Annotated in this window: 59 protein-coding genes and 3 pseudogenes (1 of these 62 running past the window's edge); 23 read left to right on the forward strand and 39 right to left on the reverse strand. The window is 33.9% G+C overall.

What is annotated here, in order from left to right:
* Positions 1-235: 235 nt before the first annotated feature.
* From Q9306_RS04035 to Q9306_RS04050, 4 genes are all read right to left on the reverse strand, one after another.
* Positions 236-1,102: an MBL fold metallo-hydrolase gene (locus Q9306_RS04035; RefSeq protein ID WP_306195540.1), complete on the reverse strand. Its 867-nt coding sequence runs from the start codon at positions 1,100-1,102 to the stop codon at positions 236-238.
* 638 nt (positions 1,103-1,740) lie between these two features.
* Entirely contained in the window at positions 1,741-2,571 is an 831-nt protein-coding gene (locus Q9306_RS04040) for a DUF3974 domain-containing protein (protein ID WP_306195542.1), read from the reverse strand.
* Positions 2,572-2,594: 23 nt separating this feature from the next.
* Positions 2,595-3,698, reverse strand: a complete 1,104-nt coding sequence (locus Q9306_RS04045; RefSeq protein WP_306195544.1) for a toxic anion resistance protein — start codon at positions 3,696-3,698, stop codon at positions 2,595-2,597.
* Positions 3,699-3,904: 206 nt separating this feature from the next.
* Entirely contained in the window at positions 3,905-4,492 is a 588-nt protein-coding gene (locus Q9306_RS04050; RefSeq protein ID WP_306195546.1) for an O-methyltransferase, read from the reverse strand.
* Positions 4,493-4,657: 165 nt separating this feature from the next.
* Between Q9306_RS04050 and Q9306_RS04055 the strand changes: the two genes are divergently transcribed.
* On the forward strand, positions 4,658-6,061 hold the full coding sequence (locus Q9306_RS04055) for an HD domain-containing protein (RefSeq protein WP_306195548.1): 1,404 nt from the start codon (positions 4,658-4,660) through the stop codon (positions 6,059-6,061).
* A 173-nt stretch (positions 6,062-6,234) separates the two neighbouring features.
* On the opposite strand, the gene Q9306_RS04060 is transcribed toward Q9306_RS04055, so the two are convergent.
* Both Q9306_RS04060 and Q9306_RS04065 read right to left on the reverse strand, forming a co-directional pair.
* Positions 6,235-6,594 (reverse strand): hypothetical protein, encoded by a 360-nt coding sequence (locus tag Q9306_RS04060; protein ID WP_306195550.1) that lies wholly within the window; start codon positions 6,592-6,594, stop codon positions 6,235-6,237.
* A 73-nt stretch (positions 6,595-6,667) separates the two neighbouring features.
* Positions 6,668-7,468 carry a DUF6414 family protein gene (locus Q9306_RS04065; protein WP_306195552.1) on the reverse strand — a complete coding sequence of 267 codons (801 nt, stop codon included), beginning with the start codon at positions 7,466-7,468 and terminating at the stop codon, positions 6,668-6,670.
* Positions 7,469-7,632: 164 nt separating this feature from the next.
* Here Q9306_RS04065 and Q9306_RS24555 point away from each other — a divergent pair.
* Positions 7,633-7,734: pseudogene (locus Q9306_RS24555) on the forward strand (metallophosphoesterase family protein); the annotation flags it as partial.
* Between the two features lie 65 nt (positions 7,735-7,799).
* Here the strand turns inward: Q9306_RS24555 and Q9306_RS04070 are convergent.
* Complete coding sequence (locus Q9306_RS04070; RefSeq protein WP_306195554.1) at positions 7,800-8,273, reverse strand: GNAT family N-acetyltransferase; 474 nt, start codon at positions 8,271-8,273, stop codon at positions 7,800-7,802.
* A 475-nt stretch (positions 8,274-8,748) separates the two neighbouring features.
* Here Q9306_RS04070 and zwf point away from each other — a divergent pair, with 475 nt between their 5' ends.
* Both zwf and Q9306_RS04080 read left to right on the forward strand, forming a co-directional pair.
* Positions 8,749-10,263, forward strand: coding sequence for a glucose-6-phosphate dehydrogenase (zwf, locus tag Q9306_RS04075; RefSeq protein WP_306195556.1), 1,515 nt, complete (start codon positions 8,749-8,751; stop codon positions 10,261-10,263).
* The gene (locus Q9306_RS04080; RefSeq protein ID WP_306195558.1) at positions 10,250-10,870 is read left to right on the forward strand and encodes a cyclase family protein; all 621 of its coding nucleotides are present in this window, start codon (positions 10,250-10,252) and stop codon (positions 10,868-10,870) included. Before zwf ends, Q9306_RS04080 begins: the two co-directional genes overlap by 14 nt.
* 88 nt (positions 10,871-10,958) lie before the next feature.
* Here the strand turns inward: Q9306_RS04080 and gnd are convergent, their stop codons facing one another.
* A complete protein-coding gene (gene gnd / locus Q9306_RS04085) occupies positions 10,959-11,864 on the reverse strand; it encodes a phosphogluconate dehydrogenase (NAD(+)-dependent, decarboxylating) (RefSeq protein WP_306195560.1) in 906 nt (301 codons plus the stop codon).
* A gap of 222 nt (positions 11,865-12,086) precedes the next feature.
* Here gnd and Q9306_RS04090 point away from each other — a divergent pair, with 222 nt between their 5' ends.
* Positions 12,087-12,374: a hypothetical protein gene (locus tag Q9306_RS04090; RefSeq protein WP_306195562.1), complete on the forward strand. Its 288-nt coding sequence runs from the start codon at positions 12,087-12,089 to the stop codon at positions 12,372-12,374.
* 178 nt (positions 12,375-12,552) lie between these two features.
* Here Q9306_RS04090 and Q9306_RS04095 read toward each other — a convergent pair whose 3' ends face one another.
* Entirely contained in the window at positions 12,553-13,437 is an 885-nt protein-coding gene (locus Q9306_RS04095) for a GNAT family N-acetyltransferase (protein WP_306195564.1), read from the reverse strand.
* A gap of 617 nt (positions 13,438-14,054) precedes the next feature.
* Between Q9306_RS04095 and Q9306_RS04100 the strand changes: the two genes are divergently transcribed.
* From Q9306_RS04100 to Q9306_RS04115, 4 genes are all read left to right on the forward strand, one after another.
* Positions 14,055-14,807, forward strand: a complete 753-nt coding sequence (locus tag Q9306_RS04100; RefSeq protein WP_306195566.1) for a class I SAM-dependent methyltransferase — start codon at positions 14,055-14,057, stop codon at positions 14,805-14,807.
* A 274-nt stretch (positions 14,808-15,081) separates the two neighbouring features.
* Complete coding sequence (gene cspD, locus Q9306_RS04105) at positions 15,082-15,285, forward strand: cold-shock protein CspD (protein ID WP_000176366.1); 204 nt, start codon at positions 15,082-15,084, stop codon at positions 15,283-15,285.
* Positions 15,286-15,372: 87 nt separating this feature from the next.
* A complete protein-coding gene (locus tag Q9306_RS04110; protein WP_020061359.1) occupies positions 15,373-15,558 on the forward strand; it encodes a cold-shock protein in 186 nt (61 codons plus the stop codon).
* A gap of 301 nt (positions 15,559-15,859) precedes the next feature.
* Entirely contained in the window at positions 15,860-16,597 is a 738-nt protein-coding gene (locus Q9306_RS04115; RefSeq protein ID WP_306195577.1) for a ZIP family metal transporter, read from the forward strand.
* A gap of 172 nt (positions 16,598-16,769) precedes the next feature.
* Here the strand turns inward: Q9306_RS04115 and Q9306_RS04120 are convergent, their stop codons facing one another.
* The 6 genes from Q9306_RS04120 to Q9306_RS04145 form a co-directional block, all read right to left on the reverse strand.
* A complete protein-coding gene (locus Q9306_RS04120) occupies positions 16,770-17,177 on the reverse strand; it encodes an NUDIX hydrolase (protein WP_306195579.1) in 408 nt (135 codons plus the stop codon).
* Positions 17,178-17,208: 31 nt separating this feature from the next.
* A complete protein-coding gene (locus Q9306_RS04125; protein WP_306195581.1) occupies positions 17,209-17,841 on the reverse strand; it encodes a YdbC family protein in 633 nt (210 codons plus the stop codon).
* 134 nt (positions 17,842-17,975) lie between these two features.
* Positions 17,976-18,272, reverse strand: a complete 297-nt coding sequence (locus tag Q9306_RS04130) for a hypothetical protein (protein ID WP_306195583.1) — start codon at positions 18,270-18,272, stop codon at positions 17,976-17,978.
* Positions 18,269-18,844: a MarR family winged helix-turn-helix transcriptional regulator gene (locus Q9306_RS04135; protein ID WP_306195585.1), complete on the reverse strand. Its 576-nt coding sequence runs from the start codon at positions 18,842-18,844 to the stop codon at positions 18,269-18,271. Before Q9306_RS04135 ends, Q9306_RS04130 begins: the two co-directional genes overlap by 4 nt.
* Before the next feature lie 139 nt (positions 18,845-18,983).
* A complete protein-coding gene (locus Q9306_RS04140) occupies positions 18,984-20,036 on the reverse strand; it encodes a metallophosphoesterase (protein WP_306195942.1) in 1,053 nt (350 codons plus the stop codon).
* 265 nt (positions 20,037-20,301) lie between these two features.
* Complete coding sequence (locus Q9306_RS04145) at positions 20,302-20,838, reverse strand: DinB family protein (protein ID WP_306195587.1); 537 nt, start codon at positions 20,836-20,838, stop codon at positions 20,302-20,304.
* 428 nt (positions 20,839-21,266) lie between these two features.
* Between Q9306_RS04145 and Q9306_RS04150 the strand changes: the two genes are divergently transcribed.
* The 3 genes from Q9306_RS04150 to Q9306_RS04160 all read left to right on the forward strand — a co-directional run bounded on the left by Q9306_RS04150 (position 21,267) and on the right by Q9306_RS04160 (position 22,878).
* Positions 21,267-21,821 carry a GNAT family N-acetyltransferase gene (locus Q9306_RS04150; RefSeq protein ID WP_306195589.1) on the forward strand — a complete coding sequence of 185 codons (555 nt, stop codon included), beginning with the start codon at positions 21,267-21,269 and terminating at the stop codon, positions 21,819-21,821.
* Positions 21,822-21,861: 40 nt separating this feature from the next.
* A complete protein-coding gene (locus tag Q9306_RS04155; protein WP_306195591.1) occupies positions 21,862-22,383 on the forward strand; it encodes a transposase in 522 nt (173 codons plus the stop codon).
* Between the two features lie 198 nt (positions 22,384-22,581).
* Positions 22,582-22,878 (forward strand): hypothetical protein, encoded by a 297-nt coding sequence (locus tag Q9306_RS04160; RefSeq protein WP_306195943.1) that lies wholly within the window; start codon positions 22,582-22,584, stop codon positions 22,876-22,878.
* A gap of 51 nt (positions 22,879-22,929) precedes the next feature.
* Here the strand turns inward: Q9306_RS04160 and Q9306_RS04165 are convergent, their stop codons facing one another.
* Positions 22,930-23,064, reverse strand: a complete 135-nt coding sequence (locus Q9306_RS04165) for a hypothetical protein (protein WP_306195593.1) — start codon at positions 23,062-23,064, stop codon at positions 22,930-22,932.
* 444 nt (positions 23,065-23,508) lie between these two features.
* Between Q9306_RS04165 and Q9306_RS04170 the strand changes: the two genes are divergently transcribed.
* From Q9306_RS04170 to Q9306_RS04180, 3 genes and pseudogenes are all read left to right on the forward strand, one after another.
* Positions 23,509-24,123 (forward strand): excalibur calcium-binding domain-containing protein, encoded by a 615-nt coding sequence (locus tag Q9306_RS04170; protein ID WP_306195595.1) that lies wholly within the window; start codon positions 23,509-23,511, stop codon positions 24,121-24,123.
* Positions 24,124-24,382: 259 nt separating this feature from the next.
* Positions 24,383-24,703, forward strand: coding sequence for a hypothetical protein (locus Q9306_RS04175; RefSeq protein WP_306195597.1), 321 nt, complete (start codon positions 24,383-24,385; stop codon positions 24,701-24,703).
* A gap of 114 nt (positions 24,704-24,817) precedes the next feature.
* Positions 24,818-25,492, forward strand: a pseudogene (locus tag Q9306_RS04180) (site-specific integrase); the annotation flags it as partial.
* 43 nt (positions 25,493-25,535) lie between these two features.
* On the opposite strand, the gene Q9306_RS04185 reads toward Q9306_RS04180, so the two are convergent.
* Genes Q9306_RS04185 through Q9306_RS04195 form a run of 3 tightly spaced genes read right to left on the reverse strand, consistent with a single transcriptional unit; the run spans position 25,536 to position 30,041 of the window.
* Positions 25,536-28,625 (reverse strand): AAA family ATPase, encoded by a 3,090-nt coding sequence (locus tag Q9306_RS04185; RefSeq protein ID WP_306195601.1) that lies wholly within the window; start codon positions 28,623-28,625, stop codon positions 25,536-25,538.
* Positions 28,622-29,779: an exonuclease SbcCD subunit D gene (locus tag Q9306_RS04190; RefSeq protein ID WP_306195603.1), complete on the reverse strand. Its 1,158-nt coding sequence runs from the start codon at positions 29,777-29,779 to the stop codon at positions 28,622-28,624. The genes Q9306_RS04185 and Q9306_RS04190 overlap by 4 nt, the downstream gene beginning before the upstream one ends.
* Positions 29,780-29,801: 22 nt before the next feature.
* Positions 29,802-30,041: a DUF2584 family protein gene (locus tag Q9306_RS04195; protein WP_306195606.1), complete on the reverse strand. Its 240-nt coding sequence runs from the start codon at positions 30,039-30,041 to the stop codon at positions 29,802-29,804.
* Positions 30,042-30,334: 293 nt separating this feature from the next.
* Here Q9306_RS04195 and Q9306_RS04200 point away from each other — a divergent pair, with 293 nt between their 5' ends.
* Positions 30,335-31,453, forward strand: coding sequence for an RNA-guided endonuclease InsQ/TnpB family protein (locus Q9306_RS04200; protein WP_306195608.1), 1,119 nt, complete (start codon positions 30,335-30,337; stop codon positions 31,451-31,453).
* Positions 31,454-31,843: 390 nt separating this feature from the next.
* Here Q9306_RS04200 and Q9306_RS04205 read toward each other — a convergent pair whose 3' ends face one another.
* Positions 31,844-32,104 carry a hypothetical protein gene (locus Q9306_RS04205; RefSeq protein ID WP_020060637.1) on the reverse strand — a complete coding sequence of 87 codons (261 nt, stop codon included), beginning with the start codon at positions 32,102-32,104 and terminating at the stop codon, positions 31,844-31,846.
* A gap of 713 nt (positions 32,105-32,817) precedes the next feature.
* Here Q9306_RS04205 and Q9306_RS04210 point away from each other — a divergent pair.
* Entirely contained in the window at positions 32,818-33,870 is a 1,053-nt protein-coding gene (locus Q9306_RS04210; protein WP_306195612.1) for an enoyl-CoA hydratase/isomerase family protein, read from the forward strand.
* 82 nt (positions 33,871-33,952) lie between these two features.
* Here the strand turns inward: Q9306_RS04210 and Q9306_RS04215 are convergent, their stop codons facing one another.
* From Q9306_RS04215 to Q9306_RS04250, 8 genes are all read right to left on the reverse strand, one after another.
* Positions 33,953-35,413, reverse strand: coding sequence for a CoA-acylating methylmalonate-semialdehyde dehydrogenase (locus Q9306_RS04215; RefSeq protein WP_306195614.1), 1,461 nt, complete (start codon positions 35,411-35,413; stop codon positions 33,953-33,955).
* Positions 35,414-35,457: 44 nt separating this feature from the next.
* Entirely contained in the window at positions 35,458-36,348 is an 891-nt protein-coding gene (locus tag Q9306_RS04220) for an NAD(P)-dependent oxidoreductase (RefSeq protein ID WP_306195616.1), read from the reverse strand.
* A gap of 16 nt (positions 36,349-36,364) precedes the next feature.
* Positions 36,365-38,074 (reverse strand): acyl-CoA dehydrogenase FadE, encoded by a 1,710-nt coding sequence (locus tag Q9306_RS04225; protein WP_306195618.1) that lies wholly within the window; start codon positions 38,072-38,074, stop codon positions 36,365-36,367.
* A gap of 139 nt (positions 38,075-38,213) precedes the next feature.
* Entirely contained in the window at positions 38,214-39,974 is a 1,761-nt protein-coding gene (locus tag Q9306_RS04230; protein ID WP_306195620.1) for a sigma 54-interacting transcriptional regulator, read from the reverse strand.
* A gap of 404 nt (positions 39,975-40,378) precedes the next feature.
* Positions 40,379-41,287, reverse strand: coding sequence for a methylisocitrate lyase (gene prpB / locus Q9306_RS04235; RefSeq protein WP_306195622.1), 909 nt, complete (start codon positions 41,285-41,287; stop codon positions 40,379-40,381).
* Positions 41,288-41,304: 17 nt separating this feature from the next.
* On the reverse strand, positions 41,305-42,741 hold the full coding sequence (gene prpD / locus Q9306_RS04240; protein ID WP_306195624.1) for a 2-methylcitrate dehydratase: 1,437 nt from the start codon (positions 42,739-42,741) through the stop codon (positions 41,305-41,307).
* 98 nt (positions 42,742-42,839) lie between these two features.
* Positions 42,840-43,958 (reverse strand): citrate synthase, encoded by a 1,119-nt coding sequence (gene mmgD / locus Q9306_RS04245; protein WP_306195626.1) that lies wholly within the window; start codon positions 43,956-43,958, stop codon positions 42,840-42,842.
* Between the two features lie 519 nt (positions 43,959-44,477).
* A complete protein-coding gene (locus Q9306_RS04250; protein ID WP_306195628.1) occupies positions 44,478-44,786 on the reverse strand; it encodes a DUF4870 domain-containing protein in 309 nt (102 codons plus the stop codon).
* A 676-nt stretch (positions 44,787-45,462) separates the two neighbouring features.
* On the opposite strand from Q9306_RS04250, the gene Q9306_RS04255 reads away from it, so the two are divergent.
* Positions 45,463-46,110 (forward strand): cupin domain-containing protein, encoded by a 648-nt coding sequence (locus Q9306_RS04255; RefSeq protein ID WP_306195630.1) that lies wholly within the window; start codon positions 45,463-45,465, stop codon positions 46,108-46,110.
* 65 nt (positions 46,111-46,175) lie between these two features.
* Here Q9306_RS04255 and Q9306_RS04260 read toward each other — a convergent pair whose 3' ends face one another.
* Entirely contained in the window at positions 46,176-46,991 is an 816-nt protein-coding gene (locus tag Q9306_RS04260) for an MBL fold metallo-hydrolase (protein WP_306195632.1), read from the reverse strand.
* Positions 46,992-48,426: 1,435 nt separating this feature from the next.
* Positions 48,427-48,852, reverse strand: a complete 426-nt coding sequence (locus Q9306_RS04270; protein WP_306195634.1) for a hypothetical protein — start codon at positions 48,850-48,852, stop codon at positions 48,427-48,429.
* 1,365 nt (positions 48,853-50,217) lie between these two features.
* On the opposite strand from Q9306_RS04270, the gene Q9306_RS04275 reads away from it, so the two are divergent.
* From Q9306_RS04275 to Q9306_RS04290, 4 genes and pseudogenes are all read left to right on the forward strand, one after another.
* On the forward strand, positions 50,218-50,610 hold the full coding sequence (locus Q9306_RS04275; RefSeq protein WP_306195637.1) for a hypothetical protein: 393 nt from the start codon (positions 50,218-50,220) through the stop codon (positions 50,608-50,610).
* A 445-nt stretch (positions 50,611-51,055) separates the two neighbouring features.
* Positions 51,056-51,433, forward strand: a pseudogene (locus Q9306_RS04280) (tyrosine-type recombinase/integrase).
* Between the two features lie 27 nt (positions 51,434-51,460).
* Positions 51,461-51,820: a thioredoxin family protein gene (locus tag Q9306_RS04285; RefSeq protein ID WP_306195945.1), complete on the forward strand. Its 360-nt coding sequence runs from the start codon at positions 51,461-51,463 to the stop codon at positions 51,818-51,820.
* Between the two features lie 190 nt (positions 51,821-52,010).
* Positions 52,011-52,892, forward strand: a complete 882-nt coding sequence (locus tag Q9306_RS04290; protein WP_306195639.1) for a cation diffusion facilitator family transporter — start codon at positions 52,011-52,013, stop codon at positions 52,890-52,892.
* Positions 52,893-52,940: 48 nt separating this feature from the next.
* On the opposite strand, the gene Q9306_RS04295 is transcribed toward Q9306_RS04290, so the two are convergent.
* The 5 genes from Q9306_RS04295 to Q9306_RS04315 all read right to left on the reverse strand — a co-directional run bounded on the left by Q9306_RS04295 (position 52,941) and on the right by Q9306_RS04315 (position 55,713).
* Entirely contained in the window at positions 52,941-53,594 is a 654-nt protein-coding gene (locus Q9306_RS04295; protein ID WP_306195641.1) for a phosphatase PAP2 family protein, read from the reverse strand.
* Positions 53,595-53,666: 72 nt separating this feature from the next.
* Complete coding sequence (locus tag Q9306_RS04300; protein ID WP_306195643.1) at positions 53,667-54,425, reverse strand: sporulation protein; 759 nt, start codon at positions 54,423-54,425, stop codon at positions 53,667-53,669.
* Positions 54,407-55,225, reverse strand: a complete 819-nt coding sequence (locus Q9306_RS04305) for a serine/threonine protein kinase (protein ID WP_306195645.1) — start codon at positions 55,223-55,225, stop codon at positions 54,407-54,409. Before Q9306_RS04305 ends, Q9306_RS04300 begins: the two co-directional genes overlap by 19 nt.
* Complete coding sequence (locus Q9306_RS04310; RefSeq protein ID WP_306195647.1) at positions 55,225-55,416, reverse strand: hypothetical protein; 192 nt, start codon at positions 55,414-55,416, stop codon at positions 55,225-55,227. The genes Q9306_RS04305 and Q9306_RS04310 overlap by 1 nt, the downstream gene beginning before the upstream one ends.
* Positions 55,417-55,527: 111 nt before the next feature.
* A complete protein-coding gene (locus Q9306_RS04315; RefSeq protein ID WP_020060656.1) occupies positions 55,528-55,713 on the reverse strand; it encodes a YozD family protein in 186 nt (61 codons plus the stop codon).
* 154 nt (positions 55,714-55,867) lie between these two features.
* Here Q9306_RS04315 and Q9306_RS04320 point away from each other — a divergent pair, with 154 nt between their 5' ends.
* Entirely contained in the window at positions 55,868-56,023 is a 156-nt protein-coding gene (locus tag Q9306_RS04320) for a DUF3930 family protein (RefSeq protein WP_306195650.1), read from the forward strand.
* A 1-nt stretch (position 56,024) separates the two neighbouring features.
* Here Q9306_RS04320 and Q9306_RS04325 read toward each other — a convergent pair whose 3' ends face one another.
* From Q9306_RS04325 to kamA, 4 genes are all read right to left on the reverse strand, one after another.
* On the reverse strand, positions 56,025-56,687 hold the full coding sequence (locus Q9306_RS04325) for a hypothetical protein (protein ID WP_306195652.1): 663 nt from the start codon (positions 56,685-56,687) through the stop codon (positions 56,025-56,027).
* A 185-nt stretch (positions 56,688-56,872) separates the two neighbouring features.
* A complete protein-coding gene (locus Q9306_RS04330; protein WP_306195654.1) occupies positions 56,873-57,088 on the reverse strand; it encodes a YozE family protein in 216 nt (71 codons plus the stop codon).
* A 75-nt stretch (positions 57,089-57,163) separates the two neighbouring features.
* The gene (locus tag Q9306_RS04335) at positions 57,164-57,436 is read right to left on the reverse strand and encodes a YokU family protein (protein WP_306195656.1); all 273 of its coding nucleotides are present in this window, start codon (positions 57,434-57,436) and stop codon (positions 57,164-57,166) included.
* A protein-coding gene (gene kamA, locus Q9306_RS04340) for a lysine 2,3-aminomutase (protein WP_020060661.1) crosses the window boundary here: on the reverse strand, positions 57,433-57,671 show its 3' end. Its footprint extends 1,180 nt past the window's final position; the window shows 239 of its 1,419 coding nt (coding positions 1,181-1,419); its start codon lies off the right edge, out of view — the gene reads right to left on this strand; it ends in the stop codon at positions 57,433-57,435. Before kamA ends, Q9306_RS04335 begins: the two co-directional genes overlap by 4 nt.

The raw sequence follows: 57,671 nt of genomic DNA on the forward strand, positions 1-57,671 counted from the left end.
ATTGCTGCTATGCAGAAAAAAAGGAGCTTCCACTCGCTTTCTCCCTTTGTTTTCACTTCGCATGTGGCAGGAAAAGGCACTGACCGCTTCTATGCATGGCCAGATGCTCTCGCCCACCTAAAAAAAGATGGTTTTATGTCAGTTTTTTAATTCGTATTTATATATATAAAAGAGCCTCTCTCTAAAAGAGTGGCCCTTTTGTATTTAATGTCGTTCTTCGGAATAAAGTAGTATGTTACAAGTTAACCATTTCATAACCATTTACAAAGTACTCTATTGTTTCTAACTCATCTTCGTTTAATTCTCTATCAAGTTCTTGTTTATACGCCGTTTTTATTTTTTCTGCATCGCCTTTATGTATTTCCGTGTAGGTACCTACTGTTTTTAGCAAACGAATCTCTTGCAAAAATTCATTTCTATCAATTGCTTTCCCGTGTGAAAGAATATAGGTCTCAGCATCAAATTTCTCTAATTCTCGTATTAATTCAAACGTTCGTTTCGTTGTATAGTTCCACTTCGAAGAAAAAATATCTGCATAGATACAATCTCCTAAAAACAATATCTTTTCTTCTTTAATATAAATAACAACGGAGTCATGTGAATGGTCACCTCCCACATGCTTTAACACACATGTCACATCACCAAGGTCTAATTCAAGTTGTTTCTGAAACGTTAATGACGGTAAGACAATTTGAATATTTCTTGGTTGTTCACTGAATTCTTTTTTTATACAACTAGCACAAAATTCAATTTCTGTACCTTCTTTTACCCGTATGTCCAAGGCCTCATCTGTCCATTCATAAGAAACGAGTGTATTCATCTCTTCTTTTGTTTCACTATGCGCGATAGACAAAGCATTTTTTAATACAGGTAATCCAAAAATATGATCCCAATGCCAGTGTGTTAATGCAACGAAATCAGGATTTGAGATGTTTTGTTCGTTTAGCATTTCTAAAAACAAATGTGCATGTGCTTCTGAATTACCTGCATCTATCATCAAAGTCTTTTCTTTTCCAACTACCATTCCTAAGATAGGTCTATCTGTTTCAGAAACAGGTGTCATATACCAAAATGAATGTCCTATTTTTTTAATTTGCTGCATAACTATTGCCTCCATTTATGACTGTGTAAGAACTGCCACCAAAGAAATTTCTTAGCTTTGTATTTTGATTACTAGTAAATGAATACATCAAAATATAATCATTCTTCATATTTTTTCTAATGCAATACAAATACTGATGGTTATTTTTCCGTTGAACAAAATAGCCCTGTTTCATCGGAACTAATTGTTTGTCTATATTCTCCTACCGTTTAAGCTAATTCAGACAGGAATATTTTTTCTCAGTACTTGTTACTTTTAATCTTTTTTGCAGTCCGAACTCATCTTTCAATTATATTGATTATATTACAATTTATATAAATGAGATACATCCAATACGCAACTTCATGTGAACCAATTTAATACCTACCCAACACAATCAGCCCATGTTGAATCATATGTAAGAATTCATATTCCAAACAAAAAATTCATTTAGATTAAGAAAAAGAAATTAAAAATTTCGAAAAAACCCTTTTCCAATGAGCAACGTTTGTTATTCATTTGCAATCATACAAAAAGTGGTTTATTATGATTTGCTTTTATGTTATTAATAGATTTATTATCATTACGGTACATGAAATTTTTAATATTTACACTCCTAAACTAAACAAGCGAGCATTGATATATCAATGCTCGCTTGTTTAGTTCTTAAATTTCTCTTTGGCCGCACGCATCTTCACTTGTAAATCGTGATCGACAGCGTTGCGAATGTTACGTTCTACTGTTTCCATCTCTTTTTGAAATCCTTTTAGATAGATCGTAAGCTCTTCTTCTTTCTCTGAACGCTGCGCCGGTGGTATTTGTGCAATGAGTGATAACATATCTACTAAGTCTTTCATTAAGAAAGTCTCGAGTTTATGTTGCTGTTCAAACATACGATTTTCTTGATAGTATGGAATAGCTTGCAGTACAGAGATTGTCACATCATCAATAGATCTTTGCAATGATGGATTTACTGAGCGTTTGTATATTTCAATATGTTTTAATGCATCTGGATAACGGTCATAAAAGTACAACTTGTAAAACGAGAAATCTGTTGGCTTGGATGGTTGCGTTAACTCCTTTTTCAAGAACTCTTTTACTTTCATCGTCGTCATTTCCATATCTTCACTTGTAACTTGCTTTGTTGTTTTTACAGTATAGTGGAGTTTTTTCTGTTTTTCCTTCGGCAACATGGAAAAAATTTGTTCCTTTGTACGATCGTTAGATGTACAAAAAAGGACGGTAAACGCTTTTTGACTACTACTTCCCTCCATACGAATCCAGCGGTAAAACAACGGATGTTGCGTGAATTCTTGTAAAAATGGTACTGTGCTGTGTGATAAACGCTCCATTGAGTCTGTCACTCGTTTATACGGTTTTGTCCACGATAAATAAAATTTTCGGCCAAAATAAGCAAGTAAAATTACTGCTGTAAGTCCTATCAAAAGGACTATGCCGATAAGTAGCAAAATAAATTCAAAGAAACCCATGTTTTCACCTCCTCTATTGTAGTTTATTTAGTTGGACGCTGAATGAGCTTCTTTTTCATTTCATCGTTGAACGTGTCTAGTTCTTTTACAAACATTTTACTCGATTCAATAATACGTTCTGTTGATTTTTCAGACGCTTCAATCGCCGCAAATACGTTTTGGAATGATTCGCGAAGTTTCTCCATGCCGATTGCTGGATTTTCTAACAACTTAGTCGTTTCTTCTGTATTTTGTTTTAACGCCTGTGAATTACTTAATATCATTGATTCGATTGCTTCATTTGTCGCGTTTACAGCATCAATTGTTTTCCTTTGATTCGTTAGCGCCAATTGAATAGCTGCTGAAACTGTAACAACGTTTTGCGTCATTGTAATTGCATTTCGAATTGCTTCTGTTAACTTTTCATTATTTTTCTTAATGATATCAACAGAGGCAATAGATTGAAGTAAGACACTCTTTGCTTGCTGCATGTTACGCGTACGTACAAGTATCTTTTCTAGCGCATCGTTAATTAACGGAACATCTTTTTGCCGCTCTGGATTTTGTTTTTCTACTTCCAACATATCCGCAAGCTTCTTCCCTAAATACACTTGTTTATCAAGCGCATGAATCTTTTGCTCGGATTGTTCTTTTAACATTTCTAAACCGACGCTGTCTTCTCGTAAATTATCACGACCAACTAATAGCGCCTTTATAATCTCTTCAATTTGTTTATCAATGGATTGATATTTATGAACATAGGTTTCTATCGGATTTTTCTTAAATACTTTGAACATAATTCGTTTCATACCAGATGCATTTAGTGAGTTCGGATCTAATTCTGAAACAACTTTACGTAAATCAAGCAAAGTTTTAGGGATATCTTCATTTTTCCCATTCATCATCGCCGTTACTGGGCGTTTTAATGCCGTTAATGTTTGCCCTGCGTCACGTTGTTCTTTATCTCCTAAATCAGCAAGTTGTGCCAGTACTTTTGAAAGATCTGCATTATGTTCACTATTTAACTTTTGTACATACAAATCAGCTTCTTTATTTAGTTCAGCTAATTCCTCATCTTTAATGACTGAATCTACTACTACTTCTATATTGTCCTGTGATAAGATTTCCTTCTTTTGCAATTCCGTCAACAAAATCGCTCCTTTATATACATACACTTATAATTATGGTTAAGTGGCCATTTCTTTAAACGACCTATTTTACAATCATTCTCCGTTTTATATTATAAGTATACCTATTGTATTTTTAATTGTCCTCAGACTTAAGGCTGAGAAACTTCCATTCTTAGGGCGTATTCTTTTGTTTACAAGCTAACAATTCTTCTTATATATTCTATTTAACTTTTTTTCCTCATAACATAAGCACCCATCTTAAAAGGCAATAACACTGTTTCAAACTTCTTCTCTTCTTCGACTAAATCAAAAAAATTCTGTAATTCTTCTGCATGCGAAGTTGCATTATCAACGACGATGATACTTTTCGGCATTAAAATACGTTTTAAGTCTTCCCACCACCATAAATATTGCGTGCGTTCTGCATCTAAAAAAATAAAATCATACGACTTGTCTAGCTGTTCTGATAAAAATGCCCCAGCTTCTTGATTATGGATATGAATATAGTTTGTGAGGTTTGCTTTTTGGAAGTTTTCATTCGCCTCTGCCACTCGTTTCGATGAAAGTTCAACTGTTGTAACAGTCCCCTTTGTTTTCTCGGCAGCATTAGCTAGCCATATTGTAGAGAATCCATTCGATGTTCCAATTTCTAATATGTGTTTCGCTTCACACATTTTCACCATAATAGATAAAAACTGCCCCATTTCTTTAGAAACATTACGCAATCTTTCTTCTCTCGTTTCTTTTGTGTGATCATGTTCTAATCCGAATACTTCAAGATCTTGCAGTAATTTTTCTACTTCTATTCTCATACATATTCCCCTTTCATTTCTAAACATGAAAAATAGTATATGGATGATGTCAAAAAATAAGATGTAGGTCTACCTACAATTATATGCTATTAGAAAGGCTTTTTCCTGTATGAAGGCGAACTATTATTACTTAATTGAAAAAAACAAAAAAATGAAGGTGAATTCGTGAAAGAACAACTGATTGATAAAGCTACTTATTTAACTGAAAATGAATTTAAGAAGTTTCAATTTGCTATTACATTCGCTGAACAAGCACATGAAGGACAATTTCGTATATCCGGAGAACCTTATATTCTACACCCTTTTGCTGTTACAGACATATTGCTAGATTGCAAGGCTGATTGTGTAACATTAATTTCGGCATTATTACATGATGTCGTAGAAGATACAAATTATACATTGGAAGATATACAAAAACACTTTGGAAATGAAGTTTCTTATATAGTCGATGGACTAACGAAAGTGGATAAAAAATCTGTACAAAATAAAGAAGAATTTGAAGCAATTAATTTCAAAAAATTACTTATGGCTGCACAAAAAGACATTCGAGTGATCATTATAAAAGTAACAGATCGTCTTCACAATATGAGAACACTGCAAGTAAAAAATAAACATAAACAAGTTCCTTATGCAAACGAAACAATAAAGATATTTGCTCCACTTTGCCATAAGCTACATTTAAAAACGATACAATATGAATTAGAAGATCTTGCATTTTTTTATCTCCATAATCAAAAGTACAAAGGTATGAAACAACTTTTACATAATTACAATCAAATATTACGCCATCTAACAGATACCATTTCTACAGACATGCAAAGCTTTCATGACGAACTATTAACATGGCACCTGGATTATGAAATAAGTCCTATTAATACTGCTTACTCTCGTCTACAAGTCATTCAAGATGTAACAATGGTTTCAAAAATTCATATTACAACTTCATCCATTTTAGATTGTTATAAAATTCTTGGAATGGTACATCAATTATACGAACCAATTCCACATCAATTTGAAGATACAATTTCCATCAATAGCAATTTATTTAACAAATGTTTGAAAACAAAAGTTAAAATCGATAACCACGAGATCGCTATATATATTCAAACTGAAGATAGTAAACGAATATATGATGGAGGTATTTTTTCTATACTTTCTAGCGATATGCCGCATTCTCAAGTACAGCAGCTTTCTGAGCAGTTTATGGATGATACAATTATGAACAACTTGGAATTAACAAAAGATGCGCTCACTTTCTATGATTTAGTTTCCTACGAACTCTTTCAAGATACAATCGTTGTTTTCACACCACAATTACAGCCAATTCATTTACCGGAAGGAGCAACAATTATCGATTTTGCATTTGCAGTAGACACAAAACTAGCAATACATATGTCTTCTGCAAAAATAAACGGCGATAAAACATCAATTACGACTACTCTTTCACACCTAGATATTGTTGAAATGATAATTGATTCTCCTACCATTCATCTTGAGGCTAAGTGGTTGAATTTCGCTAATACTTCTAAAGCACAGTTGGCGATTCATAAAGCGTTTCACGGTGAATAAGCTCTATACATATTTAATAAACGCAACAATTGTTCCCTTGTATAGCAACATAAAGTCTTTGTTTCCATAACCTCACTAATATGAGTAAATTGTATAATAACATATAAAAGGTGGTACAAATTTAGAATTGTACCACCTTTTATAAAAAAATATATTCAAATAAATAAATTCTACTAATCTCTCATACGTTTCCGAATATCTGCTGCAACCTTAGTAGGATTATCAATTTCAAAAATAACATACTTATATTTTTCGTGACCTTCTAATTCAATCATGACGAGAGGTACTCTATTTTCATAGGAAAGAAAATACCATTCATCAGCATATTTAAAACTTCCCTCAAAAATGTTAAGGGCAGGAATTGATGTTCCAGGCATGCGAAGCATCCATTGCGGAGCATCAAAATAGTCTACAAACACATTTTTTATTGTGTGAAATGGCATTTTTAACGATAATTTCACCGCAAAGAAACCTGTTACCCCATTTAATTTTAAAATTACCCCTTCTTCATCAAAGCCTACTTCTCTCCCCATGTTCTCTCTCCTACCTTTTTATAAGTCCATCATCTAAATTGTAACACAGGAAGAAAAAACAGGAAATTCAGACTTATTCAAAATACATAGCAACTGGCGAAATGATAAAATTATTTGCTGCTACCACTCCGAATCCTCCTAGCAAATTTGTAGGAAATCCTAAAAATTCATGTAAAATTTCACTTGGTTGCTTATCTATCAGGTTCGAATAGTCTAGAGAATATATTTCTTTTTTATTTATTTTTTTTGTTATTTTTCCAATAAGGGTAATTTCAACTGATGCATCTGCTGAACCATATTTAAAAGCGAGTTCCCCTATGCTCTCTGTTAAATAGCACTCCTTAACTGGTATTAAACAATTATCCATCTTTATAAATGAGCTATATGGAATAGCCTCTTTAATATATACCAACATATCTTTCACTGAATGAATCTTATTCTTTTGCACACTCACCATATTCTCGTAAGTTTTTTCAAGTTCATTCAGAAAAACAGTCCTTTGTTCGAGTGTTAATGTTTGTTCAAGGATAGTTTGTACTTCTACATTTTTGGCTTCTTCTAGTTTATTAAAGAGAAATTTAATAAATTTATCATTTATCATTTTTTGAACAACATCAAAATTTATTGGTTGAAAACTTGAAGTAAACTTCACATATGTACCTGGAGCCAATTCTTCACTGTCTTTCTGCTCATTAAAATTAATTAAAGAAGAATTTTTATGAAGATAATCTTCAAATTCATTTAGAGTACTATACTGCTGCCCTAGCGTATTTTCCTTTACCTCTATACTTTTCGTCGTACCGATCAATTCATTATTTATTTGTGCAATAAAAGAATGGATAACATCCTTGTCTAAATATACCAACTCTTTCAAAAATAGTTCCTCCTAAAAAAACATTTGTTTATTCAGTTATTATAATACCTTTTTGTATACATAGATATAGATTTACGAATTAATATCTGTGTATTTTAACAAAAAATTTTACGCTTATATTCTTATATTTATTAATTATATAAAAAGGTATCCGTATCTCCATCATTAATGGAAACTGGGAAGACAGCTTCCTTGACGTACTAAATAACAAGATTGATTTCGATAACGCTATTGAAATCTATGTTTCTAGGTTAGTTCAGTATCAGTCATAATCTACAAAATAAAAATTATTGAAATAGATACTAAATACACCTTGAAGTTTGTCTCTCATCTATTCTTCCCTGTCAATTATAAAGCGCAATAAATCTTCTTCTTCATCAAATTTTCCTGCTTCCACAAAACCAAAACTTTTATATAATTGACGAGCAGCAGCGTTTTCTTTATGAACTGTTAAGCGAATTTCTTTGCACTGCGGATATTGATTTATAATCCATTTCACCATCTCGCAAAGCGCCGCTCGGCCGTATCCTTTCCCTTGATGCTTTTCATCAATGATAAAGCCATTGATCCAATACATATCATTCGTATTCTCAACAAAAGCATGCATCACAAAACCAATCATCCCCCGCTCTTTTTCATAAATAGCAAAGGGCAGATAATTCACATGATCACCATCTGGTTTAATAAACACTTTAGCAAGCGATACTGCTACGATAGGAACAAAATGATTTTGAACGTCTTTTACTTTTAATTTTAGAGCCTCTTGCCAATTCTCTCTCGTCACTGGTTCTAATTGCAATTCCATCTAATTCTCCCCTACTCAATCAAAATTGTATTACTTCTTCTTTCGCTTGTTTTTTATTTGTTACGTTTATAGAAATTACACAAATGCTTGGCATTTCCAAATCACCCACATCTTTGGTTTCATTCTATATATCCATTTTAATTTCCCGACATATAATCCGCTGCTATGTTTAATCCGACATGACCGCTACTTGCTTTCTCCTTTTGTTTAACCTTGCCTGTGGCAGAAAAAGGCCCTGACCGCTTCTATGCACGGCCAGATGCTCTCGGCCGCCTAAAAAGAAAGAAGGTTTTTATGTCGATTTTTTAATTTGTATTTATGTATTTCTTTATTACCTAAAGTTTTCCTTTTTTTCTAAGTAATTCTCATCATTCAATAATCTACAGTGAATTATCCAACCTATATCTTACATGTATTCCCAAATAAACCACATACTAAGTTTGAACTTATTTACAATAAAAGTGAGGCTTATTACATGATAAAAACTCCTAAAGCTATTATTGTTATTTTTGGTGCGACAGGTGATTTAGCAAAACGGAAATTGTTCCCATCCATTTACAGATTATATCAAAGCGGAAAAATCTCTGAAGATTTCGCTGTTGTTGGTGTTGCTAGAAGACCTTGGTCTAATGAAATATTTCGCGAAAATGTCAAACGATCTATTCATCACTTTCCAGATGATAATGGCGGTCAAGATATATTTGCTTCCCATTTCTACTATCATCCTTTTGATGTAACAAACATTTCTTCTTATCATGAGCTTAAAAGTTTGTTAAGCACACTTGATGATAGATATAACACGGCGGGAAATCGCATTTTTTATTTAGCAATGGCACCTGATTTTTTTGGAACAATTGCTACGAATTTAAAATCAGAAAGATTAACTACTACAGAAGGATGGATTCGATTAATTATAGAAAAGCCATTTGGACATGACTATGACTCAGCTCAAGAACTAAACAATCAACTGCGCATGGCCTTTACAGAAGAACAAATTTACCGGATTGATCATTACTTAGGAAAAGAAATGGTCCAAAATATTAAAGTGATTCGCTTTGCCAACGCTATTTTTGAGCCTCTTTGGAACAGTCAATATATTGCTAACGTTCAAATTACTTCAAGTGAAATATTAGGAGTGGAAGATCGAGGACGTTATTATGAGTCTTCCGGTACTCTCCGCGATATGGTACAAAATCATATGCTGCAAATGGTCGCTCTTCTTGCGATGGATCCGCCTATTAAGCTAACTGCAGAAGAGATTCGCAGCGAAAAAATTAAGATTTTCCGCGCGTTAAAACCGCTTTCGAATAATGAAGTCGAACAATACTTCGTTCGCGGACAGTATGGTCCTGGCATCATAAACGAAAATAAAGTAGTTGGTTACAAAGAAGAAAATGACGTAGATCCAGCATCGAATACAGAAACATTTGTTGCAGGTAAGCTAATGATTGAAAATTTCAGATGGACGGGCGTTCCTTTTTATATTCGAACAGGCAAACGTATGCAAGAAAAATCAACTGAAATTGTTATACAATTTAAAGATTTGCCAATGAATTTATATTTGGGTCAAGAAAGAAAAACCCATCCTAACTTACTCGTTATACATATACAGCCAGATGAGGGAATTACACTGCATTTAAATGCACAAAAAACAAATAGCAGTGTAACATCAACTCCCATTAGATTAAGCTATTGTAATAACTGTGCAGATAAAATGAATACACCCGAGGCCTATGAAATACTCTTATATGATTGCATGCGTGGTGATTCAACCAATTTTGCACATTGGGAGGAAGTGGCCCTTTCTTGGAAATTTGTTGATGTTATTTCAAATGTTTGGTCAAATAATAAAGCTACAGAATTCCCGAACTATGAGTCTGGATCAATGGGTCCTAAGGAATCTGATGTCCTATTAGAAAAAGATGATTTTCATTGGTGGCCAACTATAACAACTCGTTTCAAAGGAGAGAGTGACAATGAAAATATATGATATAACAACACCTATTTTTGAAGGAATGACTGTTTACAAAAATAAACCCGAAAAACAGCCGAAATTTTCTAAAGTCACAAATGCTCATGTAACCGAATCACGTATTGAATTAGATGTTCATACGGGTACACATATCGATGCACCTCTTCATATGATTCGTGAAGGAAAGACATTCGAAACCATTCCATTAGAAAAATTAGTTGGAACTGCTAAAGTTTTTGACTTAACAGCTGTGAAAGATAGGATTACAAAAGCTGATTTAGAAAATCTTGATATTCAAGCTAATGATTTTGTGCTATTTAAAACACAGAATTCATATGAAAACGAATTTAACTTTGATTTTATTTTTTTAAAAGAGGACGGTGCAAACTATTTAGCAGCCCGAAACATTAGAGGGATTGGGATTGATGCACTTGGTGTTGAGCGTAGTCAACCAGGGCATCCTACTCATAAAATATTATTTGGCGCAGATATTATCGTTATAGAAGGATTACACTTAAATGAAGTCTCACCTGACAGCTACTTTATGGTGGCAGCACCATTAAAATTAGTTGGTACAGATGCCTCTCCAGCACGTGTTCTTCTTTTTAAAGATATACAAGTTTGAACTGTTTTTGTAATCAATAAACAGCCCTATTTCAATTGGAATAGGGCTGTTTAAAATACTAATATTGGTATAACTTTAATAACACCAATTATTCGTTCTTCTCGTTTTTTTCCACAGCATGGCCACCAAATTCATTGCGCAATGCCGCTACTACTTTCCCTGTAAATGTATCATTTTCTAACGAACGATACCGCATTAGTAATGACATAGCGATAACAGGCGTTGCCGCTTGTAGATCAAGAGCTGTTTCAACTGTCCATTTCCCTTCACCTGAAGAATGCATAATTCCTTTAATTTCATTTAATTTTGCATCTTTAGAAAATGCTCGTTCTGTCAGTTCCATAAGCCATGAACGAATAACTGAACCATGATTCCACACTTTCGCTACTTTTTCATAATCATAATCGAATTCACTTTTCTCTAACACTTCAAATCCTTCACCAATGGCAGCCATCATTCCATATTCAATGCCATTATGAACCATCTTTAAAAAGTGACCGCTCCCCGCTTTCCCTGCATATATATAACCATTTTCTACCGCTGTATCCCGAAAAATAGGTTCTACAATAGCCCAAGCCTCCGGGTCTCCGCCAATCATATAGCAAGCCCCGTGACGCGCACCTTCTGTTCCACCAGAAGTTCCTGCATCCATAAAATGAATTCCAGCTTCTTTGAAATCATGATAACGCCGAATCGATTCTTTAAAGTGGGAATTACCCGCTTCAATTACAATATCTCCTGAACTTAAAAATGGTTTAACTTCACTCATCACCGAATCAACAACAGCATGTGGAACCATAATCCAAATTATCCTCGGTTTGCCTAATTCTTGAATGAGTTCTTCTAATGTAGTTGTTCCAATAGCCCCGTATCCCTCTATTTCCTTCACCGCATTTGTATTTAAATCAAACGCGACTACTTCATGCTTTTTATCAATTAAGTTTTGTCCTAAGTTAAGTCCCATTTTCCCTAAACCAATTAAACCAATTTTCATGTTCATTTCCTCCTAAAAAAAGAAGTTTTCCTATGTACTTATCTTTCTCCATATTGATAATATATAGTTACTTGAAAACATAAACTCGCCCTAAAACACCTCATCACAAATTACATAAAAATAAACACGTTCCAAATATATTTTGCACAAATTCGTATTAGTAGATACACTGTAACTAGACATCGGAATTTGAATTTTCAAACAATTAAAAGGGGTGTTACCATGTATAAAAAACAACTCACGCATTCCAATAACATCAATTATTTATTATTTGAGCCTACACATGATAATAAACACGTTACGATTATTATTTATCATGGCTGGGGCTCAAGTATATACAATCAAACTTTTCATGAACTAGCTCTAGCATCTGGAGAAATTGCAAAATCTCATCTCTCACTTACTCTCTATCCTCACATAAACCACTCTATTAGCTTACCGATGCTTGAAAACATCGTAAATTGGATAGAAGAAAAATTTGTTATAACAAAAAACACTCATCAATTATGAAAAGATGAGTGTTTCTTTATGTAAAGTACTGTCTATAGAAAACAAATTTTTATCTGATCTATGTATCTTCAAAAGATTTAACATACCAATAATAAAAATTGGAAATAACAGCGCATACAATATTCATTATTCTAAAATCGATGTTATATTATGTACATTACAACAATTCTAACAAAAATCAAAATTCCGCTAGGATTGGAAACTTCATCTCATTAAATTCAACAGGAAGTTCTCCTCTTACCATTAAACGTTTCTTTGATTCATATAATTTTAAATCAGCATCCTCCACCCCTAATTGATCAGGAGAGAAATAAAATTCAATTGTGTGGAATGCTTCTGGAATTACCGCACATAGTTCATCTAAAATAGGCATCAATTCACTTATTACTCCGTATAACTTCAATACACCCTCTTCAATTTCATAAACAAGTATAGCGTTTAGTTCTTCTGAAAAATAAAGTTTCTTGTTCCATTTTTCATCATACATATTTAAGTAGAAAGATGACTGATAGTGTAACGGTGCAAAAACTCGTGAAAGACGTTCTTTATTTTCAAATATATCTTTTATAAGCTGCACATTTTTTTCATCAAAAAAATCTAATTTTCGAATAGATGATAACCTTTGTTCACTCTTTTCATACTGTAAAGTCGCTATATATTCTTTTACTACATTAAAACCGAATGGTGTATATAACTCTGGAGTTTCTGTAAATAAAAATGAATAGTTATACTCCTCATCAATCTTTTGCAACACTTCACCAAACAGCTGCTTCATAAAACCTTTTTTACGATAATTAGGATGTGTCATTACAGATTGAATACCAGCTGCTTTTATACGTTCTCCCCCTACCATCATTGGCATTGAAAACATAGATACATTTGCAATGGCTTCATCTTCTTCAAATAAAGTTAACGGCGAGTATGTCTCATCCCAAAATCCTTTTTTATAAAAATCTTGTAATGTATGTGTTGGAATGTGAAATACTCTTTCAAACAAATCGTATAATCGCTCTCTTCGCTCATTTTCAAACGTGTAATTAGCACAAACCATAATTTTATCCATGTTGTTCCTCCACTTGCAAATTACTACTTATTCCCCTTACTTTTTGGCTGTAAATATTATGAAGTGATGTAAAGAATAAGTGCTATCTTTCAACATATTATCACAAATTTTTTAAAAAAGTTTTATATTAATAAAAATATATTTGTAATATTATAAAGTCGAATAGAAGAATATTCTTATATATTAATATAATAATTATATAACAAACACTGTAAACACTTGGTTTTAAGCGTTGTTCTAAACTAAATATAGTTGATCAAATATAGTTTTTTATTTCACATTTTTCATTTTCTGATTTTCATTTTTTATTTTTTATTTTCATTTTCCTAATTCTTTACATCTTATTTTTTTAATAAAACTTCCATCTTAATTTTTCATGTACAACAGCTATTTAATTCATTATATCGTTTCTCTATTCAAAAAACATCGAACAATTAAAATTTTCTTAATTTTCATTTGCTATCTAGTGATAATAGTTTAAAATAGTTCAAAATGTATTTTATTTAGAAAGGGAATTTTCATATGTATCACTATGTAACAGACATATAGTAACTGTAACGCATATCGTGGACCTCCTCTTATATTCAAACTATAAAATATACTTAGGAGGAATAACCATGAAGGATACTTTTTACCATTTTGTTAAACAAGCTAATCAACCTTTTCAAGGATGGAATTTCTCATTCCTTGAAGATACTGGAAGACTAAGTACAGAACCACTTCCATGGAGCTATTCATCAATCGTATTACAATATATGCATCATGTTGATAACATGCTTGATATGGGAACTGGTGGCGGCGAGTTTTTATCTTTACTAACCCCTCTCCCTGCTAGAACCGCAGCAACAGAAGGATATGCTCCAAATATCGCTTTGGCAAAATCTAAACTAGAACCTTTAGGTGTAGCTGTTCATGCAATCGAAGATGATACGCATTTGCCATTTGCAAACGATCAATTTGATTTGATTATTAACAAACATGAATCATATTGCGAAACAGAAGTAATAAGAACTTTAAAGCCAGACGGTATTTTTATTACTCAACAAGTTGGTGGATTAGATAATTTGGAATTAAACCACCTTCTTCATGCATATACTGAAAGTGAGTACAGTTATTGGGATATGCAATATGCCTCCTCACAACTGAAACAATCTGGATTTCAAATCCTTAAACAACAAGAATACTTTCCTTACCAGCGCTTTTACGACATCGGTAGCATTATCTATTATTTAAAAGCAATTCCATGGCAAATTCCTGATTTTTCGGTATCAAAATATGAAGAGCAATTGCTTCATGTCCATAACCACATTCAACAAAATGGATTTATTGAAATAAAAGCACATCGCTTTTACATTGTAGCTTCTTTTTAATTCATCGCCTCTCCAAGCTAAATCACTCTGCATGGAGAGGCAGTATGATAGCAAAAGCAAAAATGTTACCATCACTTGCAATATTTCTCATTTCATTGTAAAATGAAACCATAGAATATGATATACAGGCAAATCCACTTCACATATTATCAAGCATCAATAGGGATGATATGCGTTCCTTATGGGTTTTTGATAATATGTGAATTTTTATTTTCATTAGAAATAAGACGGATCATATTACACTTATTTTTTTTATTTTTAGGAGGCATTTACCATGACATTAACAGGTAAAGTAAAATGGTTTAACAGCGAAAAAGGTTTCGGATTCATCGAAGTTGCAGACGGAAACGACGTATTCGTTCACTTCTCAGCTATTACTGGCGACGGTTTCAAATCTCTTGACGAAGGTCAAGAAGTTAGCTTCGAAGTTGAAGAAGGAAACCGCGGACCTCAAGCTAAAAACGTTGTAAAGCTATAATTTAGACAATAAAAAGGTTGTTAACATGAACGGTTAACAACCTTTTTAATTATATAAACACTTATTTCACATAAAAGGAGTGATCTCATGTATCGTAATAAAAAGAACGACGTTGCAGAAGTAGCACCGGAAGAAATCCCAGTTTGGGAATGTGAGTCAGAGGAGTGCTTAGGGTGGATGCGAAAAAACTTTGCATTTGAAGAACATCCAAAATGTCCTTTATGTGGAAGTGAAATGAAAAGCGGAGAACGTTTATTGCCTCGATTGGGATAAATTTTTTTGTAAGCACCTTGCAGAATATGCTCTGCAAGGTTTTTTTATACTTCCTAGTTTGACTCCAAATCTATATGAATAACTCCCCCTCTTCAATTTTAGGACTAACCTCTTCTTGATCATAATAAGTTGTTATAGAGTAACATTTTAATCGCTGAGCTTTTCTTCTCATCTCTAATTATTAACTGAACCCATCAAGTACCGTGTTAGCGGCTAACTCCCAACTATTTTCTTTACTTCATCACCTTAAAATAAGAACTTTACTACTTAAAATTGAGAGATAAAAATGGAGTGTGGTGTTATGGAGCGACTTTGGCTTCCGATAATTGTTACGTTTTTTTCATTTGGTGGGTTGCTATTGGGCGGAATTGTCGGACTTGCAACAAAACGAATAGTGGAAGAACAAACATTTCGCTTATACGCTCTTTGCGGTGGGATTCTACTTGGATTGTTACTATTTGAAATCATTCCAGAAACATTTTCAAGTTATGAAATAATCGGACCCATCCTCGGTAGTACCATTGGAATTTTAATGATGCGTTTAATAGATCACTACTGTCATCAGTTTATGATACATAAAAACGATCACCAAACATGGCAAACTTTTTTAATTCTTTCCTTTGCCATTTTTATTCACAATCTACCTAGCGGTTTTGCGTTAGGAACTGCTTTTACAACGCATCATGAATCCACTCTTTCTTTCTTACTAGCCATTATTATTCATCATGTTCCCGAAGGCCTTGCCTTAATTATCGCTTTCTTATTTACTCAGCATAAATATATACCTTTTATCTTAATCATCCTCTTTTTATCAATCATTCTTGGTTTAAGCACTGCGTTTGGTATGATCATTAACAGTAAAACGATTCATTTACCCAGCTTAATAATGGGAAGCGCCATCGGTTCTTTAGGGTATGTAACAATCCATGAAATCCTTTGGAAAGCAAAACAGAACCTATCATTACTCTCTTTTCTTTCTTGGACTGTTGTTGGATGTTTACTTATTATCGTTGTTATGCCCTTTGTAAGTCATCATTGAATAGTCCCCTATCCACTTTATAGTTTCATCAAAGAACGAGCTTACTGGTGATGCTTCTAAAACTTTATATTTAAAGAAGGAAAAGTTGATTTACCGCCTTTATAAAAAATACAAGGAGAAGACGGTGAGTATATTTTACAAACCGCTGTCTTCTCCTTGTATTTGACTGCCCTTAAAAAGTCACCATAAATGGCTGACTGTCTTCATCTAAACAATGTAAAATGCGCTCTTTGAAATTTTTCCATGTTATCATTTGAAGCGCTTCTTCAATTGAAAAATAGCCAACTTCTAAGCTTTCACTACTCGTTGTAAATTGTCCTCCAATTGGCTTTCCTACGAACAAATGATTACATATACACTGTGAAACATTTTGATACACTCCGCAGTACTTCACAATTTCAATATCAATACCAGTTTCCTCTTTCGCTTCCCGAATGGCACCTATTGGGATTGCTTCTCCTTCTTCCACTTGACCACCTGGAAGCTCCCAGCCTCGCTTTGGACCTTTTAAAAGTAAAATTTCGTTTTTATCGTTTAACACGACTGTTGCGGCACTTACAATATGTTTCGGATAAGGCAAACCTACTCCTCCTTTAAAGAAACTGCTAACTCTACTTACAATGAACTGGTAATACAGACCAAGAACTAACAAGTGCTGTTTGCTTCCCTTCTAGATGTAACACTTGCTGAGATGGATTAGCTGTATGGAGTAATTGCGGAAGTATTTCTTTCACATACTGCTTGTGAGAATTCGCATCTTTCCATAATGACAAAACAATGTAACGATTTGAAGAAAGAGCTCTTCCAACAACACCGCCCATCATCCCTTCAGCTCTCGCTATCCTTGGATTCCAAACCGTTTCTTGCATATGTAAAAATTGCTTTTCACTCTCTTGTTTTACATCGCAAATTGCTACTCGTAAAAAAGAACTATGTGCTAATGCTTCAACAAATGGAGTCTCTGTTATATTAAATAAAGATTGATATAACTCTGTTTCACATGATGTATACGTACTCTCTTGGTTGTTATCATTAAAAATCTTATCGTGTGATTCATTCATAAAGCTTTGGTACATTTTCATATTTTCCCATAAACTAACTATACAAGCTTCTGATTCATCCCATCCCCCGATTTGTCCATAAAAACCATCTAATCCCTTCAACTCGCTCCATTGTTCTTGAGCAACTGAAAATAATTCCTTTTTTTTGTCGCTAACATTACAAATAATAGATTTAATTAACATACAAAATTCCCCCTTAATTCCCGTGAAAGCTTCATTAAAACCTAATACTTTTATTTTAAAGGGGTTTGATAGAAATATCAAAATTTTAGAAATAATAGAATTACAAAAAGAAATACATTTTTTCACCCACAAAATTATCTTTTAATAAAACTTATACAATACAATAAAGCATTACTTAAAATACTTACTACACCTATCCAGAATAGCCAATTTGTTGCGGTCAACCAAGAAGCGACCATGATAAGTATTGCAGTGGCAATTGATCCACAATAGCCTATTCGGTTTCGTTTCTTGTTACGGTAAAACTTGTCTTTTGTCTGAGAAATTGATTGCTGGATGGTATTCTTTACATAATAGACTTTTTCCTTAATCTTATTTTCAGTATCTTTTGCTTTCTGATAAAAGATATTACTAACATAAACTTTACTCACAATTCTGTCCCTCCATATCGGCGTTTCGAAAACTCAGCCAAGACTTTTTCCTCATAGTTATCTAAGTTTAACTTCATCTGCTCATCAACTTCGAGATTTACCTTTTCTTCAAAACCATCTTGTTGTTCACCGTCGAAGCGATAGAGTTTTTGTAATAATCTCCAAAATGTTTCAATTTCATCAGTTGTGAAATCATGAAACATATCTGCTAAAAAATAAGTGGATTTTTCAGAACAAGCAATTAACGCTTCTTTTCCTTCAGGAGTAATCTCGATATTGATCGAACGCTTATCCGTTTTACTCGGCACAGTTTTAACATACCCTTTTTTCACAAGGCCTGTAATTAACTTATTAGCAGTCTGCTTTGTTGTACCTAACTTTTTCGCAATATTAATAAGGGTCGTGCTTTCAATTGGCAAATGCGCAATCGCAATAAGAGCCATGTGCTGCCGGGAAGTTAATACCTCTAAATACTCATCCCCACGAATTTGCACCTTATTGACAACCGAAAATAAAGTTGCATAACTTTGCTGCATAGCATGCAGTTCTTTCATTAAGAGATTTATATCCATATGTAGCTCCCTTCTATATTAGTCAACATGTTGACTAATATAGAATACCACCCCACCAAGAAACATGTCAACATAGTGACTAAGAAGTCACTTTACATATTAAATAAAAAAGTAGCAAAGGTATCTTGTCCCTTGCTACTCAATCAAATGTAAGTTCGATTTGAATAATCTCTGATCGGCTGCCAAGTCTTAACGGTGGTCCCCAAAAACCAAATCCAGAAGAAACAATTGCATGAAATAAATCTCTCTGTACATATCCCCAATCTAATTCATACATTCTTCTTGTAATAATATGATTCGGCGCCATTTGCCCTCTATGTGTATGTCCAGACAGTAATACATCAACACCTGATGATTCAGCTTGCTTTAACTCAAATGGCTGATGATCCATTGCAATGATGGGAAGACTCTTATTCATAGCACTCATTAATTCCTCAAAACTTTTCCGATCTCGATCCGTCTTATCTTTTCTCCCTACAATATAAAACCAATCTTCAATTTTCACAACTTCATCTAATAAAATATTTACATCAATCTTTTTCATTTCTTGCAAAAATTCAGGAATCGCTCCGCCGTAATATTCATGATTTCCTAACACCCCATATACGCCAAGCGGAGCGTGCATTTGTTTCATCACTTGTCCCATATTCTTTTTTATAAAATACTCTGGATGATCATCAATAATATCTCCAGGTAAAAGTATAATATCTGGTTTCATATGATTTACATGATGAACCAATCTTTTCAAATGAGACAAGCCAGACAGCTTACCAAAATGCATATCTGAAGCCATTGCAATTCGAAGTGTTTTACGATTGCTCACTTTTTTAGGTACATGAATCTCGTATTTTCGTACGACTGGACTATACGCATTAAATGTTCCATATGCAAAAATAAACACAAAAGTAATGAGGACAATCATTCCAGTCCAAAAAATGGATTGTTCTTTCGGAAACGATAACCAATTTAAAATAAGCACAGCTACATCCGCTATTGGTAAGAGTATGACCGCATATTGGATAACTGCAAACCAATAAGAACCAATTGTTCTAAGTGGTGAAGTAAAATTAACCACTCGATCTAGAATATAAGCGTATGATAATAGTGCAACTACAATCGCATAATATCCCCAAGATTGAATATGAAAAGTCGTATGTATCCATACCCAACCGTTCCAGCCAATGTAAATCATTAACAGCGTATATAAAGTAAATAAAATAAAAATATTTACTACATTTCTCGTTTTCAAAATATGCCCCCTCTTTTACAAGTTTTCATTACAAATATTTATATACTACACTTAATATAACAAATTACACTAAATATAACAAATAACTCTTTGAACCGTTAGGAATTTTATTTTGACACAAAAATTTTTATAATGCCACTAATACGCCGCAAAGTAAAAAAGATTGATTCATCACTTGGACAAATCAATCTCTTTTTTACTTCATATTTCAACCAAATGGAAAAGCAGCAGAACTCAAATAACGTTCTTTTATAATTTTACGATGATGAAACTCATGACCAGCAATAATGCATGCCAATGCTCGAACAGTGACCTCAGAGTTATTCGCAATCCCTCTTTGTAACCAAGCTTCTGCATCTAAGCTTTTAATTAAATGCACAGTTGATTGACGAACAACCATTAAGTTCGCTAGAAGATCTTGCATAGATTGTTTATCAAATGCTGCTCTAAGAACATACATATCATCGTTGTATCCAGGAAGTGACACCGTCTCGCCTCTCGCTATCGAAAGAAGTCGATATGCCATAATCCGTTCAGTATCCGCAATATGACCGATTACTTCTTTTATGCTCCATTTATTTGGAGCATACCGAAAAAGTCCCTCACGATCAGAAAGATCTTTCAATAAAAGGTTTGTCTCTTTCATTTGTTCTTCTAAAATATGTATAATATCTCCCTTTGGTAATAAGTTTATATACGTTGAATAATACGGGTTATATTCATTTACTTCCGGTCTCTTTTGCATTTCTACCACCCTTTTTATTTTAGCTTTACTATAAATATTATCATATTAATCAGAAAGATTAAAATTCTAAAAGAAAAAGTAATTCATCCTATCTATAAGTTGAATAATTGAGCGATTTATATAATGTAAAATTAAAACAAATTCAATGAGTAAGTTAGGCATTCTCCGCTTCTAATCTTGAAATTCAATCACCCTACAAAAAACTTTCTCAACCCTTAACCTATAGACGCTTCTACTATCAACTGCTAACATAATAGGTGAGCTCCTAACGAGTTTCATTATCTATTGAAAGGACCTGTTTCGGACGCAGGTCCTTCTTCTTTTTCACTTAATCTACTAGATGATATTCTAGTTCATTCGATATACATAAAACTACATGAATGGTATAATTTAACTTAATGATATGACTAGAAAGAGAGATGAAAATAATGAAAGTATCATATTGGAGCGGTAATAAGGTACGATTAAGAGCACCTCAAAAAGAAGATATTTATTTATTCGAAGACTTAGATAACGAAATACTTAAAAACCTCGATTCCATTGCTTTCCCACGCACGAAAGAACAAATCGAAGAGTGGATAGCTGACATCTCAAAAGGTTCTTCTCCTATCTGTGATGATTTTTATTGGATTGCCGAAGATCACAATAAAAACATAATCGGAACAATTGACGTCAGTAATTGCGATTCTAAAAACGGGACATTCGATTACGGCATATCTGTATTCCCTCCCCATAGAGGAAATGGATATGCAAAAGATATGATTATAACGATACTAAAACATTACTTCTTCGAGCTTAGATATCAAAAAGCAACTATTCAAATATATTCATTTAATACGGCTTCTATCAACCTTCATCGAAAACTGCAATTTGTTGAGGAAGGCCGCTTAAGAAATATGATCTATACAAATGGAACATTCTATGATGAAATCTATTTTGGAATTACGAAAGACGAATTCCAAGCGTTATATTTTCCTAAATGATATTTACTTAATCCTATTACTTTTTATGGAGAGATTCAATTTGAATAAGTTAAAAAAATACTCTAAAGTGTATATAATGTTTTTTATTCTTCACGTTATATTTCTTATATTTTCTCCTAATAGAATAGTAGGTAGAACTGCCATTCAAAAAGATGATATAAAATTACACGTATACTCACAAGCTACAACAGGAGCACCTCAAAGAATAAGTGAAAATGATTTAGCTATTTTAAAAGAAAAAGTGAAAGATACATATCCGAATGTAGATTCTAGAGACATTGAATTAAAGGGCGACACCCCGTTCCGTCATGTTGCTGATCCAGCGTACATAGGGTGTTTTACTGTATACGGAAAGGTTACAGGTACAACACGTAACGAAACAAGCGGTGAAAATACCGTGGCAGTTTTAAAAGTTTCTTATTGGGACATGCCTATGTTTTGGTACCTATTTCATTATGACTCATACATAACTAAGGTAACGCTATATATATTACTACCAATATTTCTGATTGCATTAGTAATAAGTATTATTTCTTTCATACCTAAAAATAACTTTGATTAACGTTAAACATTAGCCACCTTACATGTATAATTACCTCTATTTCTCTATCAGTTTTAAATTGAAAGCCATGACTTTCAAATTTCATATAATTCACCTGATCGTGCGCTGAATAAAGCGTTCTATTTATTTGGAGAAAATTACCGTTTTTTTGGTATAATGAATATAGGCATACTGGTTTAAGAAAGGTGATTTTCAATGATGATTTTTGATGATATAAACACAATAGAAGCCCTTGCTTTTCTATTTTTTATGATTTATCTTGCAACCGACCCGAGGGATGTAAGCCTGCTAATGATTCCGGCTTACTTCGGCGGAATGCTAGTCACTCACTGGCTTGTTGAAAACGGATTCCAAGATACATATATTTATACGATTTGGATTGTCATCTACGCTCTTGTAATCATTTACCTTATCATCGCTTCAATTCGTCTAGGTATAAAAAACGTAGTGTACATTAAAGAAAAAATAAGAAAACGTAAAGCTTTAAGAAAATAACGCAAAAAGAAACCGCCCTAACAGGCGGTTTTATTTACGCATATACTCAAGCTACAGATGATGTATAAATGCCGTTATTTCTTCCTTCATCATACCGCGAAACTCATGATTACCGTCTAACAATAACCACGACGCGTTATCTACAATATTATGATGCCGTTTCTGTGAAATTTCGTCACTTATCATCGAAAGTATTTCTTCAAGAATAGCAATTAATAATCTACCATAATTTACTTAATAAAATATACTGTGTAGCCAGCAATGGATTTATGACTGTTGAATGAAATGTACTGTTACCACGTTTCACTTCTGTAACATGTCATATTAATTCTTGTTATTCTGTCACTATTACTTCGTGCGTTTGTTCCTACTCCGCTTACTCCATCTCCTTTTGATTTAATTGGTTACGTATAAGATTTTATTAACTGTATGTTGAGAAGTTGTAATTCATCATAAATTTTTTATTCATACTATAAAAGGTAAAAAGTAATAGTCATACCACTTTTTCTTGAACGCTCAATGCAATTTCTGACAAAAATAATCCTGCAAATGAAATTTTATGTAAAATTACGCATTTTTTCTGATATACTTAACATCGTAATATATACATAGTATTAGAGGGAGACAAAAATGCAGAGTAAGTTTTGGACTATTTTATTTTTAATCATCTTCTTTCCTATTGGTTTATTTCTAATGTGGAAACATAAACATTTCACAAAAACAGTGCGTGTTATCATTACATTATTATTCCTATTCTTGATTCTATTAGCATCGTGTAACAATAACACAAGTAGTGCTCAGAAATCTGAATTAGAAAAGAAAGAGCAGAAACTAATTAAGAAAGAGAAAGACTTAGACAAACTTGAGAAAAAATTAAAAGAAAAAGAAAAGGAATTAGATGAAAAATCAAAAGAATGTCAAAAAAATACTGAAGAAGAAAAGAAAAAATTAGAAGAGCAAAAGAAACTAGAAGAAGACAAACGTAAGCAAGAGGAAGAACAACGCAAGCAAGAAGAAGCGCGAAAACAAGAGGAATTGAAAAAACAACAAGAAGAACAAAAGAAACAACAAGAACAACAACAAACTGCACAGCAACAACCAAATAACAATTTACCACAAGGTAACTATAACTTTAAAAGTTGTAAAGAGGCTAAAGCTGCTGGTTTCTCAAATATTCCGAAAGGACATCCAGCATACTCGTCAAACTTAGATCGAGATGGTGATGGAATTGCTTGTGATAAATAATTAAGTGTAAAGCCCTCTCATGTGAGAAGGGCTTTTTATGAGGCGGTGTGATTTACTATTGCCCCATTTCATCTATAATTCTTTTATTTCTAAAGGAGTTTACTGCTCGTAGAGAACCCTTAACTATATAACAGGCAGATGTAGTAGCGAAAAGAATACATAATATTCCAATTTCTGTTTATCAATTCCATTAAATTTTAAAAATGGTAAAATATTGTTGTATAACTAAGGGATTATTTAAATAATAGGAGGAATCAATATGAAGAAAATTGCACTGGCTGTTTCAGCGTCAGCTATTTTTTTATTAGGTTTAGCTCCAACAGGTGCGTCAGCAGCAACGATAAATAATGAATTAAGTGGTAAATATCAGGTTGCTATACCTGATAAGCAGTACGTTGAAAATGTTTTTAGAGTTTATGATTCACGTTTTTATGGCCAACCACCGAAAGAAATCTACCATGAACAGATGTTTTACGGGAAATTATATTCTGGTACTCTAACAGTAGATAAGAAACAAAAGGATGGAGATGGCTACTGGTTAGTTTACTATCATGGGTATCTTCAGTTGGCGAAAAAATAATTATTAAATTATGAATTTATAAAAAAGAAAACCCCTTAGTTACATAGATGAACACCCCCTCTTACTAAACACTCTTAAACTTAGTAAAGGGGGTTTTGCTTTCGATATTTATCTGTTTTACCTAGGATACCTAAAAAAGAGATGGGAGTTTGGGATTTAGAGCAAATAAATCACTTTTTAAAAGAAAGTAAAAAAATTAAGAATGCAACACGCTTTCAAATCAGCTTTTTAATAGCAATATTCACAGGTATGCGGCTTGGAGAGATATTAGGACTCAGGTGGAAAGATATTGATATGACAAATAATTTAATTTATGTAAAACAAACTTTAACCGAAACAAGAGAGTTGAAATACGGTGCCAAAAATAGAAGTAGTATACGAACTATTCATTTTCCAAATATCTTGTTAGAAGAACTAAAATCACATCGACAATTCATAGACCATGAAAAATCTAAAGTTGGTAACGAATACACCGACTTAGACTTAGTTCTTCCTTCAAAATATGGTAAACCTTTAGATCAACGTAACATACGGAGAGCATTTCATCACTTAACGGAGAAACTCGGATTACCGAAAATACGATTCCATGATTTGCGGCATACGCACCCTACTCTGTTAATACAACAAAACGTTAATGTAAAATTAATTTCGGAACGTTTAGGTCACTCCGATATTGGAACTACGTTAAATACGTACAGTCACGTATTACCTGATATACAACGTTCTGTCGCCGAAAAGCTTGACAAAGTATTCGAAGAAAAAGTGACCGCTGAGGTGACTCGGCCTTAAAAATCGCTAAAAAACGATGGGCAAAACCGATGGATAATGCTCCCTATTTCACCACAAACCTCGTCTTACTACATCCATCTTTCTGCTTCATTACTTCCAGCACTGCTGGCATTGCACTCTTCAATTCTTGTACGTGCGAAATTACACCGATAAAGCGTCCTGATTTTTGAAGATCAATTAAAGCATCTACTGCTTTCGTTAATGATTCTTCGTCTAATGAACCGAAGCCTTCGTCAATGAACATCGTTTCAATTGAAATACCGCCTTCGTATGATTGGATGATGTCGGCCATACCAAGTGCTAAGCAAAGGGAGGCGTTAAATTTTTCGCCACCGGATAATGTTTTTACATCACGTGTTTGCCCTGTATAGGCATCGTAGACATCTAATCCTAAACCGCTTTGTCGATTTCGTTTTTCTACCCGTTCACTTCGTTTTAAGAAAAATTGTCCGTTCGATAGTTTTCGAAGTCGTTCATTGGCTACTTGAACAATTTGCTCTAAATATTCTATTAAAATGTATCGTTCAAATGAAATACGGCTTTCATTGTCACCTTTCATCACTTCATATAAATCAACGAGCTCTTGGAATGCTGTTTCTTCTTCATGTATTTGTTCATCAATGCGGCGAATATTTTCATGTAGATCAGAAATATATTCATTGGCACTGTTCGTACGCTGACGTTGTTCTTTTATAATATCAAGCTGAATTTCTAATTCTTTCAATTGTTCTTCTAACTCTGTTAACTCAGTCCATTCTTTTCCGCGGAGCGCCTCTGTTAATTCTTCAATTTGTTTCGTTAAAACTTCAAGCGTCCCGTAATACGATTGAATGTGTTGTTGCAAGCTTGTTCGCTCTGCGTCAGATAATTTAGCCTCATTATATGCTTGCTGACTTGCAAAGCCGCTTGCTTCAAGTTCTTTCATGAAACGTACATACTGTTCTTCTTTTTTCTCTGTTCTTTGTGTAAATTGTTGCTGCGCTGCTTTATATGCTTCTTCCACGCGAATTTTTTCACTCGTACAACGCTGAAATTCATCTTGCGCTCTTTGCCATGCTTCTTGCAGACTGTGAAGTAAAGAAGCTTTCGTTTCACACGCTTGTTGCCATGCTTCTAATGTTTGCATCTCTGCTGGAATTTTTTCTTTATCATTTTCATACGCTGTTCGCAGTTGAATCAATTCCATTTCAGAGCGATGCAATTTCCCTTCTACTTCACGTTTAGTCTCCTGCAATTTATCTAATTGTTCGTCTAGCTTTTGTAGCTGTGGCGATAATTGTTTCCGTTCTTCTTCAGTCGACTTTAACTCGTTTACTTCTGCAGCAAGTTGTTTTCCTTGCTCAATTAATGTTTGATACACATTTCCTAACTCTAGTGCAGAGTACCCGCGACTCTGCACTTCTTTACATAATTCTTCATATTGCCTTTTGTAAAAATTACATTTTTCTTCTATTTGAACGAATTGCTTTTCAGCTTGTGCTTTTTGTTCACGAAGGTTATTTAACTGTTCTTCATCAACAGACAATTCTTGTTCAGTCGCTTTATTTGGGTGAGCAGTACTGCCGCAAACTGGACAAGGTTTACCATCATGTAAATGAATTGCTAGCTGACCAGCTTGTTCGCTTAGCCATGATTTCTCCAAAGTTTCATATGCTTGCTGAGCAACATTCATCTGTTCGAAGGTGACCTTTCTTTCCTTCTCATACTTTTGCACTTCTTGCCACACTTGGTAAGTATCTTTTAATACTTTTGCATCTTCACGCATACGGCTTAACTGCTCCGCTTTGGTTATATATTGCTCAAGTGCTTTTTCCATCTGTTTTAGCTTACTGGCAAGCTGTAGTTTTTGTGCACTACTGAATTCTTGCTGCTCCTCTAATTTACTTATCTCACGCTTAAATTGCTCCATTTGTTTTTCTGCCACTGCTAATTTTATTTTCTTATCAGCAAATGTTGCAATTACTTCTTTTAATTCTTCTAACATTTGGATATTCCGCTTCGTTTCTTCACGGATCGTTTCATTGTTTTTTTCTTGTTCGTACTGCTGCTTTGCACGTTCATAAGCTAGTACTAGTTGTTCTTGTTTACCAGCCGTTTGCTTCATGTATTGCTCAGCTTGCTCTGCACTTTGAACTGCTTCATCATACCATTGTTCAAACGGTAATAATCGGTTTGCTTGCTCGGCTTGTTTAAATTGTTGTTCTTTCATTTCAATAGAAGAACGTTCCTGCCCTAATAAATCATAACGATTTTGTTTTGTTTGCAAATCTTGTAATCTATCATTCAAAGCTTTCGCTTCATGATAACCTGTTTCCGCTTCTTTTAATTGCTTTAACTGCACTGATTCTTGTTGTTCTAATTGCTTTTCTTGTTTTTCATAAAAATTCATTTCTTGTTCAAGTGCTTCTACTACTTGATGTGTATTCACATGTTCTTGATTTGCTAATATTTCAAGCAATGCACCATCTCTCACAGGAAGCTTGAACACGTTACGAAAATACAATTCGCGTTCTTTTTGCTTTTCTTGCAGAACATCTTTCCATTCTTTACGCTTTTGATCTAATAACTCTCTCATTAATTTATATCGATCTGTTTTAAAAATCCGACGTAAAATTTCCTCTTTATTTTCCGTTTCAGATGTTAACAGTTTACGAAATTCACCTTGTGGGAGCATTACAATTTGACTAAATTGATGCTTACTAAGACCAATTAAATCTTCCACTTTTTTGTTTACATCAGTCACATGGAAGCGATCTACACATGGAATCTGCTCATCACCAGCAACTTCATAAAATTCAATCGCATGGCCCGTAATCGTTTTATTCCCTTGCTTTTTATGACCAAGTTGACGCTTTATACAATACGTTTTTTCTTTTAATTGAAATAATAATTCAACGCTTGTATATACGTTATCATCAGCAAATTGACTACGAAGCATACTCGTATCATTACGTTCTTCTCCACTCGCTTCTCCGTACAATGCGTAACAAATCGCATCAAAAATCGTTGTTTTTCCCGCACCTGTATTTCCAGAAATCGCAAAAATACGATGTTCGCCTAGTTCTTCAAAATCAATCGTTTCTTGCTGTTTATATGGACCAAACGCTGTCATAATAAGTTTGATAGGTCTCACGCTCTCTCCCCCTCTCGTTCATGAACTGTTTTTAATACTTCTAAGAAGAGACGTTCTTTTTCTTCTGATAACTCCGTCCCTTTCATTTCTTTGTAAAAAGCTTTCACAAGGGAAAGATCATCCATTTTATGGCGTGAAGTGACTGCAATATTTTCATTCGCTAATTCTTTTCTTTTGATAACACGCTCTACATGCATTGCATTTGGATATACAGAACGAATCTTTTCCATCGGTTGCAATACAGGATTTTCATCTAATAATTTTACAAATACATAGTCTTCGGAAACAGGAAGTTGCAGCAATTCATCAATTTTCGCCTCAACCGTTCTCATTTTACGCCTTGGTGTTAATGATCGTTTTTCAAGTGTTACTTGTCCTACTTCGTTTAATTCAACAATGTAATACCCTTTTTTATGATGCTCTTCTGAAATAGAATAAGCGAGCGGCGAACCTGCATAGCGAATTGTTTCATTCCGTACGTAATGTGCCTGGTGCAGATGGCCAAGTGCTGTGTAATGAAAAGCGTCAAAATAATGACTGTTTACATATTCTGCTCCGCCGATAGATAATGGCCTTTCAGCATCACTTGTATTTTCTTCAGCTTCCCCTGATGAAGTTACAAAAGCATGTCCAACAAAAACATGACGCACCTCTTTATCCATACTTTCTGATAACTCATTCATAAAAATACGCATTGCATCGTCATGACTTCGAATGTCCTCATTTTTCATAACATGACGAACAATGCTTGGATCGACATATGGGACTAAATGAAAATGTACTTCTCCATATTCATCATGCATAACAACTGGCTCATATGGATATTGAAATTGTCCGACAATGTGTAAGCCTTGTTTCTTCATTAAACTACTTCCAAAATGAATACGATCTGGACTATCATGATTTCCCGCAATCGCTAGTACTGGTGTTTGTAATTCAATTACAATTTTTTGTAATGTTTCATTTAATAAATCTACCGCCTCTGTCGGAGGGATAGCACGATCGTATAAGTCTCCTGCAATTATAACAGCATCTGGTTTTTCTTCTTTGACTGCTTGTATAAATTGCTCTAAAACATAGCGCTGATCTTCTGTCATATAAACACCATGTACAAGCTTTCCTAAATGCCAATCGGCTGTATGAAAAAATTTCATCTTTTCCTTCCTTTCTCTTCTATTAATTCACAGATTGAAGTGAAATCAGTTGATATAAAAGCGTCGTTCTTCCCTCTGCCCATTCCACTTTCTTGACAACGGCACTTCCAACAAGCTCTTGTCTTGTTTTATAAACTGGCAACGTTTCATCCACTACAAATAAATGATATCCTTCTAACATTAATTGAAAAATATTATCTTCTGTATGTAATCGTTTCTCGGTTTCATTTACAATAATCTTTGTATGCATTTCAAACTTCATGCAAAAACACCCCTTTTTTATGTCTCTATTTTAACATATTTCCAAAAGAATTCCTCTTCCTCAAGGAATGAGAAGGGTGAAACCCCAATGAGTAGAGAGGGAATGAATTTTGGTTGACGTAAGCCAAAGGAATTTCCTCAAATCAAATAGAATGTATGTATGTATGTATGTATGTATGTAAAGAATACTTTGGGTCTCAAAGTTATTGTTTATCGATTGTGGGCGATGCACTATTAAAAGTTCTAAACCAACACATCGAAACACAAGGATAAAACGAATGGGAGGTGACGACAATGTTGTTGAATCAAAAATATGAAATCTTTCCAACAGAAGTACAAAAAGAAGTGTTAGATCGTTGGCTACAATATTGTCGTCAAACCTATAATTCTGCCTTGCTAGACAAAGAACGGAAATATAAGCAAAACAAAGAAAATTACAATCGTTATGATATGCAAAGACAACTTACATTGGACAAGAATACGTATCCTTTTCTAAAAGAAATACCTTCTCAGCCGCTACAGGAAGTTTTTGTACGTCTGAAAAAAGCGTTTGATCATTTCTTTCGTAAAGATGCAAAATATCCAAAACAGAAAAAGTATAAAGACTACAATAGTATGACATTTCCGCAATTTGGATTCAAACCAAACGGAAAGCATCGTTATGCGATGTCTTTTTCTGATCACGGTAAGTTATACAATAAAAAGTTGGGAGAAATAGATATCCTACTTCATAGACCACTCGAAGGAACAATCAAGCAACTGATTCTCAAACGCCAAGGGAAAAGATGGTACGCTATTTTCTGTGTCGAAAGACAAGTTGTACCATCTGGTATCGATACTAATCGTGCGATAGGAATTGACGTGGGATTACATAATTATGCCGTTCTTTCTAATGGTTTAGAGTTTGAAAACCCTAGATTTCTCCGTGAAAAAGAAAAACAACTCAAGAAAGCACAGCGAAAACTTTCTAAGAAGAAAAAAGGTTCTGCTAACTTTATAAAACAAATCGAGCGTGTTCGCAAGCTACATGAAAAAGTAGCGAACCAGCGCAGAGATTTTCTTCATAAACTCAGTTACAATCTTGCGAAAGAGTATTCTGTTATTGTTGTAGAAAATCTGAACATTCGTAACATGGTTAAAAACAGAAAATTATCGAAATCTATTTCTGATGCAGGGTGGGGAATGTTTCGAAACATGCTTGCTTACAAATGTGAAAATCATGGCGGTGTACTCATCAAAGTAGAGCCAAAATATACTTCACAAGACTGTTCTTTTTGCGGGAATCGTGTGAAGAAATCTCTCTCTATTCGTACTCACATTTGTACAAAGTGCGGAACAGTATTGGATAGAGACTATAACGCGAGCCGAAACATCTTACAAAAAGGATTAGAAGAATTGCTTGCCACAAACTAAAGTCTACAAACTGTAGGGCAAGGTTATGTCCGAACAGTATAATCTACGCCTGTGGAGACTGTGTAAGACGCAGTGGGACCCCTCACTACGCAACGGTCTATGAAACAGGAAGCCCCTACCACAAGATGGATAAGGAGGGGTTATTCACTAGTATAGCGGGCATTACTGATTGACAAGAGAATGAATGAGAAAGGTATAACTTCCCTAATAAAAAATCATTCAGCTTCTGTCATTATTTATAGTATGAGAAAAGTAGCAACAGAATATAAAGTGAAACTTTACTGTTTTAAATGCCTAAGAGATTTACTACTATTGATTTTTTTATTTCTTCTTATTACGGTATGTGAAATTAAATATCACTTTAAAATAAAAGTGCCGTAAACGACACTTTTATTTTTGTAAATAATCCTTCATCACAACGTACAACACAATGAATAGTAATACTGTCATAAAAAGCCATGAAAGTATTGCAACGTAATTATTTTCAGTTAATGAAAAGCTAATCGCAATTGTTAAAATGAAAATTGGAAATACCAATCGTACTTTATCTTGCACCGTATCCTGCTCTGGATCTTCTAGATGGAAATAAAAAGTTAAACCAACCATAAGAAAAGACAAAATAATGACCGATAATAGCAAAATCCCTGGCATTCCAATCTCCCCTTCCTTTACTTTCTTAGGCCACGTACAATTAAATATTTTATATTTAAATATACATAACGCTAAAATATAGAAAACTTGTTATATATAAATACAAGTTAATTTTTTAACGTATAAGTCGCTACTATGCAGAATAAAACATGGCCGCTACTTGCTTTCTACCTTTGCACGTGGCAGGAAAAGGCACTGACCGCCTCTATGCATGGCCAGTTGCTCTGGTCTCCTCCCCTAAAAAAAGTGGTTTTTATGTCATTTTTTCAATTTGTACTTATATATCTATTGATTAAAACCTTTATTATGAAAAATTTCAAATCATAAGTTTTATAATCACATTTGTGAATGATATCAATTCATCGTTAGAAGTTTAATATTCATTTTTCTTTTATAAAATCCTTCCAAAATATCTCGCCAAAATATGCGGCACTTTTACTCTTTATTCATTAATATAAAGAATATTTCCCTCTTTCTCCAAAAAACACAAAAAAATGCATGACAAGTAAAGATCATGTCTATTTTCTACAGTATATTCATTTGCTCTTCATTTTAAAACAAAGAAAGACATGTGATATTGCAGGATTAAAGAAAAAAAACAAGAAGTTTATATATAAAAATGCACTTTCTCTGTCTTTTTACAAAAAGTCTATTTTCCTAGACACTGACACAACTTGTGAAAACAAACAGAGAATGATAGAGGAGGATATACTATGACTGATCAAGTTCTATTTTCAGTTAACAAAAATGGCGTAGCTACAATTACATTAAATCGCCCAAAAGCATTAAACTCCATTTCTTATGAAATGATAGGACCAATGACGCAAAAGTTAAAAGAATGGGAAATGGATAATCAAATTCATCTTGTCATTATAAAAGGCGCAGGTACGAAAGGTCTTTGTGCCGGCGGTGATATTAAGACTCTTTACGAAGCTCGTTTACATGGCTCTGCCATGCAAAATGCGGTGCAATTTTTTGAAGATGAATTCCAATTAGATATGCTCGTTTATAAATTTTCTAAACCAATTGTCGCTTGTTTAGATGGCTTTGTTATGGGCGGAGGTGTTGGACTTACTTACGGAGCTAGTCATAGAATTGTAACTGAGCGAACAAAGTGGGCTATGCCAGAAATGAATATCGGTTTTTTCCCTGATGTCGGATCTGCTTATTTCTTAAATAAAGCGCCGGGCTATATCGGACGTTACTTAGCATTAACAGCTTCTGTCATTAAAGCACCTGATGTACTATATATCAATGCTGCTGACTTTTATATCTCTAGTGAAAAATTAAATGCCTTTCTTAATCACATTGAACAAATAGATTGGCATACCAAAGATATACATACAGCATTAACAGAGCTAATCAATGATTATTCAGAAGTTCCTGTTACCGAAAGTGAACTTTCGTCATTCCAAACAGCGATTAATAAACACTTTTCTTTTCACGCTGTCGAAGAAATTATCCATTCTTTAGAAAAAGATGCGAGTCCTTTTGCAACACAAACAAAAGAAACAATCTTGTCAAAATCACCTTTCTCTTTAAAAATAACTTTAAAACAATTTATTGATGGCAAAGAAAAAACATTAGAAGAGTGCTTTGCCACTGATCTTGTGCTCGCTAAAAATTTTCTGAAACATGAAGACTTTTTCGAAGGAATACGCTCTGTTGTCATTGATAAGGACCAAAACCCTCAGTATAAATATAAACATTTAGAAGATGTTTCAGACGAAGTTGTAAATAACTTTTTCCATCTTATAAGAAACTAATAATAGCAAGTTGGGTTTCTAGCATGAAACATTTTCCCAATAAAAAAGTGTCCAATACAATGGACACTTTTTTACATTCCTCTTAAAACCAGCGTTCGGTCACTACTTTTTTACGTGTATAAAATTGCACACCATCTTTTCCATTTGTACCTAGGTCACCGTAGAAAGAAGCTTTATTTCCTGCAAATGCGAAAAATGCCATTGGAGCTGGAACGTTAACGTTTACGCCAATCATCCCTGCATCAATATTATCACGGAATGTTTGTGCGTGTTTACCACTTGACGTATAAATAACTGCACCATTTGCAAATTTTGATTGGTTTGTAAGCTTAATTCCTTCTTCTAAATCCTTTACTCTCACAATGCTTAATACTGGAGCAAAAATTTCATCTTGCCAAATTTTCATATCTTGATTCACACCATCAAAGATTGTTGCTCCAACGAAATACCCTTCCCCAGCTTCTTCATTAATTTTACGGCCATCTACTAATAAAGTAGCTCCATCTGCTACACCGCTATTAATATAGCCTAGTACACGATCTTTATGAGATTCACGAATTAATGGACCTACATAATTCTCTTCATGGAAACCATCACCGACTTTTAATTTACGCGTTTCTGATACAAGAACATCAATGAATTCATCAGCAATTTCATCCACTACCGCTACAACAGAGCATGCCATGCAGCGCTCTCCACTGCTCGCAAATGCAGAGCCAATGACACCTTGTACTGTTTTTTTAATATTGCAGTCCGGCATAACAATTGCATGGTTTTTCGCTCCTGCAAGTGCTTGTACTCGTTTTCCATATTTTGTTCCTGTTTCGTATACATAGCGTGCAACTGGCTCAGATCCAACAAATGAAACAGCTTGAATATCTTTATTTTCTAAAATGCTATTTACAACATCTTTTCCACCTTGTACTAAGTTTAAAACCCCTTTCGGGAAGCCCGCTTCATAGAATAATTCTACTAGTCTTTCTGCTAAAAGCGGCGTTCTTTCAGATGTTTTTAATACAAATGTATTACCGCAAGCGATTGCTAATGGAAACATCCATAGTGGAATCATCATCGGGAAGTTGAACGGTGTAATACCAGCAACAACTCCAATTGGGTATCTCCAAATTGAACCATCAATTCCACCTGCAATATTTGGAAGTGCTTGCCCCATCATTAAATTTGGTGTTGATGTTGCCAGTTCTACAGCTTCAATCCCTCGCTGCACTTCGCCAGTTGCATCTTTTAATGTTTTACCATTTTCTAATGTAATGATTTTTGCAAGCTCATCTTTGTTTTCTTGTAAAAGTTGTAAATATTTATATAGCTGTCTTGAGCGATTTGGAACTGGTACTTTAGACCATGTTTCATATGCTGCTTTTGCAGCTTCAACAGCACGATCCACATCTTCTTTTGGAGAAAGTGGAACATAAGCAATTATTTTCCCAGTCGCAGGATTCGGAACAGCTTCCACTTCTGTGCCAGTAGATTCTACCCATTCACCATTAATATGATTTTTCACGCGTTTAATTTCTGTTGTAATCATTGTATTCGCTCCTTTTTATTTTTTATATTTGCTAGTATTCATTGTTATTTATGACTAGAGATTAATTGTTCACTTACCTTTTGATACAAAGCAGCCATGTCTTTCTCACCATATCCCGCTTTACCAGCTTCATCATACAAATTCAAAAGCATTTCACTCACTGGTAAGTGAAGCTCACCTTCTTTTGCTAAATCAACAGCAAATCCTAAGTCTTTCTTTAGTAGATTTACAGTAAATCCTGGTTCATAGTTTTCTGGCGCAATAAAGCTTTTGTAATTGCGCTCATAAATTCTACTTTGTCCATAACTCACATTTAAAATATCAAACATTTTATCTAAATCCATATTGTTTTTCTTTGCTAATGTCAGAGCTTCACTAACACCCGCTGTATAAAAACCAATTAATAAGTTATTAATCAATTTTACAGTCGTACCACTATCAATTTGCTCACTCACATGAAATATATTTGCTCCCAATACTTCCATCACTGGTAAACCTTTTTCATATACTTCTTTTGGTCCACCAACCATAAAAGTTAATGTGCGGTTTTCCGCTCCAATCACTCCACCACTAACCGGTGCAGCCAAGAAATCGACTTTTTTATCTTTCGCATCATCTGCAAGCTTTTTATTTAGTTGCGGAGCTACTGTGCTTGTATCAATTAAAACAACATTCGAATGACTATTCTCAATTAAACCCTCTTCGCCAAAATAAACAGCTTCAACTGCTCGCGGTGACGGTAAACTTGTAAAAATCAAATCACATGTTTCTGCTAATTTTCTAATTGATAAACCGATAATCCCTCCTTCTTTCTCGAAGGAAGCTTCAGCATCTTTATTTAAATCAACTCCATATACCGTATAATTTGATTTAACTAAATTTTTAGACATTGGAAGACCCATATTACCTAAACCGATAAAACCAATCTTTTTCATACTGCTCTCCTCCTATTTAAACAATATATTTCCCGCGATTTATAATCGTTTTTGCGATTTCTCTCTTTTTCGTAAACAAGTTCGTGTATATAGGTACTGACAGTTGACGAATTTCATCTAGAATGGCGTTTCTAGTTTGCTCTTCTTGCACCGCTGCAGAAAGAAGAACAATTGCCGCTGATTCTATTTTTCGATATCCTTCTTCACAAAGCACATCCGTTATAAACTGTTTTGTACGTTCTTTTCCTTCACCATTTTTACTTATCGCTTTCTTTGTACGTAAAAATGCCGATTCCATTACATATACATCTTTCAATATGTCTGCTAACACGCGTGAATATTCTTGTTCTTGTTCGATTTTTAATTCAGGAGTTTGAGATAGCGTTTTCAAAGATTGCTTCAATAATTGTTTCGATAATAAAATATAACGATGATTTCGTTCTACATTTTTAAATGTGTCTTCATCTACTTGGTCCCCTAGTTGTTTCGTTTGTTTCATTAACATTTTCGCAACTGTTAAGCGGTTAATTTCATTCGTCCCTTCAAATATACGGCTAATTCTAGCATCACGATATAATCGTTCTACTTCATATTCTTGCATATAACCATAACCACCATGAATTTGTACCGCTTCATCCACAATATTTCCAAGTGTTTCTGAAGCGTTCACTTTGTTGATTGCACACTCCATTGCAAATTGAGACATTCTCTGCATAATACCTTCATCACTCTCATGAATTGCTTCATCAATTACGCCTGCTGTTCGATAAGCTGCGCTCTCTGCACCGTATGTAGCGATAATCATATTTGCAATTTTCTCTTGAATCATCGTGAAATCAACTAAATCTGTTTGAAACTGTTTTCGTTCTTTTCCGTATTGAACAGATAGGCCAATTGCTTGCTTTGCTGTTCCAATATTTCCGAAAGCAAGTTTCAATCTAGCAAAATTGAGAATATTAAGAGCTACGTGATGTCCCTTTCCTACTTCCCCTAGTACATTTTCAGCAGGAATGACGACATCCTCTAAAATCAGTGTCGCAGTTGAAGAACCTTTAATACCCATTTTCTTTTCTTCTATGCCAATCGAAACGCCTTCACAAGTTCTTTCGACAATAAATGCTGTCATTCCTTTATTTGTCTTTGCAAAAACAACATATACGTCAGCCATATGAGCATTTGTAATCCACTGTTTTTCACCATTTAATGTCCAAGCTGTTCCTTCTTCATTTAAGAAAGCACTTGTTTTTGCACTTAATGCATCAGATCCAGCATTAGGTTCTGTTAAAGCATAAGCTCCAATCCATTCGCCTGATGCAATTTTAGGTAAGTATTTTTCCTTCTGCTCTTTTGTTCCGTAATATATATATGGCAGCGTTCCTACTCCAGCATGAATATTAAAGGAAACACTAAAGGCTCCTGCATATCCCATCTTTTCCGCCACAAGTCCAGAAACTGCTTTCCCTAATTCAAATCCACCATACTTTTCTGGAACCTCTATACTCAACAATCCAAGTTCTCCAGCCTTTTCAAACAACCTGCGGGAAACTTGATAATTGTGCTGCTCGATATTTTCAATTTGAGGAACAATTTCCTGTTTCACAAATTGTTCTGTTGTTTTTGCGATTAAATCTTCATCACTTGAAAAATCCTCAGGTGTAAAAAAGGTTGTATTAAGCTCCTGATTCAGCGAAAAAAATTCGTCCCATTGCAACTTTGTTTTCTCCATCTGTATCCCCCTATCATTTCATTCTTCATTTTATTTATTTGCAAAATCTATGCCAATCTAAAAACTTGATAGAACAAGGGCAAAATGAAAAGAAAACGTAAAACTGTCTAGACAGTTTTACACTTGATAGAACAATTGTTTAAATTTTGAATCTTGACAATTTATTATAAAGGGTCGCCCTAGAAATCCCTAACAATGCCGCTGCTTTTGACTTATTTCCTTTTGCTTCTTTTAAAACGCGTTCAATTAATCCTCTTTCTTCCTCTTCACGCACCACTTTCATCGCTTCTTGTTTTGCTGGTAAAGACTGAATCATAGGTACCAATTTCTTTTGCTCCATATCCCGATAATAAAATTCTTCTGGTAAATCCTTAGCCCGTATATGTGCATCATCTGATAGTGCAAATAGCCTTTCTAACACATTGATTAATTCCCTAACATTACCCGGCCAATTATAATGGAACATAAGGCGTAATACCTCTTTATCAAGTGTCTTTTCTTCAGCACCATACATTTGACATAACTTTTGTAAATGTTCTTCGACAATGAGTGGTATATCTTGTTTTCGAAAGCGAAGCGGTGGAATATGAATCGGAATAACATGAAGACGATGATATAAATCCTCCCTAAAGGTTCCTTCTCTAACCATTTGTTTTAAATCTTTATTTGTCGCTGCGATTAACCTGAAATCAACAGGAAATGGATGTGTGCCACCTATTCTTTCTATTTCCCTTTCTTGTAAAACACGTAAAATTTTCACTTGCGTTAATAGAGACATATCGCCAATCTCGTCTAAAAATAATGTCCCATGATTTGCAAGTTCAAATTTCCCTGCCTTCCCATTCTTTTTCGCACCTGTAAAAGCACCTTCTGCATAACCAAACAATTCAGATTCTAGTAAATTATCAGGAATAGCAGCACAGTTCACACTTATAAATGGACCGTTTTTTGTTATACCGGTCTCATGTATAGCACGTGCAAATTGCTCTTTACCAACACCGCTTTCCCCAGTAATTAATACGGATGCTTTTGATCTAGCTGCTTTTCGAGCCATTTTTTTCGTTTCAGAAATTGTTTGGCTTTCTCCAAGAATATCTTCAAATCGAATCTGTTTCTTTTTCGGTTTAGAAAACGTTGGTTTGATTGTCCTATCCTTTTGATCAAATCGTTCTAGTATTTTATAAATATCTGAAATCCCTTCATGAATAAGCATCCCTACAGCACCTATCACTCTTCCCTGCTTCCAAATTGGCATCCGGTGCACAACTAGATTCTGTCCTTGCAGACGGTGCACTTGATTTCTTTCTGGTACTCCTGTTTTTAATACAACTGGAAGCCGCGTATTCTCAATTACATTTTCAGCGCGCTGCCCAATTGCTTCTTCTTTCGTTACACCAACAAAGCGACTATACGTGTCATTAAACATTTGGATAACTCCATTTTCATCCACAATTGCAATACCTTCGTATGCAGAATCAAAACAAAGTTTAAACCATTCTATCGTTTGATGTGCACATTCGATTTCTTGAACCAAATCTTTTTGAAAGGCTAATAATTCCTTATTACTGAACACTCCTTTAAGCTCTCTGTTTTCCTCACAGGTAACATAAAGTGGAATATTCTCTAACTCGCTTAATGAAAACTCTTCCCTTACGTTATAGAAAGAACGTCTCAGTATAGTGACAATCGGTTCATCCCACTTTGAATGATCCTCTAACCACTTTACACAATCAATTAGTTTCACAACCCCAATCACATGATTATTTTCTAAAACAGGGAGTTCTGCGCTCTCTGATTCAGCTAGTAGTCGTAATGCTTCTCGAATTGTATCATCTTTCCTCAAAATGTACGGGTCCTGCTTCATCCAATTTCGAACAGAGTCATATTTTACAGCCATCATAACTGAATTTCCCTTCCTTTAGAATATCTATACTCCTCTTTTCCTATCTGGTTAACACGCTAATGCTTTTCTACTGCGGAAAAAATATTATGATTAAATGAAACCACACAAACGAGGATTTCGTTTCTTTTTCGTCCAAAAACTTTTATCAATCCCATTCTTACTATCCGTTAATATAACAAAAAAGCGATGATTCATTTCACATCAAGCAGGTGTTTTTGCTAAAAATGTGTATCATCGCTTTCTTATTTTATCACGCTATTCGCGGGTAGTAAGCCCCCCTCATCCCAAAGGTTCAGAAGGGAGCGAGGAGGATTGATGGGCAATAACTGCTGGCATGCACCCGATTGGTTCAACTAACTAGCAGTGGGAGGATGCCTCCACTGCTGGAAGTTTCACTTCATCTATTGTCCTTCAGATAAAATTGTTTTTGCAATTCCCTTATCTAACTCCTCAAAGTCATGATAAGAAATAGTTTCATATAATTCACTTCTTGTTTGCATATCAGCGAGTCCTTCTTTTTGCGACCCTTCTTCTTTTATAAGCTGAAAAATACGCTCATAAGCTTTTGCTGCTACGCGAAGAGAAGTCACTGGATAAATGACCATTTGATAACCGATATTAGCGAATTCCTCGGCAGTATAATACGGTGTTTTCCCAAATTCAGTCATATTAGCAAGTAAAGGTACCGTTACTTTTTTTGAAAATAAACGAAACTCTTCTTCTGACTGTAAAGCCTCTGGGAAAATAGCATCCGCACCCGCTTCTATGTAAGCAATTGCTCGCTCAATCGATGCATCTAATCCTTCAACAGCACGAGCATCCGTACGAGCTACAACAACCATCGATGGTGCTACTTCTTTTATAACTTTAATTTTTTGTTGCATTTCTTCAATAGAAACAAGTTTTTTGCCATTTAGATGTCCACATTTTTTAGGGAGTTGCTGATCTTCGATTTGAACAGCAGCTACATTTGCTTCCATCATTTCTACAGCAGTTCTTGCTACATTTAATACTCCACCAAACCCTGTATCAATATCGACAAGAAGAGGTAAATCCGTTGCTCTAACAAGATCTCTTGCTCTTTCAGCCACTTCAGTAGATGTTACAATGCCCAAATCTGGTAAACCCTTACTTGCTGTATAAGCAGCTCCTGACAAATAAAGAGCTGAAAATCCAGCATTTTTTGCAACAAGAGCAGCCATCGCATCATGTGCTCCAGGAATTTGCAAGATTTCAGGCGCTTCTACTAAAGTTCGGAATCGATTGGCAAGTTCTTCTTGTGTTGACTGTTTATTTACAACCCAAGCCATTCTTATTCCCCCTATACTTAAATTAAGAAAAGATCTACAAATTCATTTACATTCATATTTTCTAATTTTTCTTCATTTAAACAAGCCTCATGAATTTTTTCTTGTTGTTTATTAGAGTAATGAACAGACATATTTGCAGAGAACTTTTGAACAACCTTTGGAATCGCTTCATCTCTACGGAAACGGTGACCTAATGGATATTCACATTCTACATTTTCTGTTACTGTACCATCTTTAAAATGAATCTGAACAGCATTGGCGATTGAGCGCTTGTTCGGATTAAGGTAATCTAAACTGTATTGTTTATTTTCAACAACAACCATCTTATTTCGTAATTCATCTACACGAGGGTCAGAAGCTACTTCATCCTCATAATCATCTGCAACAATGTCACCTTTTAATAAACCAATTGCAGTAATGTATTGCAAGCAATGATCACGGTCAGCTGGGTTATTTAATGGACCCTCTTTATCAATAATACGAACTGCTGATTCATGTGTCGTAATTGTAATACGGTCAATTTCATCTAATCGTTCTTTCACTTCTGGTTGTAATTTCACTGCACATTCTGCAGCTGTTTGAGCATGAAATTCTGCTGGATATGATACTTTAAACAATACATTTTCCATTACATAAGAATCTAAATGTCTTGCTAATTTTAGTTCTTGCTTGTTAAACAATACATCTTGGAATCCCCATCCTGGTGCAGATAATGCTGTTGGATAACCCATTTCACCTTTTAATGCAGTAAGTGCAAGATGAACACCACGACTTGTTGCATCCCCAGCTGCCCATGACTTACGTGAACCTGTATTTGGCGCATGACGATATGTACGAAGACTAGAGTTATCAATCCATGCATGAGACAATGCATTAAAGATTTCTTCACGTGTGCCACCAAGCATTTTCGTAACAACTGCTGTTGTCGCTACTTTTACGTATAACACATGGTCAAGACCAACGCGGTTTAAACTATTTTCCAATGCAAGTACACCTTGGATTTCATGTGCTTTAATCATCATTTCAAGTACATCTCTTACTTTTAATGGCTCTTTTCCTTCTGAAATACGAACGCGGCTCACATAATCTGCAACAGCTAAAATGCCACCTAAATTATCAGATGGATGTCCCCATTCAGCCGCAAGCCACGTATCATTATAATCTAACCAACGAATCATACATCCGATATTAAAGGCACCCCGTACTGGATCAAGCACAAATGATGTTCCCGGCACACGTGTACCATTTGGTACAACAGTTCCTGGTACGACAGGTCCTAGTAATTTTGTACACTCTGGATATTGCAGTGCTAAAATCCCACATCCAAGTGTATCAAGTAGCACATAGCGTGCTGTACTGAATGCCTCTGAGCTTGTAATCTCTTTATTTAACACATAATCTGTAATCTCTTCTAAAATTGCATCTTTTTGTTTAATTTCATTTGTTTTAATCACGCTATCCTTCCCTTTCTATCGAAAATTCGTTATTATTAAGAATGAGTGTCGGTCAAACACTCATCTGGCGGGCGGCCTTAACAACTCCCCAGTTGTTTTTATTTGCTAAGCACATGTCGCTCGCCGATATAATTTACACGCGGGCGGAACAATCGATTATTTGAATGTTGTTCAATCACATGCGCACACAAGCCTACCGTTCTTGAACTGAAAAAGATTGGTGTATAGAGTTGAATTGGAATACCTAACATCCAATAGACTGGAGCAGCATAATAATCTAGGTTTGGATAGATTCCTTTTTCCTTCTCCATAATTTTTTCTCCAGCTTCACACATTTCATATAATGTATAATCGCCTTTCACATCACATAACTGTTTTAATGCTTCTTTCATCATAAGCGCTCTTGGATCTATCTTCTTCATGTAGACGCGATGTCCAAATCCCATGATTTTTTCTTTGTTATACAGTTTCTTTTGCAGTAATTCTTCAAATTTTCTGGCAGTACCTGCTTCAAGTAGCATATACATCACTGCCTCATTTGCGCCTCCATGTAAATTACCTTTTAAAGAAGCAACTGCTCCCGTTAAGGCACCATACAAGTCTGATTGTGTCGACGCAATTACTCTAGCCGTAAAAGTAGAGTTAGGCATCTCATGTTCACTATACAGAACGAGTGATCGGTCAAATATTTTTTCTTCTAATTCAGAAGGCTTTTTACCCGTAAGCATACGGAAGAAGTTCGCACTATAAGATAATTCTTGAATCGGTTCAATTGGTTCTTCATTATTTAAAATTCGATAGCTATTAGCTACTATATTCGGCACCTTACTCAACAATTTATAAGCACGCTTTTTATTTACATCTAATGAGCGTTCATCAATTTCATTGTCATAACCAGATAGCGCCGAAATTCCTGTACGCAATCCATCCATTGGATGCGTTTGTTTTGGCAATGCTTTTAAAACATCAAAAATCCCACTCGGAACCTCATATTCAGACTTTAACTTTTCTTCCAATACCGCTTTTTCATCTGAATTAGGAAGTTTCTCCTCTAATAAAAGATGAACAATATCTAAATAGCTTTTCGTTTTAGATAACTCAATCAAGTCATATCCTTGAATAACGATTTCTCCTTTTTTTGTATCAAGAAAAGAAATCTTCGTCTCTGCTGCAATTACCCCATCAAGTCCTGGAAAATATTTTTCTTCAGCTCCCATTTTGTTTTCCTCCAATCCAAATAGATCTTCGTTTACACTTCTGTAAGCCTTTCCAAGATTGCACAAATATATTTCCCTCACCATTCACTATTTTAACTTCCTGCAAAGAATATGAGGTTAGCAGCGTACAAGGTTTTTCTATGTTTAGATTGTTAATAATGATACTTTTGAAAGGATTGAGATTGCAAGAAAGTGTTCCAAACAAAGAATCTCTCATAAGCTCATACTTGTTAATGATTACGACAATAAAAAATGTCTTCCAAAGAAACTGTTACTATAACTTAACTTCGTATATTAGCACCTTCTCCCCACGCAGACTATGATGTGCAAAACAAACGATTTATCTTCGCCCGTTTTACACTCATTTCATTTTCTACTCAAATATATCAGACTGTTTAGAAAATTACAATTTATTTTATTTTCTTTATGTTTGGATATACAACCGATTTATTTTTTCATTATAATTTCTAAAAAAAAAGAATAGCAATACGCTATTCTTTTCGGACATTTTATATTAGTTTATTTCAGCCATGATCCAACAATCGGATATTGAAAAGGTCGATCATTCAATGCACGAACAATACCAATAATTGGAGTAATCAAAGCCATGAGTCCAAAAATAATTAAAAATGGAATTCCAATTAATACCCAAGAAAAAAATGCTGAAATACCAATTAGCACGCCTATGACAAAGTGAAATATGACTGCTTGTAATGATAAATTTTTAATATCTCTATCTGAACTCACAAGAAATATAATAAAAGGAACTAAAACAGGTGCAAACCAAGTACTAGCATGAATGAATATTTTCAGTCCTTTATGCTCCATTTAAAAATCACTCCTTTTTTTCTTATTTTTTCTTCCTTATGTAATATTTTATATAAAAACTAATGCTAAGTGCATGAGACTCGAGGCTGATTTGTACTCATTTAAAAGTTCTACTTATTTACCTGATTCCTAAATATTGATTAAACTATATGAATCCATTTTGATTTTCCGACATATAGATTGGTGCTGTGCAGAAAAAAAGAGCTTCCACTCGCTTTCTCCCTTTGTTTAAACTTCGCATATGGCAGGAAAAGGCCCTGACCGCTTCTATGCATGGCCAGATACTCTCGCCCACCTAAAAAAAGATGGTTTTATGCCGTTTTTTTAATTTAGATTTATATATAAGGTAATTTACCCATAATTTCCTATAAATTATGTTCATTCAAAGTAAACGCCTTTCAACTATTTCACCCTTAACAACACTTCAAAACATAACATCTTCTTTCATGATATGCATATGGAAATATTTACTTAGTGCATTCGTTTAAATTTTTTGATACTTTACATTTAAGCTCCATAAAAGCTGCTATACCATCATATCTGCTCTTTAGTAAACGAAAGAGCAGATAACTTTTTCCCCTACGGCAATATAAACAACTGCACAACAATAGGGATAGACTCATATCCTATTCCAGATACCGAAACCAAATTCGAATCAGGAAGGTAGGAAAATGAAATGACTTCTCCTATAGATTATACTTCTCCGTCTATCCAATTCACTCAAGATGTAAGTAGAACTAACTTTTTTACAAAAGATGCGCAAAATTATATAAATGTACTAGGTATTAATCAGTTAAATACATTAAACAATACATCATTACTCGATATTTTTTTAAGTGCGGGAAATATTATTGAGCCTCATATACATCAAAATGCAGCTGAACTCGTTTATTGTATTTCTGGGGCAGCTGTCGTTTCTTTGCTTAATCCCTTTACAAACCAAATTTTGAGTTTCCCTATAAAACCAGGTCAAGTTGTCAATATACCACAAGCTTGGTGGCATTATGAAATCGCCACTGTAGACAACACACATTTATTAGCCATTTTTAATGCCCCTACCCCAGAAGTTACTTTTGGATCAGATATATTACGATTAACACCCGCAAATATTATGGCTCATACGTATTGTCTCGATGAACAACAGTGGAAACAAGCGATTTCTCCTATTCAATCTACCACTGTAATCGGCCCTCCTAAAGGTTGCAATCCAAGTGAAAGTCGAAATACATTTCATCATATTCCTAATCAAAACCAAATGCAAGGACGGCATTCACCATATTATTATCAACAACATCAATTTCCATTTCAGTATTGGGGATATTAATATAACGACCAACCAAAATAATACCCTTGATAACTCTTGGATTTCTTTTTATATGGCTTAGCACGTCATAAATCAAGCTCCTTTTTTAACAAAGTAAGGTTATAATCATGAAATTTTTTCATTGTTTTTGGATAACTATATTTTTTTATAAGGTCGTATGTTTCTTCTTGTTTGTCTTCTAAAAGTAACTGTTTAGTTTGTAATATATAATGAGCTGACTCAAATATTCGCTTTTTCATCTCTGTTTTATCTGTTGTAAATTCTCCATGTCCTGGTATTAGGAGGCTAATGTCATTTTTCTCTATTATAGATTCGAATTTTGTTAAAGTTGATAGATAGTCATCGCTATTATGATAAATATAAGGAAATTCTACATTTGATAAGTAATCACCAGCTATTACAATACCAAGTGGCTCAAGAACTGTAATAAGGCCATCATCAGTATGACCTGGGGCTTGATAAAAATGAAATTTTATATCTCCTATTTCTAATTCCTCATAATCTTTGCTAATGGAAATATCTACATTTGGAAACTTTACTTTATACTTCCTTGTTATGTAATAAGAATCGTCAAAGTCTTGAATACTATTGATAATGGATTGCTTCTCTGGATAATCCTTTAATTTTTCGCTTGCAATTACTTTAGCACGCGAAAACGCACCATAACCTAAAATATGATCAAAATCAGAATGTGTAAAAAGTAAGTAAAGGTCTTTATCTTTTTTATTTTTATATACATAGTCCTGAATTTCATCTACTTCATTCGGTAGCCAAGTCGGATCTACTACTAATACCGATTTATCTGTTTCTACAACAACTGAATTGGTTTGATAAATAGCACTTTGAAAGATTGTTATGTAATTGTCTTTATATCGAATCATAGTCTTATACCTCCATTTTAGATTTTCCCCTCTTACTTTAATGAGATTTAGGTACATATCTCAAAAGTTAAAATTAACAAACAAAAAGGAATTTTCACAAAAACCATACAAAAAGAATAGCATTCTTTTTGTTTGTAGACTACGAAATATATTTCCCACTATTTAATTTTCCGAAAATTCTCTTCATTTTATCACTTTCTAAGTATATGCAGTATAACTTGGTTCCTCTTTTTTCATGTGGATACATTATAAGCTGTTTCATTCAATATATTTTTCCTCTTTTCATACTACTTCTCTACTTCATAAAACAACTAGATATAATTTTGTATTTTATTAAATTTAATATAGTGACTTTAAATCCTGTATTTCCTCACGAACCTGTAATCTCTATATTCTTAAACAGCAAACCAATTCCAAATGTCCAAGCTGACTTTTCGATTCTAATTCGAGATACAGAGTCTATAGGATGTCATCAACTTACTGGAGAAACGATTATATCAGTACCAGCTAATTCGATACTTGAACTAAGAAACAATAGTTTCTTTAATAATCAAAGCATTATAACTTGTGATAATGGTGTAAATGCTGTGGAATTGACTATCGTTAAATTGAGTTTATAAAAATTCAAAACACATTTTGTATCAACGAAAAGGACGCTTGTAAATGTGTCCTTTTTGTTATGTCATTTAATTTCCTCTATACCAATAGTGAAAAATATCTATACTAAATTTTCCGGATAATGTTTCTCAATTTACTGTATATTCTATACATGTTAAATTGAAATTGAAAAAGGTTTCTTTTTCATTACTTCCCTTTTCAAACCTCGGAAGCAATAAGATAGTTGGTGACACTCCTACGAGTGTCTTTTTTTATCCAAAAATAGACTCAGCTATACAGCGGAGTCCAAAGTTAAAAAAGAAGAAAAGAGAAAATGAAAAATTTCGCAAAGGTCAGTTTAACAACATTTATTGATTTCTGTAGTATGAGGGATTTTTCACACCCTGAGAATGTAAACCCTGTAGGATTAGATACCACTTCTCAAGATTATTTTATATTAAATTCTTCCAATCCTTTATTCTACTTAAACAAATTTTAATCCCGCTGTAAATTCTCGAATTTTTATTTTTACTCGTCCTTTCTCTCATTGGTGATTCTAATCTTTCCTTCATTTCCCTTACTGAAGATAAATCGAAGAAAATTCCATCTCCTCGGTTGAGCAATTACTGACTTCTCTTAGTTTGCTTTACCGAAGCATCTCTCTAAGTCCAAATCTACTCTCCATCTGTATCCTTCATGATATCTATACTCTGTTATCTTCTTATCGTATCATCCCCCTCTTTTATTCGGCTAAAAGCCAATGCTATGGAGAGGGAAAATATAAGTGCTCATACTTGAAGAATTACTTATTGAATGGAACAGCTGGCGATTAAAATACTCATTCAAAAGTCTTCTTAATAACTTCATATGTTCCTTTTAAAGAAAGCACAAGCAAAGTTATCCCAAAAACAAAGTAAATTATAAAAGCAATATAGTAAATAGTTATACTAGATTTAGTCGGTAAATAAGGGAATAAAAAGATTGTTAACAAGAATAATAACATTACAAGCATTAATGATAGATAATTTAAATACAGATTTTTATTCCTTTTCCTTATTTCATAGCTTTGAAAAGACATACATGCAATAGATATTGCAATTAATCCTATATTTATACTCACTCCTAGTTTCGCTGTTTCTTGAACCATTTCTGTTAACATTGTTATGTTTCCAATCGTATTAGATAATACCGCAATCAACGTAACAATTGCTAGAATTACAATCAATCTAATAATTATTTGAATATCTTTACATAATTTTCTCATTCACATGCCCCACCTTCTTCAATATCACTAAATCATAATAATAAAATACATTATAATACATATATCTAATTAAAAAAATAAATACATTACATTACTTACCAAAAAGTTAAAGCATGCTTAGTCTAAAAAAGCTTTTTTTTACACTAATAAAAAGTTTCAACCCAAATCATACAAATCCTTATTTCTCTCACTGTACTTCCCTTTTTTAACATTACCTACAAATTTTCATTTCGTTAGAAATATTGTTAGAAATTTGAGAGAAGTTTTTTCTTCTAGTTAGTTTATATATCTAGTGTATTTATGCTATTCCATTCATTAAAATTAGAAACTAATGAGGAGTAACTATTTATGGCTAGAAAAAAGAAAATCCTGTATGAATCGGAAATGAAATATATAGTGATAAAAAAATTGAAGATATTTTCAAGGGAGTTTATGAACACTACCTTGAATTAGAAGTCACAGTAAATAGAAAAACACCTGAAGAATTAGAAGAAATGAAACAACAAAAGATAAATTAATAACATAAACAATGAAGACATTATCACACAAAACGATGAACCAAATATTACGAGTTAAAAACACAATCATCTGAATTTAAAGTTCAACTCTAATAAAAAAATAGGCGGATCATATGAGCTACCTATTTCTTCATTATTTTACCTGGAATTATTTTTCATCAATTATATTATTGTGGGAAATTAATACCAAATTACGAAATATGCAAAATTGCATATTTCGTAATCTTAATATAATGTTATAATTACACGGAAAGGTTTCTAACTACTTTTGTATTTGTAATGTCATAACTAATGTTTGATTAGACAACCGTTATCTTATCAAACAGCAACAAAAGACCCTGATATTCTATTGAATCGAGTATCAGGGTCTTTTGTTAGTTGTCTAAGCCAAATTACATAAGATTCCTCAAAATACATCAAACCTTCAGCGCCCTCACCCTTTACACAAATCCAGTTCTTATAACGGTAGTGAACATCATAAACAGGACGCTTTGTAATTTTATTGGGGTCGCAAGTCGATGTACCTACCTCTGTGTAAATCCATGTTTGTACCATTTATCCCAACCAACGCGTATGCAGTTAGCTGCTCTTTTTAACGCAAATTCATACCTCCATAATGCTTTTTCATTCCAAAAGTTCAATAATTTGTTATATACATATATATAATTAAAATGAAATATATGGTAGAATTCTTTGTAAAGAGTACATATTATATGTATTATGTACTTTGTAGAAAGCTCTAGCTGTATTAAGATTAGGGCTTTCTTCTATTTGCCATCCAAATACATATTTCTATTCAAAAAGATTATTTTGCAACTAATATATTCTAACTATAGGAGTGATTACTATGAACAAAATTGATAGCTTTTTCGAATCATCATTAAGTACATGCAAGACATTACAATTAAGTTTAATCCCAAATATATCTGGAAAAGAAGAAACTATACCTCATAAGCTAGTTTCTTATGATCTCAAAGAAACTGTTACTGGTTATCTATTAGAATTGAACTTAGAAAATATAGAAACAAAAGAACAATATATTTTTACATACAATGATATTCAAAAAATTGAATATCATGGTGGATCTACACATCAAAATCAAAAATACTATATATACTGTTTAAATAAACATTTATATACTAAACAACATAGCAATGAACTACTTGACGGTAGAGAGCTAAATGTTTCATACAAAGATAATTCTTATATAGATATATATAGAATTATGATTTTTAAATAAACTTACAATTATTCACACCCCAAGGATCTAGTATGTTTTTCAAAATCTATACTAGATCTTTTTATCTATAGACGCCGTTTTCTGATTAGATTCATCAATTATTTATTTTTTCACTCTAGACTCAACAACATTAGTTTTCTTTAAAATATTTTTTGCTAGCTTCTCTTTTTAATACATCTTCCACAAACCGTAACTGCTATCCTATATACAAATCATCTTCATTTCCACCTGTTGCAAGTCAATCGCCAACACGTTGATTAATATCTTGTAAAAACTGTAAAATTAATTACGATTTTACTATTGGTCAATACCCGTCTTCCTCTTCACATAACGTACAAAGTTTAAAAGACGAACACTTTCCGTAAACCGTTCCTTTTCCCATATTACGAAAGAATTTCATGAACCAAAAATTTCTTCAGGTAAACGATTAATTGTCATACCTGAAATTACATTACAAGCTCTAGAAGAACAACTAAATCAAGTTAATACAGACAAAGAACATTATGGAAGTGAATATAATAACTTTGATTTAGTTTGTCCTACCTTTAACGGTAATCCTACAATTTCAAAAGTTTGACACATCTATAGAAAAGGCTTATAAAGAAAAGTGAAGTTCCTAATATTCGTTTTCATGATCTACGGCATACCTATGCTACATTGAATGTTAAAACAAGGTATTCTTCCGAAGATTGTAAGTAAGCGGTTAGGACATAAAAGAATAGGCATCACATTGGATACCTATTCTCACGTTGTGCCAGGTCTTCAAGAAAAAGCGGTGGATCAATTTGCAGATGAATTATTCGGAAAGAAAACATTTCGTTAGAAGTTTTAATTTCCCAGCAAAAACACCATCCAAAAAACAACAAATAATAATAATAAAAGAGGGGTCAAAAACATGAAAGAAATCAAGTCTGAACAAGAATTCCGCAATCTTATCGCAAAAGAAAATCCAGTAGTAATTAAGTTCTTCACAACATGGTGCCCAGATTGTGTGCGCATGGACAATTTTATTGAGGATGTAATGGAAGAGTTCAATAAATTTGAGTGGTATTCCATTAATAAAGATGAGTTCCCAAGTATTGCGGAAGAATATCAAGTAATGGGAATTCCAAGTTTATTAGTGTATCAAAACGGTGAAAAACTTGGTCATTTACATAGTGCAAATGCAAAGACAGAAGAGCAAGTTACTGAGTTTTTAGAGGTATATTAATATAATATAAACAATTTAAAGCACTTAGAAGCATATCTAAGTGCTTTTTTGTCTTTTTTGCCCTTACGAAACAATGTTCCCCCTTTCTTAAAATGCTAAAAGTACACAACAATGTTTGTATAGACCCACACGACTTTCGTTTGATACGCTTATATATAGAGAATCTTTGAGAGAAAGGTGAGTGAATAGTATGGAATCACTTTCTAACAAAGCTGCTGATAAAGGTGCTATGTTAAGTATTGTTGCCTATATATTTTTATCAACTGTTAAAATTACAATAAGCTACATAGCCGTTTCTAGCGCACTGCGTGCAGATGGTCTTAATAATTTAACTGATATTGGCGCATCATTAGCCGTATTAGTTGGGTTAAAAATTTCCCGAAAACCTCGCGATTCGGATCACCCATATGGTCACTTACGTGCGGAACAAATCGCTTCACTGATCGCATCCTTTATTATGATAACTGTTGGAATCGAAGTTATCGTGAATGCAGTTCAATCCTTTTTCAAGGAAGAACAGACGACCCCTAATTTACTTGGAGCATGGGTTGCTTTGTTTTGCGCTGCTATTATGTATAGCGTATACGTTTATAATCGTAAAATTGCCAAGGAAACAAAAAGCAAAGCACTGGAAGCGGCCGCAAAAGATAATTTATCTGATGCTCTCGTAAGTGTTGGAACAGTTATTGGGATTTTCGGTTCACAGTTTCAAATGCCGCTTCTTGATCCAATTGCGGCACTTATTGTCGGTATCATTATTTGTAAAACAGCATGGGATATTTTCAAAGAAGCATCACATCTGTTAACAGATGGCATTGATCCAGACAAAATGAAAGAATATGCTGAAACAGTTCAAACCATTGCAGGCGTTGAACATATTGTTGATATTCGAGCACGCATGTATGGAAATCAAACGTATGTTGATATTACTATCGAAGTAGACCCACACATGGATGTAAGTGAAAGCCATCGTATTACTGATGAAATTGAAGAAAAACTGCAACATAAACACAATATTTGGCACACACATATTCATGTAGAGCCAATGCAAAAAGAACCTATACTCTCATAGGTTCTTTTTATATAATACAAAATGGATTGAATCACTACGAATGATCCATTAACTTGATATAGAAGATTTATTGTCGACTACATGTGGGAGAAATGTTTGATGAAACATGATACATAAAATAAGCCAACTTCCTCCAGCAGCCCAGCCCGCTAAAATATCAGACGGATAATGTACGCCTAAATATATTCGACTAATAGAAATGGAGAAGATAAGAAAGCAAGCAATAACAATCAGCAGTAATTTTTGATGTAATTGTAGGCGGTGTTCAGTAATTGTAATGTATGCAATAAACCCAAGAAATGCAACAGCATTCATCGCATGTCCGCTCGGAAAACTGTACCCTGTCGCAGTAACAAGTTGTGATATATCAGGCCTTGGTCGTTCATACCATACCTTTAACATATAGTTCAAATAGCGCGAACCATAAAAATTTATCATTAACAAAATCGCTGTCATGTATCGTCTTCGAATTAAGAAATACATAAACAGGATAAACAATACAGGAAAATATACCTTTTTTGAACCAATATAAGACATCCATACAAAATAAGCGGTAAAATACTCGTTGCGAAAACTTTGTATATAATCACTGACTACATGATCAAATTGATTAACAAAAGATGTTTCATAAGAAAAAGATAGTACGACAAAACAAACAAGTAAAACAAAAAGTAGCATATATAAATGTCGATATCTCTTCATCTGCATAACCTCACTATACAAAAATGGAGCGGGTGTTTTATTTTCCCTCTCCATTTCTTTTTTATGCATGAATCAGCAAGAAATATAACTGTTAATTTTTTGCTGCATTGTTGGAATGTCTTCACGCTTCACTGTGAAACGTAAAACTTTTTCATCCATATCTAAAGCTTCAGATAATAGTCCAGCAATCCCTCTTGCTTTTCGATCTACTTCCATCACAATTTCTAAACTATCATACGAACGCGGGATAATCAAAAGTTCTAATTCATCGAGCTTTCCATAATATTGTCCGGATACAGGAACAAATTCAAACTCTTGCGCGAATGGGACGTGATCGCGCAAACGGTATGGAAGTTCTTCACATTCCGCTTGACGAAGATGAAACCCAAGATTTTGGACTGCCTCTAATACACTTTTTAATAACAAGTTTGGTAGTATTTGAATGTAATCCCGGTCACTTGGGTCAATGCTGCGTTTAATATCTAGACCAGTCTGCACCCAAACGGTTTTCATTCCAAATGTTAACGGTACTTCAATCGGCATTGGGAATGAAAATGGAATTTCTCGTTTTTCATTTATCCCGATAGTAACAGGCGTTGTTAAACGAACTTTCTTTAAGTCATATGTTGAACTTATTTTCTTATCATCCACTTCACGAATATATGTCGTAGACAACGTTAAATAAATACTATCAATTTCTTGTGCTACTGATCCGCCAGTAATATGTACAACCCCTGTAATTTCTTCACCGATAAGCCATTCTTCTTGTGTTAACACAGTGTCAACTTTTGCACTGCCAATACCAACGCTTGCTAAAAACTTTTGGAACATGTATTTCCCATCCTTTCTATTATACAGCGCACATCTTCTATTAAATCTTGTACATTTTCATAATACGGTTCTTTCATTTGTAACATCCGCATAATTACGTCACTACTATTTGCTGATAATGTTAATTCTTCGTGCCAGGGCCGTTCTTCTTTTGAAGATTCATAACTAGAATACAGCAAAAACAAAACGAAATGTCCAAGAGCATAAAAATCACTACGATAATGAATTTCGCGCATATATGCTTGTTCCCCTTTATAAGAATGAGCACGTTCATCATTTTCACCAATAAAGCGAGCTAACCCAAAATCAATGATAAATATTTCATCATCATTCATTAAAATATTTGGAATTCTCAAATCGCGATGCACAATACCTTGACTATGAAAATAGGAAACAACATGAAGCACTTTATATAAAATAAGAAAAACTTCTTTCTCTGTATACATTTCTCCATACTCAAAAATAAAATCTTCAAATGTCTTTCCGCGCATTTCCTCCATTACAAAAAAGGTTCCTTTTCTCCATGAAAAACTATGAAAGAAACAAGGAATTGCATGATGCTCTAACCGCTGTAAAATCGTTTGCTCATATGTAAACGATTTCCTACCTGATGTGTAGCGCTGTTTACTTTTTCGAAGTTGTTTTAATACTTTTTCCTCACCAGACAACAGGTCAGTAACAAGATACGTAAAACCATAACTTCCCATACCGAGAATACGTTGAATTTGATACCGCTGTGCAACGACAATATCGATGGACAGCGGTCGATCAAACCATGCGAATACTTTTTGGAAATTCATCAGCTACTAGAGAAAAAGCTGCGACTTTTATGTTTTCTTTTATAATGATGATGCCCATACCCATGAGATGGATGATGCTTATGATAATCGCTGCTAGAATACGAACGATGTCGATGACGATAATCACTACTGGAGTAAGAGCGGTGCTTATGCTTATTGCCTAGAATAGAATCAATAATTTTTTTGAACATCACTTCACCTCTTCAGAAAATTTTCACTTTTATTATACCAAATACAACGCGATATAGTGATATTAGTTTTATTATTTATACGATGCAAAAAACGACGAGTCTATCCCGTCGTTACTTTCCTTCATCATCTTCGTCAAAAACTTCATCAATCATACATTTTTCTAACAAATAATCGAATGCAATGTCTGCAAGATCTTCAATTTCTTCGCGCTTTGGTACGTAGCCTCTTACAATTAATTGCTCATAAAAAAATTCTGCAATTTCTTCCGTATCAATCACGACTTCTATTTCCTTCATGAGCATCACCCCTTTAATTCTGTTTTATGAAGAAAAATAGAAATTATGTATAACAATAGAAAAACATTTTTCTTTTTTTGCTAGATATATAGGTTATATAAAAAAATAGTTTTGCATAGGATGTAGTACAAGCTATATAAAGGAGGAAAACACAATGGAATGTAAACAAGAAATCATACATACAGAAGAAGGTTTCGTACATGAAGATGTGTGGGTAGACAAGCTAGTTTCTATATTTATCATCTTTTTAACAATTGTAGGCATACCATATACAACTTATATTCTCTTTCAATTCCTTCTCTCTTTTTAAGTTATTTTTTTTCGGATAATTTGATTAAATAATTACGTACAACTTCCATTACAATTTTATATTCTTCATCTTGAAATGTTTCATATAATGTTCTGTAATCATTAAAAATATCTAATAAACCATCAATAATCTCTTTTCGATTCGTTTTTATACTTACTTTTTTCGAATTATTAATAGACTTTAATTTACCTAAATCAAGCTTATTCATCCCTGCCTTATCTTGTTTCATTTTCTTTAAAATGACATTGGCTGTTTGTGCATTCGCAATCAGTGCCAAATCGGACTCATCCGCTTCGAGCCATTCACCATCTGTAATACGAGATAATTCATATATTGTATCTTCCCAAGCATCATTTTTATAACGCCATACTTCCGTCCGGTAGCCAACAACACGAAATACATCTTTTTCATAGCCTGTAACCTGAACGAGGTCACCAAACGTAAATTTATAATGAAGTTCAATCCACTCTGATTCGCCATCTTTCATTTCTTGTTCTGTCACAAGCTGCAAAGTATGTTCTACATAAAATCCATCGTGATTGTTTACTTCATACACATAAACACCATCGAGCATTTTGATGTTCGTGATTTTTCCGACCGTACCATATAACGTAATCACGACTATATCTCCTATATTGTATTTGGGCTGCTTTTTTCTCGTCATGTCTCTCTCTCCTTTTGAAGTCGTGATTTTAAGTATGTGACGATAACAGTATATGCGACCCAATACGAAAACGCTTATCACATGAGGTTGTATACTTGAATATTTTTCATAAAAAATACACTCCTCTATTGGAGTGTATAAACATTGTTCCTAATTTAATTTTATATACATAGGCAACATTCATCCTAACGCTCTTGTATGTATAATTCCCAAGCCTGATCAAAAATGCTCATACTATCTAATGAACCATTTAACTCTAAATATGAACTAATCTCATCATAATCCTCCGATTGCTTTGGAAAACTATGATCTTCATACATAATTTCCGCCAAATCGCATAGTTTATTTTTTGCTAAAGAAGCACGGTGCTTCATCATATAATGATAAAATGACTTTTTCAACGATATTCCCTACCTTTCTAACTTGGCTACATTATACAAGGCAAACAAGAAAAAAACCAGCATAAAAAATGCTGGTTAAAAATCAAAATAATTTCGCTTTAATAAACGCGGACGCTCCATGAGCTCTGTATATGTGACTTGTTTTGGCAAATCTTTCGTATAAATCAAAAAGAGCTGGTCTTCAATTTCTTTCACAGTAGTATCTGATTGATAATACATTCCGCAATTTGGACATGCGATACAAGGTGTTTCTTCAATTGTAACTGTTTGTGTTCCATCTGGTAATTCCCAGTATACAGTATTTACACTTTCAATTGCTTCTTCACCTTCACACCACATACATCTCATACTGCATCTCCTTCAGTTTTTGTGCTTTCGTCTAATTTTGCCATTTGTGCTTGATATTTTTTATCTTTCAACTGATCACGTTTGTCACGTTTATCTTTTAATGAAGCGTGCGTTGTATTTGTTTCATAATCTTTACGGCGGTTCATACGCTGTAAGCCTTCTGGGACAAGGTTAAATTTCTTATCACTCATAAGTGCTGCTACACCAACATCAGAGCGCTTTTCTTCGTAAGTAG

This window comes from Bacillus multifaciens (assembly GCF_030756675.1).
Lineage (GTDB): Bacteria > Bacillota > Bacilli > Bacillales > Bacillaceae_G > Bacillus_A > Bacillus_A multifaciens.

Excerpts from the sequence above, each read along its gene's own strand:
- Q9306_RS04035 (WP_306195540.1), bottom strand. The coding sequence starts at position 1,102 with ATGCAGCAAATTAAAAAAATAGGACATTCATTTTGGTATATGACACCT.
- Q9306_RS04040 (WP_306195542.1), bottom strand. The coding sequence starts at position 2,571 with ATGGGTTTCTTTGAATTTATTTTGCTACTTATCGGCATAGTCCTTTTG.
- Q9306_RS04050 (WP_306195546.1), bottom strand. The coding sequence starts at position 4,492 with ATGAGAATAGAAGTAGAAAAATTACTGCAAGATCTTGAAGTATTCGGA.
- Q9306_RS04060 (WP_306195550.1), bottom strand. The coding sequence starts at position 6,594 with ATGGGGAGAGAAGTAGGCTTTGATGAAGAAGGGGTAATTTTAAAATTA.
- Q9306_RS04070 (WP_306195554.1), bottom strand. The coding sequence starts at position 8,273 with ATGGAATTGCAATTAGAACCAGTGACGAGAGAGAATTGGCAAGAGGCT.
- zwf (WP_306195556.1), top strand. The coding sequence starts at position 8,749 with ATGATAAAAACTCCTAAAGCTATTATTGTTATTTTTGGTGCGACAGGT.
- Q9306_RS04080 (WP_306195558.1), top strand. The coding sequence starts at position 10,250 with ATGAAAATATATGATATAACAACACCTATTTTTGAAGGAATGACTGTT.
- gnd (WP_306195560.1), bottom strand. The coding sequence starts at position 11,864 with ATGAAAATTGGTTTAATTGGTTTAGGGAAAATGGGACTTAACTTAGGA.
- Q9306_RS04090 (WP_306195562.1), top strand. The coding sequence starts at position 12,087 with ATGTATAAAAAACAACTCACGCATTCCAATAACATCAATTATTTATTA.
- Q9306_RS04095 (WP_306195564.1), bottom strand. The coding sequence starts at position 13,437 with ATGGATAAAATTATGGTTTGTGCTAATTACACGTTTGAAAATGAGCGA.
- Q9306_RS04100 (WP_306195566.1), top strand. The coding sequence starts at position 14,055 with ATGAAGGATACTTTTTACCATTTTGTTAAACAAGCTAATCAACCTTTT.
- cspD (WP_000176366.1), top strand. The coding sequence starts at position 15,082 with ATGACATTAACAGGTAAAGTAAAATGGTTTAACAGCGAAAAAGGTTTC.
- Q9306_RS04110 (WP_020061359.1), top strand. The coding sequence starts at position 15,373 with ATGTATCGTAATAAAAAGAACGACGTTGCAGAAGTAGCACCGGAAGAA.
- Q9306_RS04115 (WP_306195577.1), top strand. The coding sequence starts at position 15,860 with ATGGAGCGACTTTGGCTTCCGATAATTGTTACGTTTTTTTCATTTGGT.
- Q9306_RS04125 (WP_306195581.1), bottom strand. The coding sequence starts at position 17,841 with ATGTTAATTAAATCTATTATTTGTAATGTTAGCGACAAAAAAAAGGAA.
- Q9306_RS04135 (WP_306195585.1), bottom strand. The coding sequence starts at position 18,844 with ATGGATATAAATCTCTTAATGAAAGAACTGCATGCTATGCAGCAAAGT.
- Q9306_RS04140 (WP_306195942.1), bottom strand. The coding sequence starts at position 20,036 with ATGATTTACATTGGCTGGAACGGTTGGGTATGGATACATACGACTTTT.
- Q9306_RS04145 (WP_306195587.1), bottom strand. The coding sequence starts at position 20,838 with ATGCAAAAGAGACCGGAAGTAAATGAATATAACCCGTATTATTCAACG.
- Q9306_RS04150 (WP_306195589.1), top strand. The coding sequence starts at position 21,267 with ATGAAAGTATCATATTGGAGCGGTAATAAGGTACGATTAAGAGCACCT.
- Q9306_RS04160 (WP_306195943.1), top strand. The coding sequence starts at position 22,582 with ATGATTTTTGATGATATAAACACAATAGAAGCCCTTGCTTTTCTATTT.
- Q9306_RS04165 (WP_306195593.1), bottom strand. The coding sequence starts at position 23,064 with ATGATAAGTGACGAAATTTCACAGAAACGGCATCATAATATTGTAGAT.
- Q9306_RS04170 (WP_306195595.1), top strand. The coding sequence starts at position 23,509 with ATGCAGAGTAAGTTTTGGACTATTTTATTTTTAATCATCTTCTTTCCT.
- Q9306_RS04175 (WP_306195597.1), top strand. The coding sequence starts at position 24,383 with ATGAAGAAAATTGCACTGGCTGTTTCAGCGTCAGCTATTTTTTTATTA.
- Q9306_RS04190 (WP_306195603.1), bottom strand. The coding sequence starts at position 29,779 with ATGAAATTTTTTCATACAGCCGATTGGCATTTAGGAAAGCTTGTACAT.
- Q9306_RS04195 (WP_306195606.1), bottom strand. The coding sequence starts at position 30,041 with ATGAAGTTTGAAATGCATACAAAGATTATTGTAAATGAAACCGAGAAA.
- Q9306_RS04200 (WP_306195608.1), top strand. The coding sequence starts at position 30,335 with ATGTTGTTGAATCAAAAATATGAAATCTTTCCAACAGAAGTACAAAAA.
- Q9306_RS04205 (WP_020060637.1), bottom strand. The coding sequence starts at position 32,104 with ATGCCAGGGATTTTGCTATTATCGGTCATTATTTTGTCTTTTCTTATG.
- Q9306_RS04210 (WP_306195612.1), top strand. The coding sequence starts at position 32,818 with ATGACTGATCAAGTTCTATTTTCAGTTAACAAAAATGGCGTAGCTACA.
- Q9306_RS04215 (WP_306195614.1), bottom strand. The coding sequence starts at position 35,413 with ATGATTACAACAGAAATTAAACGCGTGAAAAATCATATTAATGGTGAA.
- Q9306_RS04220 (WP_306195616.1), bottom strand. The coding sequence starts at position 36,348 with ATGAAAAAGATTGGTTTTATCGGTTTAGGTAATATGGGTCTTCCAATG.
- Q9306_RS04225 (WP_306195618.1), bottom strand. The coding sequence starts at position 38,074 with ATGGAGAAAACAAAGTTGCAATGGGACGAATTTTTTTCGCTGAATCAG.
- Q9306_RS04230 (WP_306195620.1), bottom strand. The coding sequence starts at position 39,974 with ATGATGGCTGTAAAATATGACTCTGTTCGAAATTGGATGAAGCAGGAC.
- prpB (WP_306195622.1), bottom strand. The coding sequence starts at position 41,287 with ATGGCTTGGGTTGTAAATAAACAGTCAACACAAGAAGAACTTGCCAAT.
- mmgD (WP_306195626.1), bottom strand. The coding sequence starts at position 43,958 with ATGGGAGCTGAAGAAAAATATTTTCCAGGACTTGATGGGGTAATTGCA.
- Q9306_RS04250 (WP_306195628.1), bottom strand. The coding sequence starts at position 44,786 with ATGGAGCATAAAGGACTGAAAATATTCATTCATGCTAGTACTTGGTTT.
- Q9306_RS04255 (WP_306195630.1), top strand. The coding sequence starts at position 45,463 with ATGACTTCTCCTATAGATTATACTTCTCCGTCTATCCAATTCACTCAA.
- Q9306_RS04260 (WP_306195632.1), bottom strand. The coding sequence starts at position 46,991 with ATGATTCGATATAAAGACAATTACATAACAATCTTTCAAAGTGCTATT.
- Q9306_RS04270 (WP_306195634.1), bottom strand. The coding sequence starts at position 48,852 with ATGAGAAAATTATGTAAAGATATTCAAATAATTATTAGATTGATTGTA.
- Q9306_RS04275 (WP_306195637.1), top strand. The coding sequence starts at position 50,218 with ATGAACAAAATTGATAGCTTTTTCGAATCATCATTAAGTACATGCAAG.
- Q9306_RS04290 (WP_306195639.1), top strand. The coding sequence starts at position 52,011 with ATGGAATCACTTTCTAACAAAGCTGCTGATAAAGGTGCTATGTTAAGT.
- Q9306_RS04295 (WP_306195641.1), bottom strand. The coding sequence starts at position 53,594 with ATGAAGAGATATCGACATTTATATATGCTACTTTTTGTTTTACTTGTT.
- Q9306_RS04300 (WP_306195643.1), bottom strand. The coding sequence starts at position 54,425 with ATGTTCCAAAAGTTTTTAGCAAGCGTTGGTATTGGCAGTGCAAAAGTT.
- Q9306_RS04305 (WP_306195645.1), bottom strand. The coding sequence starts at position 55,225 with ATGAATTTCCAAAAAGTATTCGCATGGTTTGATCGACCGCTGTCCATC.
- Q9306_RS04310 (WP_306195647.1), bottom strand. The coding sequence starts at position 55,416 with ATGTTCAAAAAAATTATTGATTCTATTCTAGGCAATAAGCATAAGCAC.
- Q9306_RS04315 (WP_020060656.1), bottom strand. The coding sequence starts at position 55,713 with ATGAAGGAAATAGAAGTCGTGATTGATACGGAAGAAATTGCAGAATTT.
- Q9306_RS04320 (WP_306195650.1), top strand. The coding sequence starts at position 55,868 with ATGGAATGTAAACAAGAAATCATACATACAGAAGAAGGTTTCGTACAT.
- Q9306_RS04325 (WP_306195652.1), bottom strand. The coding sequence starts at position 56,687 with ATGACGAGAAAAAAGCAGCCCAAATACAATATAGGAGATATAGTCGTG.
- Q9306_RS04335 (WP_306195656.1), bottom strand. The coding sequence starts at position 57,436 with ATGAGATGTATGTGGTGTGAAGGTGAAGAAGCAATTGAAAGTGTAAAT.